Genomic DNA, 57,671 nt, shown 5'->3' with positions numbered 1-57,671 from the left:
TCCTGCTCGGTCTGGCCGCGGGCAACGCCGATCCCCAGATCCGGCCCGATCCGGCCGCCTCCGTCCACGGCAACCGCTCCCACCTGGCCTTCAGCAGCGGCCCGCACGAATGCCCGGGCCAGGACATCGGGCGGGCCATCGCGGACACCGGCATCGAGGTCCTGCTGGACCGGCTGCCCGACCTCCAGCTGGCGGTCGACGCGAGCGAGCTCCAGTGGCGGGGCACCCTCATGTCCCGTCACCTGCTCTCGCTGCCGGTACGGTTCGCCCCGCGCTCCACGGCGCCCCCGCCCCCGGCCCCGCAGCTCCCGGTGGAGCAGCCTGCCGGGCACCCCGTCCACCCGGTGATCCCGCCGCAGCCGACGTCGCCCCCCGCGCCGCCGGTGTCCGGCGGCGGCCGCAGGCGCCGTGGTGTCAGCTGGTGGCGCCGGCTGCTCGGCCGCCGCTGACCCGGCCCGACGGGCCGGCCGCGCCACCCTCGGGGCCCCCGGCCGGTACGGCCGGGGGCCCCGCCCTTCCGCTCAGTGGTGGAGCTGCCGCCACCAGGACGCCAGGGCCGGCGGGACCGGGGCCCCGGCCCCGCCGGCCCTGGGGTGCTCGGCGTACCGCAGCGCGAACCGGGCCTCGGCCACGGGCAGTTCGTACCGGTTGCGCGGACTGGCGTACCGGGGTGCCCCGGCCTGCCACGCGATGGAGCCGGCCACGTAGTGGCCCAACGCCGCGAGGTGACGGTGCAGTGCGCCGTCCCCGTGGCCCGCCTCGTCCGCCAGCCGGGACCGCAGCCCGGTGAAGAGGACCATCACCCGGTCGCGCAGGGCCACGGCGAGCGGTACCGCCTCGGCCGGGGAGCAGCCCTCCTGGTGTGCGAGGACGTTGACGAGGTTCACCTCGCGCGGTTCCAGATGGTCGTCCTTGTCGTAGGAGAACAGGTCGTTGTCCGCGCTGACGACGAAGCCGGCCGCGTCCGTCAGGGCCGTCAGCGCGGGGGAGCACAGGACGTCCGCCGGGAGCCGGTCCCCGCGGGCGACGTCCGACCAGGTCAGTGAGAAGCGGGTGCCGTTCGCCAGCGGCCCCATCGCGACGAAGTCGTTCAGCCCCGGCATCGACCCCGCCTCGGCGCGGGCGGACCGCCAGGCCGCCCCCAGCAGCCAGTCCCTGGTCCCCTCGACGAACCTGCGCAGCTCGTAGGGGGTGAGCATGGCGTGGGTGCGGCCCACCAGGTCCAGCAGGGCCCGGGTCATGGGCCCGTCGGGCAGTACGGACGCCCCGGGGTCCTCGACGGTCCGCAGCAGCCGCACGCCGTGGTCGACGACGGCCGCCGTGTCCGCGTCGTCGGAACCGGAGTCCTGCCAGTCGTCGACGGCGTTGGCCCAGTAGTTCCACTCGGTGAACAGCAGCACGGCCTCCACGTCACCGTCGGGGATGATCCGGCAGGAGAAGTCGGCGCTGTGGGTGGCCAGCCCCCAGGCCCGCTCGACCGGATCCGGGTACAGGCCGAAGCCGTCCAGCCACTCGACGGCCCGGGCCTCCACCTCCTTGGCCCGGGGATGGACGAGGTCGCGCGGCAGGGGGCAGTAGAAGGGCGGCAGGTCCGGACCGAGGCGTGAGGGCCGCGGCGGCGCGGTCATCGGCCACCGCCGATCCGGAAGCGCAACAGTCGTGTCTCCACCGCGTGTTCGCGCCAGAGCCGGAAGAACTTGCTGTGCGCGATCGTCGACTGTTCGAGCCGGTCGTCCGTCCAGGCCCCGGCCTGGGCGCCGGTGCCCGCTCTGAGCCGGTCGAGTTCGGCCGTGTTCCACGCCATCGACTGCACCCAGAACTCCGCCACCGCGTCCGTCACGTCCTCGTCCTGCACCAGCTCGAAACCGGCCGCCTCGGCCGCGGCCAGGTACTCCCCGCGCCGTCCCAGCCGCGTTCTGTAGTAGCCGTCCATGAACTCCCGCCACTCGGAAGGGCCCACGAAGTGCTCCTGGATGCCGAACCATCCGCCGGGCACCAGCGCCTTGGCGACGACCTCGAACAGGCGGGCCCGGTCGGTGTAGCCGCTGCTCTCGTTGGCGTAGACGGCGTCGTACGCGTGCGTCTCGTCCAGGTCGTGCACGTCCGTCAGTACGGGCCTCACGCGCTCCGCGACCCCGGTGTGCAGGGCGAAGTGCCGCACGATGGGGAGGTGTTCGGCTGCGACGGTGAGGCCGGTGACCGAAGTCCCGTGTTCCTGGGCCCAGTAGAGCGACGTGCCGCCGAGCCCGCACCCGATGTCGAGCAGGCGCCGGGGAGGTGCCTCGTACGCGCCCCAGGTGCGGGCCGCGTGGTCGACTATCCGCTCCTGAGCGGCGAACAGGCCGTGTTTGAGGGTGTTCTGGGGGACGGTGGTCTCCGGTGGGCCGTCCGGGTACAACCCCACGTGGAAGTGGACGCGTGGGCCCGGCCCGTACTTGTGCAGTATCTCCTGTGTCTTGCGGCTGTAATAGAGCCGCACCGGGTCGTCCGCGGCCGAACCGGGGCCGCTGCCTAAGGTCCGTACGAAGGGTGTAACGCGCATGGGGTGTCCGCCCTTTCGTGGGGTAGGGCCGGCCTCCGGGACGCGCCGCGCCGCTCTCGTAGCGTCCCGAACGGCACACTGTTGAAGCACGGACCATCGTGGCACTCCACAGGCGCCACGTCAGCCCGCTGGAGCAGCACGGTACCGTCAAGATCCTTGCGTTGAGAGCTGGTTGACCTCATGCATGAGCGTGCTTCCGCGCCGGGGGCGGCGCCATCCGGACGAATGCCCGGGCGTCGGCCACGGCCGCCCCGCCCGGGTCGTTGTTGAAGTACGCGAAGACGTCCGCGCCCGCCGGCCAGGTGTCCGCTATCCGGGCCGCCCAGCTGCGCAGGGCCGTCCTGCCGTACCGGGGCGCGGGGCGGGCGCGGCCCTCGTGGAAGCGTACGTACCCCCAGTCCGCGGTGCGCCACAGCGGTGTCACGGGCCGCGACCCGCGATCGGCCCAGCACAGGGCCGCGCCGCGCCCGGTCAGGACCGAGCGCACCTCCTCCGTCCACCAGGACTCGTGCCGGGGTTCGACCGCGACGCGCGTACCGGCCGGAAAGCAGGCCAGACACGCGTCGAGTGCGTCAGGGTCGGCCCGCAGGGTGGGCGGCAGCTGGAGCAGGACCGGTCCGAGCCGGTCGCCGAGGGAGGCGGCGTGCGCCATGAGCCGGTGCACCGGCTCGGCGGGTTCGCGCAGGCGTTTGACGTGCGTCAGGAAGCGGCTGGCCTTGACGGCCATGACGAAACCGGACGGAGTACGGGCGCGCCACTGGGCGAACGTTTCGGGTGACGGCAGCCGGTAGAAGGCGGCGTTGCTCTCCACGGTGCGGAAATGAGCGGCGTACTCCTCCAGCCACAGGCGCTGCGGCCGGTCGGGCGGATAGAGGACGCCCGCCCAGTCGCGGTACTGCCATCCGGACGTGCCGACGTGCACGGTCATGCCGAGCGCCTGCCCGCCGCGCGGTCCGGCACACCTGCGCCCCCGGTGTGAGGCGTGCGGCGGCGGGCAGAGGGGACTGCCGTCCCGCGGTCCCGACCGCGGGACGGCAGCGGGGCCGGTGCCAGCGACCAGGCACGTGCACCGAGGCGGCGGTGGCCTGCTGGAATGGCCCGCGCGGAGGCGGCCGCGGGCGCGGGAGCCGTCAGGAGAGGGCTGCCGCCAGAGCCGCGGCGGCCCTCGCGAGCAGGGCGTCCTGGCGCGGCGCGGCGGCGTCCGCCATGGTGGTCAGCACGGCCAGCTCCACGGGCGGCCGGCTGGGGGGCCAGGCGATGCCCACGTTGTTGTTGGTCCCGTACGACCCGGCCCCCGTCTTGTCCCCGATCACCCAGTCGCGGGGCAGGCCGGCGCGGAACCGGTCGCCGCTCGTCGTGTTGGACACCAGCCAGCGCGTCAGCAGTTCCCGGTGCCGCGGGGCGAGCGCGTCGCCGAGTGCGAGCCGCCCGTACGTACGGGCGATGGCCCGGGGGCTGGTCGTGTCGGTCACCCGCGACGGCTCGGCCGAGTTCAGCTCGGGCTCCCAGCGGTCGAGCCGCGTCGTGCGGTCCCCGAGGGAACGGCAGAAGCGGGTGATCGCCGTGGGCCCGCCCAGTTCGCGCAGCAGCAGGTTCGCGGCGCCGTTGTCGCTCTGGGCGATGGCCGCGGAGCACAGCTCGGCCACCGTCAGCCCACCGGCGACGTTCTCGGGCCGCCCGGTCACCGAGCCGCCGCCGGCGGAGGTGACGTCGTCCTGCGTGTAGTGGATCCGCCGGGCGAGGAACCCGCCGTCATGGTCCAGGTCCCGCATCACGGCCGCCGCGGCCGGCGTCTTGAACACCGAGCACATGGGGAACAGCTCGTCGGCGCGGTACCGCACCGTCCGGCCCGTGCCCGTGTCCCGCGCGTACGCCCCCACCCGTGCGCCGTACTCGCGCTCCAGCGCCCGCAGCCGCCGGACGGCCTCGCCCTCCGCGCCGGGCGTCGCCGCACGGGCGGCGCCCGCCGGCAGCGCCGCGGTCAGCGCCACCCCCGCTCCCAGAGTCAGTACGGCACGACGGGTCTGCTCCACGTCGCCTCTCCTCTCCCATCGACGGTCACGTGGTGACAAAGACGCCAAAGATGATCAATCCGGTTGCGTCCCCCGGTCCCGGGTCCCGCCGTCCCCCCCCCCGTGCTCCCGTGCCGCCGTGCCCCGTCCCCGGTCAGCGGCCCGGGGTGGCGGCGGGACCCTGCTCGCGCACGGCCCAGGGGGACCCGTACGCCGTCAGCAGGTCGAGGAACGGGAGCGGCGGCAGGGCCTCGGGGCCCAGGACGCCGGACCCGGACCACACGCCGGTCGCGAGCAGTTCGAGCGCCACCACCGGATTGACGGCGGTCTGCCAGACGACGGCCTGCGAGCCGTACTCGCGCATGGACCACTGGTTGTCGACCACGTGGTAGAGGTACACCTCGCGCGGCAGGCCTTCCTTCGTGCCCTTGACCCAGGTGCCGGCGCAGGTCTTCCCCGTCATCCGGTCCCCGAGCGTCGCCGGGTCGGGCAGGCAGGCGGCGACCACGTCGCGCGGTGATACCCGGACCTCGGCACCGTCCTCGCCGCGGACCGGGACCCGGACGGTGGAGTCCAGGCCCAGCGCGTGCAGCGCCTTGAGCTTGCCGATGAAGTCGTCCCCGAGGCCGTACTTGAACGTGACCCTGCGGGCCGCGACCCAGCGCGGGACGAGGAGGACCTCCTCGTGCTCGACGTTGACGCACTCGACCGGCCCGATGCCCTCGGGGAAGTCGAAGACCTCCGGCTCGCTGAACGGCTCGGTGGTGAACCACCCGCGTTCGCTCTCGTACACCACGGGCGGGTTCAGGCACTCCTCGATCGTCGTCCAGATGTTGAAGGACGGGGCGAAGTCGTAGCCCTCGACGGTCAGGTTCGCTCCGTCGCGGATGCCGATCTCCTCGATGTCGTCGAAGAGCTCGTCGGCCGCGTAGCGGGCGAAGACGTCCGACAGCCCGGGCTCGACACCCATGCCGACGAGCGCCAGTCGGCCCGACTTCTCCCACTCCGCGGCCCGTTCGAACTGCTCGTCCCCGAGCTTCACCCCGCACTCGCCGTGCGGGTTGTCCGGGTGCGGGCGGGAGAGGGACATGGCCATGTCGACGTAGTGGCTGCCCGCCGCCAGCGCGGCGTTGAACAGGGGCATCACGAAGCGCGGGTCGGTGGCGTTCATCAGCACGTCGCATCCACGTTCGGTGAGCAGCCCCGTCACCGCCGCCTCGTCGGAGGCGTCGACGCGGCACGCGCTGAACCGCTGCTCGTCGGCGCCCAGGGCCGCGACGGCTGCCTCCGCACGCGCCAGGTCGTAGTCGGCGACGACGAAGTGGTCGAAGAAGCCGCGGCGGGCGGCGATCTTGGTGATCGCGCTCCCGACACCGCCGGCGCCCACAAGCAGAACACGCATGGTTCGGTCCTTTCTCGGTGAGGCGTCCGCCTCTGGGGGCTGATGGAACCGGGCGCCCCGAGTTAAGGTCAATGGTGTTGGCGTAAGGGCGGATGTCATGAAGGAGGGCGGAGATGGCGAAGGACGTGGTCCCGGAGGAGGCCCGCAGGCGGCGCCGGCCGACGCGCCAGGGGACGGTGCTCTCGGAAAAGCTGATCGTCGAGACGGCGCTGCGGATGGTGCGCGAGCACGGCAGTGCGGGCCTGTCCGCCCGACGGCTCGGCGCGGCCCTGGGCGCGGACCCCAGCACCCTCTACCGGTACTTCGAGGGCATGGACGGGCTCACCCTCGCCATGGGCGAGGAGCTGATCGGCCGGGCGCTCGCCGGCTGGGCCCCCACTGGACGGTGGCGCGACGACCTCCGCGTCCTCGGGCTGCGCATCCACGGCGCCTACCTCGCCCACCCACAGGCCGCCCTGCTGACCGCGAGCCGGGTCACCGGCCGCCCGCGGGAGATCGCGGCAGACGAGGCGATCCTGGGCATCCTGCGCGGTGCCGGGTTCGGCGACGAGGACGCGGTGCGGATCTACCACGCCTACATCGACCAGAGCCTGGCCTTCGCGGCCCTCGACGCGGGCCCCCTCGCCCTCACGGACACGGCGCGCGCGTCCGACGAGGAGCGCTGGGAGTCCACGTACGCCCGCCTGCCGGCGGACGACTACCCGAACATCGCGGCCACCGCGGGACTGCTGGCCGCCCGGATGCCCCACAGCGCCTATCCGGTCGCCCTGGAGATGCTGCTGGAGACGGCGGAGCGGCAGCTGGCGGACGCCGGGGCCTGAGCGGCGGGGCCGGGGCGGGGCGGGGCCGGGGCCTCCGCCGGGTTCCGGATGGGGACGCGGGCTTATGCCAACACCATTGACCCTCCGGGCGGCACGCGGGTTTCCTCATCGCATTCACGCCCCGTTCACACCGCACCGCACCAGTGAGGGACCATGGCCGAAGACACCCCGCGGACGCCGCAGGCCGCCACGCTCAGACCGAACGCGATCGGGTTCGTCGACGCGCTCGCCATCGGGCTCAACGCCACGTCGCCGGCGTACTCCCTGGCCGCGGTGATCGGGCCGATCGTGGCGCTGGTCGGCGTACACGCTCCCGGGGTGATGCTCGCGTCCTTCGTACCGATGGTCCTCATCGCTTCCGCTTTCCACCACCTGAACCGAGCCGATCCCGACTGCGGCACGACCTTCTCCTGGGTGACGCGTGCGCTGGGTCCCACGGCCGGCTGGCTCGGCGGCTGGGCGATCACGATGACCGGCGTCCTGGTCGTCGGCTCGCTCGCCGACGTCGCCGTCACCTTCGGCCTGCTGGCCGTCGGCCTGGACGGCTGGGCCGGCGACACCCTGGTCCGGCAGGTGCTGACCGTGCTCGTGATCGTGGTGATGGCGGCCCTGTGCGTACGGGACACGCGGGCGGCGGCCCGGCTGCAGAACGCCCTCGTCCTGCTGCAGACCGCCTGCCTGTTCGTGTTCGCCGCGGTGGCCCTCTACCGGGTCTACGCCGGCACCGCCTCACTCGACGCCGTCCGCCCGGCCGCCGGCTGGCTCGACCCGTTCGGTGCCGGCGGGACGGCGCTGACCGGGGGGCTGCTGCTCGGGGTCTTCGTGTACTGGGGCTGGGAGTCGGCGGTGAACCTGACCGAGGAGACGAAGGACCCCTCCTCGGCACCCGGCCGGGCCGGCATCTGGTCGACCGTCGTCCTCCTGGCCACCTACGTCTCGGTGGCCTTCGCGGTCGTCGCCTTCGCCGGCGCCGGCTACCTCGCGGCGCACGCCGACGACGAGGAGGCCGTCTTCGCCTCGCTGGCCCGGGAGGCCCTCGGCGGGTGGGACTGGATCGTCCTCCTCGCCGTGGCCACCTCCGCGCTCGCCTCGACCCAGACGACGATCATCCCGGCCTCGCGCACCGCACTGTCCATGGCCCGCCGGCACGCCCTGCCGAGCCGTTTCGGCCTGATCCACCCCCGGTACCGCACCCCCGCGGTCAGCACCTGGTGGGTCGCCGGCACGGCCACCGTCTGGTACCTGCTCATCCACCGGGTCAGCGAGAACGCCCTCGCCGACTCCCTCACGGCCCTGTCCCTGCTGATCGCCTTCTACTACGCCCTCACCGGCATCGCCTGCGCGGTCTACCACCGGCGACGGCTCACCACGGGGGTGCGCGAGTTCCTGCTCATCGGGGCCGGTCCCCTCGCCGGTGCGGGCATGCTGACCTGGCTGCTCGTGGAAGCGGTGGCCGATATGGCGGACCCGGCCAACTCCTCCGGCGGAACCGCCTGGTTCGGTCTCGGCCCGCCCCTGGTCATCGCCCTCGGCCTGAGCCTGGCCGGACTCCTGCTGATGCTCGCGCGCCGCGCCGTGTCCGGCGCCTTCTGGACCGAGCGGCCCACCACCTGCCCGGCCCCCTCGGTCGCCCGGGCCCAAGACGTCCCGGATGCCCCGCCGCGGCAGCCCGCCGGTTCCGCTGCGCGGGACTGAACCGACGCTGCCGCGGCGGACCGTTCACCCGCGAAGGGCGACGCCCGGTGCACCCGTCCGGGTCACCGGCCGGCACCCGTCACGAGATCCCGGGCGCGGTCCACCAGGCCGAGGCCCGGGGCGAGCGGGACGGTCGCCGGCGGGGTGCTCCCGGGCGAGCTCGGCGCGAGCATCTTCGCCCGCCGGATCCTGTCACCCACCGTCTCCAGCGCCTCCTGGGCGCAGGCCTCCCGCAGCCGGGGGAAGAGGTTCTCCTCCTCGTCCCAGGCGTGCGCGGTGACCTCGGCCCGGAGCGCCGCGACGAGCCGGTCGAAATCGGGCCGGTCGGCGTCGAGCCCCTCCAGGTCCTTGAGGATCTTCTCCATCCGGGCGTGGTCGGCGATCTCCCGGTCCGCGATGAGGTTGCCGTCGGGGAACACCGCCCGGACGATCGGAAAGAGGTGTTCCTCCTCGGCGACCGTGTGCCGGACGAGCTCGATCGTCAGCCGCTCGGCCGCCGACCGCCGGTCCGCGGCCGGGACGGCCTGGGTGATGATGTCGAACGTCTCGTCCATCTCACGATGGTCCGCGGTCAGTTCGCTGATGACGTCGACTGTCTGTGCCATGGCGAAACTCCGTTTCCGTCGAGGATCGGCGGGCCGGCCGGGCACGCACTGCCGGCCCGTACCGCGTCTGCCCGGCGCCACGCCCGGCTAACGGTGTCCCCCCGCGCGTTAGCCGGACGCCGGACCGGGCAGGCGCAGGGCGGAACAGAACGCGGACCAGAACGCGGAACAAGATGCGAACAGGATGCGGAACCGCCCGGGAGGAACCGATGAAGGCCTCGACCGTCGCGTACAAGCCCGTGGGGCTGGCCCTCGGCGCCCTGGGAGGCGCGCTGGCCGGCATCGCGTTCAAGCAGGTGTGGAAGCGGCTCGGCCACGAGGGCGACGCGCCGAACGCCACCGACGAGGACCGGTCGTGGCGCGAGATCCTCATCGCGGCGATCCTTCAGGGGGCCGTCTTCGCCGCGGTCAAGGCGGCCATCGACCGGGGCGGCGCCGTGGCCGTCAGGCGCCTCACCGGCACGTGGCCGGACTGACCGGCCCCGGCACGGCCCGCTCGCGGGCCTGCGCGGCTCGCTCGTGAGCCTTTGCACGGCCCGCTCATGAGCTCCGGCGCGTGCCGACCGTGAGCGGGAGACTGCGGACCGCAACGCCCCGTACCGGCGTGGGATACGGTTGCCCGCCATGACCGCACTCGAACACGTTGCCTGGCCGATCGCCCCCCTACGGACCGAGCGGCTCGTGCTCCGCGAATCCGAGGCCCGGGACCGCCCGGCGTTCATCGAGCTGTTCGCCTCGCCGGAGGTGCGCACCTACCTGGGCGGCCCCCGCCCGCGTGACGAGCTGGACCGCGCGATGCCCGAGGTGCCCGGGCGGCGGCGAGGATTCTTCGTGGTCGATCTCGAAGGAACGATGATCGGCATGATCACGCTCGACCCGCGCGACGCGAGCCGTCCGGGGCGCGTCCGTCCGGACGCCGGGGAGACCGAACTGAGCTACACTTCCTCCCGCACGTCTGGGGCCGCGGCTACGCGGCGGAGGCGTGCGCGGCGGCCCTCGACTGGTTCACCGCGGTGCGTCCTGGCGAGCCCGTGGTCCTCTGCACCCAGAGCGCCAACGACCGTTCCATGCGCCTCGCGGCGAGGCTCGGCTTCACCGAGTTGGAGCGGTTCGAGGAGTTCGGCGCCGAACAGTGGTTCGGCGTGCGCTCAGTCCCCCCTTCCGCCTGACCGGTCCGGCGGCCACCGCCCACGGTCGCCGCGCCGGCATTCCAGAAGCTGTTCCAGTGACACGCTCAGGCGCACCTGAGGGCCCGCCGCACCCGTCTCCCGCACGGCGCGGTATCCGAGGCCAGGTAGCACGCCAGGTCACAGCGGTTGTGACGGAGCCGGCTGCGTCGCCCCCCGACGAGGGGATGCTGCGCGGCCGGTTGGTGGGGTGGCTCAGGTGTGGACGCGGCCGTTGGTGCCGTCGTGGTGGTCCGCGGTCTCGTCGTCGAACCAGTAGTCCCCGGCGGCGAGATACCGGAACGAGTGGCTGCTGTGTGCGGGCAGGGACACCTTCGCGGCTCGGGTGCCGTCGCCCCGGGGTTCGAGGGGGTGGGCCGCGGGATTCCAGTGGTTGAAGTCCCCGACCACACTGACCGGCCCCTCGGGGGTGTTCTCGGGCAGGACGAAGGTGACCTGGGTCTTGCCCTTGCACTGCTTGCGTTCCAGCACGGGTGATCTCCAGCTGTAGTAGGTCGGGGCCCGCGCATCCTCGCCCGCGCCCGTGCCGGCGGCGGGTCTGCCGGGTTGCGTGCCGTGTGCAGGTCGCCCGGTCGGATACCGCGTACGGGTACGGGAGGGGCTGCGAGGGAGACGGGGTGGGGAACGACGGGCCGAGGTTTCCCGGTGCCCGTAGCGGGGCCCGGCGGGGTGGCTTCAACCGGCCGGGTCCCGCTGTGTGTGGACCTCTCGTCGCCCTGTCACCGTGCCACGGCCGACCGCGGGCCGCCCGGTGTGCGGTCCGTGTGGGGGACCGCGGGCGGTTGCTGCCCAGGTCAGCTGCCGGTGATCGGGAAGAGCGAGTCGGCGCCACTCATCTCCAGCAGGCGCCGGAACTGGGGCTGCGGGTCGCGCAGGCTGATGTGCCGGCCGTGTTCTGCCGCGGTCTGCCGCGCGTGGACGAGGACGCCGAGGCCGGAGGAGTCGCAGAACGACAGGCCGGACAGATCGACGACGATCTCGGCCGGGCCGCCAGGCTCGGTGATCGCCGCGTACAGGGCGTCGCGCAGCATCGGCGCCCGGTCGATGTCCATCTCGCCGCCCACGTGCACGACACGGCGCTGATCATCATCGGTCACGCCCACGCCCCTGCTCACCTCTCTCAAGATCTTCTACGTCGCCCATGATGAGGCAGCCGGAGTGGGGAGGGGGCACGGGTGCCGGGGCTGAAGCGGGGGGCGATCACCGGGGAGGTCGTGAGGTGGGAGGGCGCGTCGGCGCCCTCCCTGCTGCCCGATCGTGTTCCCGCGCAGCCGTTCGAGCCGGCGGCACCCGATTACCTCAGGGACACGCACGCGAAAATCTATGTTGGCCAGAGTAGACATTAGGCGGTGGTGTGGTTATGGTTTCTCTCGTAGCCCAGTCAAGAAGAGCCTGGCAGAGACGAACTGCCGGGCAGTGGTACCCGCAGGTGCCGTTGTTGGACGGTGCGGTGGTGGAGTTCCGGAGCCAGAGAGTTTGCAGGACGGTGACGGGACTGACGGCCGGACCGGGTGGCCCGCAGTCATCAGGGGCCGCCGCAGGCAGTACCCAGCAGTGAAGTCAGTGAGCAGCACCTCGGTGAAGGCGTCGGCTGCGGGCGCGCGCACCGGGACGTTCGGCAGTGGGGTTCCAAGCCAGAGCAGATGCAGGATGGGCGACGGGGCTGGCTGCCGGAGCGTGGCGCTTGGTCAGGCCACGAGCAGTAACGCAGTACCAGTAGTACCGAGTGGAGCAGTACCAGCAGTTCGCGTTTCCCGCTTGTAGCAGTTGATCATCCGAGGGATGAACGGAGGGATGGGCGCCATCAGGATCGCCCGGGCAGAAGTCTGAGCCCGGGTACCGCAGGACATCGATAGTGAGGTGGTCTCCGGTCAAGCAACCGCGATCCCCGCGTCTCCCGTCCCCGTTCGGGCGGGTCAGCGGATACGAAAAGTCGGCGCAGTATCAGGGCCGGCAGATGGTGTAGCAGTTCCTTCGGGGCCCTGGTGCCGGTACGGCACCAGGGCCCCTCCACGCGTTCCACGAGAGAGGTTCCATGACAGCAGACGACTCGTTCGGCCGTCTCGACGACGACGATTACCCCGCCTACACCATGGGCCGGGCCGCCGAGATGCTCGGCACCAGCCAGGGTTTCCTCCGAGCCATCGGAGAGGCCCGCCTGATCACCCCGCTCCGCTCCGCGGGCGGACACCGCCGATACTCCCGCTACCAGCTGCGCATCGCCGCCCGCGCCCGGGAACTCGTCGACCAGGGCACCCCGATCGAGGCGGCCTGCCGCATCGTCATCCTCGAGGACCAGTTGGAAGAGGCTCAGCGGATCAACGCCGAGTACCGCCGTGCCGCCGGTTCGGTGGACCCGTCGACCTCGGCATGACACCCACGAGTCGGGTAGGCGTGTAGGCGGATGTCCACGGGTTCGGGGCGCGCCAAGAGGCTTTCCGGAACGGCACCGAGGTGCTTCAGCGGTCGGCCGCGCCGCTTGCCAGCAGCAGCTCCGCCAGGGCCGTCCGCTCATGGTGCACCGAGCGGCCCGTGCGGGTGGTCGTGAGCAGTCCGGCGGCGCGCAGGGCCGAGGCATGAGCGGAGGCCGTAGCGGCGCTGACGCCGATACGGCGCGCCAGCCCCGTGGTCGTGCGGGCTTCGTCCAAGGCACGCAGCAGGGCGAGCCGGGTGCGTCCGAGGACTTCCGAGAGGCGCTCGTCCAGTGCGCGGTCTCCATCCGGGAGGGGCGGCAGTGTCCCGCTCGCCGGGTAGGCGAACGCCACCGGACGGCCGGGCAGGTCCTGGATGAGCGGGCCGCTCCGCCAGTGAAAGGTGGGCCGCAGGATCAGCCCGCGTCCGCCGAGCCGGACCTCCCGCACATCCGGGGCGCCGCCCGGCAGGGGCCACTCCCAGACCGCGGCATGCAGGCGCGACCCCGGCGCCAGGCCGGCCAGGGCGGCGCCGAGGCCCTGCGCGGCGACGGTCAGGGCATGTCGGGTGAACGCCGCCCGGTGCAGGTGCCGGACCTGCGGCCACACCGGCGCCAGAACCGTCTCGTACGCCGCCCGCTGGGCCCGCTCGAGCGTCCGCCAGGCACCACTCTCCCCACGATGCAGGGCGTGAACCCACGGCGGGGCCGGACGTCGCGTGTACACCTGCTCGATTCCTGCCCGCACGAAGTCGGCACGGCTGTCTCTGATCAGCGCGACCCCCTCGTCCATCGTGTCGCCGAGAACGTCGAGGAAAGCAGGGGCCACCCCGTCCGGTGCCAGGTCCGCGAGCGGCTCGACCGCCCTGGGCAGGCTCCGCAGCAGCCTGCTCCGCCAACGCCCGAACAGCAGCGGCTCGTGCGGGGCGCCCAGCATCATCAGGGCCGCGTGCAGCTCGGGCACGGGCGAGGGCCACGGCGCGAACCGCACCCGGGCGAAGTCGTCCGCCGTGAAATGGATCCGGATCATGCACATCCCCTGCCCCCGCGCCACCCTTTCGGACCCGGCCGCAAGCTTCGCACCCGGCCGGTACCCGGCCCCAGGATGCCGTCCATGACCTCGTCCTTCACTCCCTGCCGGCGCTTTTTCGCCAAGGGCGCCCTCGTCGGCGCCGCCGCTCTCCTTCTCGGCGCCGCCCCGGCCACCGCCGCCCGCGGTGCGGCCCCGCTCCTGCGGCTACGCCTGCCGGCCCCCAGCGGGCGCCACCCCGTCGGAGCCGGCACCCTCCACCTCGCCGACCCCACCCGCAGCGACCCCTGGGACCCCGGCATCGGCGTCCGCGAGCTCATGATCACCGTCCTGCGCCCGGCTGTCCCCGGCCACCGCTTCCCGCACTTCGCGCAGATGACCCCGGGCGCCGCCACGTCCTTCGCCGACGTCGCCCACTGGATCCACGAGCCGCTGCCGCAGACGGGGGTCGACTGGGCGGCCACCCTCACCCACGCCCGGGCCGGTGCCCGGCCCCTGCCCGGCCGGCGCCCCGTGTTGCTCTACAGCCCGGGCGGCGGCGACGCCCGCGTGATGGGCAGCTCCCTGGCGGTCGACCTCGCCTCACACGGTTGGACGGTCATCACCGTCGACCACCCCGGAGACGCGAGCGAGGTGGAGTTCCCCGCCCAGCGGCCGGACCGCGGACGCATCCGGAGATCCGTACTGACCGGCCCACCCGACGCGGCCACCTTCCGCACCATGATCGAAACCCGGGTCGCCGACCTCCGCTTCGTCCTCGACACGCTCCACCTCGACCGGGTCGGCGCCTACGGCCATTCCGCAGGCGGCACGGCGGTTGCGCAGGCGCTCCACGACGATCGGCGGATCGCTGCCGCCGCAAACCTGGAGGGGTACCTCGACCAGGTGGACGGCGAGCTCCTCTCGGTGACCCGGCAGGCGACGGACCGGCCGCTGCTCCTGGCCGGCACCGACGGCTTCCGCAACGACCGTCTGGAACGCTCCTGGGCGGCGCTTCTCGCCCATGGCGGCCCGGTCGTCCGGCGGCAGCTCGACGGCACCCACCACTGGGTCTTCACCGACTACGCGGCCCTCGTACCCCAGCTCCAGCAAGCCGGCTTGACGACCGCCGCGGGGCGCGCCGCCATGATCGGCCGGGCCGACCCGCGCGTCAGCGTGCCCGCCGTTCGCAATCTCGTACGGTCGTTCTTCACCCGCCACATGCCGGTGTGAGAGGTCGCCCCACCTGCACGCTGGTCACCTCGCCCCACGAACTGCGGTCGGCCGGCGGATCCCACTGTCCCCGGCAGCGCTGCACAGGGTGGTCGGCCGCGCTCGCATGAGGCGCCCTGCGGCCCGTCGGCCCCCTGGTCCGGCCAGGTCGGCCGGTCGGCCGGTCGCGCCTGGACGCGACCGTGCAGGAGGTGCCTCTGTTCGGCGGCGGCCCGAGCGCGGCCACCGGCCGTGGGTGCGGCGGGTCACTTGCTGCGCTGATCGTGGGTGTCCCGGCGGAGCTGGTCGGTGTGGCGGGTCAGGGCGTCTATGCGCTGGGCGAGGGCGGCGTGCTCGCGTCGCAGATGGGGCCGGGCGTCGGTCAAGGGGCGCACGAGGCGCGCCGCGTCCTCCTCGCCGAGTGCCGCGTTCAGGTCGTCGACCGCCGCCTGGGCGCCGGGGGGCAGGCCGCTGAGGGCGGTGATCTGGCCGGCAAGGCGTCGCAGGTCGGCCGCGTTGTCGCGGGCCCAGGCCGTGACGGTGCGGTCGGCGGCGCGCATGTCGCGCGTGGCCTGGACGCGCTGTTCGCCGGTGGTTCCGGCGGTGCCGGGCCGGAGGCGCAGGTAGCGGCGTTCGGCGGCCTGGCGGCTGGCGACGCCGAGGGGGCCGGCGAGGTCGGCCCAGCTGGCGCCCTCGCCTCGGGCGGTTTCGATCAGGCCGCTTTCCCAGCCCGCAAGCTGCTCGCGGACCTCGCGCAGCATCAGCAGCGCGGCCAGAGCGGGGTGGGGGCCCGAGGCCCCCGCGGCTCCTGCCGTGGTGGTTCCCGCTGGTCCCGCGTCTGCTTGCTGCGCGTCCTTGACGGCCCGGTCGATGGCCTCCAGCGCCGCAGCCGCGGCAAGGAAGGGGACCGGTGCCGGCGGCTCGGTGGCCTCGCTCATGGCACCCTCCGTCGTGCGTGTCATCCTCTGGATGACTGCCTGCTTGTCACGTGAGCCCCGAGGCGATCGACGTCGACGTAGAGCGGAACATGCTGACCGTCAAGGCCGAGCGCCGCCCCGCGGCCAAGGGCGAGAGCGTGCAGATGGAACTTTCCGAGCGGCCCCTGGGTGTCTTCTCCCGCCAGGTCATGCTGGCCGACACCCTCGACACCGAGCGCATCGAAGCCGACTACGACGCGGGCGTCCTGACCCTGCGGATCCCGATCGCCGAGCGCGCCAAGCCCCGCAGGATCAGCATCGGCGGCGAGTCCGGCCGCAAGGAGATCTCCGGCTGAACCGCTGCCCCCGGCCGCGGGGGACGGGCTCCCACCCCTCCGGCACCCGTCCTCCGCCCCCTCCCCTTGGAGGTGAGTGATGCCGATGCGCCATGAGGCGTTCCTGGACCACGTCCAGGAACGCGGCGAGTACCGGACCCGGGAGGAGGCCGAACGCGTGGCCCGCGTCGTCCTGGCCCTGCTCGGTGCCCACCTGGTGGGCACCGTGCGGGCTGCGCTCGCCGGCCGCCTGCCCGAGACGTACGCCCTGATCCTCCTCAACCCCCTGCAGGCCGCGGAGCCGCTCTCCCCGGAGCGCTTCGTCCGCGCGACCGCGGCCTGGATCGAAGGCGCCACCGAGAAGACCGCCCTGTGGGATGTCGGCGCGGTCCTGTCCACCGTGGCCGCAGCGGCGGGAGACACCCTCCTGCGCGAGGTCCTGCTCCAGCTCCCGCCCGGCTACGACCTCCTCTTCGGCCACCCCCAGTCCACCTGACGCGCCCGCCCGCGCGGCGGGCCCTGCAAGAGAAAGCCGCAGCACCATGTACGACCGGCCTCGAGCGAACCTGTCCGCCATGGCCATGACGTTCGACCAGATGCTGGAACGCGTGCGCTACGAAGGCGCCTACCCCACCCGCGAACGCGCCGAGGAAGCCGTCCGCACCGTCCTGGCCGCCCTCGGCCGGCAGATCACCGGCGACGAACGCGTCGACCTCGCCCAGGCCCTGCCCGTCGAGGCCGCCCTCACCCTGACCGCCCAGATTCCCGACACCGAACACCTCACAGGCTGGGGCTTCGTCAAAGACATCGCCGCACGGGCCGGCGCCACCCCCGCCACCGCCCGCTGGGATACCGGAGCCGTCCTCGCCGTCGTCGCCCGCCTCGCCGGACCCGACCTCCTCGCCCGCATCCTCCACCAGCTCCCGGGCGGCTACGCCCTCCTCTTCGGCCAAGCGGAGCTGCGCCCGCAGCAGCACGCTGCCTGACCCCGCCCGGGCTGCCCGGCTCCGGGCAGCCCGGGACCGGCGCGGGTCGCTCCCGCCCGCATGCCGGCGGGAGCGAACCGCACCAGCCGATCATGGGAGGTGAGACGTCATGGACTTCCGTATGTCGATGAGGCGCTACGGCCCGACCGTGCACCTCACCCCTGCCGGGGAGCTCGACCTGCACACCCGGTCCGCTCTCGAGGAGACGCAGGCCGCCCTCGACGACGGTGTTGCCGTGGTCGCCTGCGACATGCGGCTCCTGAGCTTCGTCGACGTCACCGGCCTGCACGGGCTTCTCGAATTCGCCCGCCGTCTCGATGGACGCGGCATCGCGTTCTTCGCCTACGACTGGCAGCCGCAGGCCCTCCGCCTCCTCGACCTCGTCGATGGCCTGTACCTGCCCACCAAAGTGAACGGAAAGACCCGCAGCACACCCACCACGATCCTGCGCAGGGGCCTGCAGGACTGTGCGGCGGTCCGCCGCACAGCGGCCGAGGCACGGTCCGGGGAAGGCACGGCGGGCCGGACAGCCGCCGCATAGGGTTCCCACCCGAGGGTGCCGCTGCCCCGCGAGCGGCCCGCGCGGCAGCGGCTGAACGCCCGCGGTGAGCACCCGCAGGAGGGGGAGGTGAGGCAGGTGCCCACGCGCGACGGCCGGGGCCGCTCAGCGTGCCGACCGCCGTCTCCAGCGTAAATTCACCGCCCCGCGGAGTCACGCGGGACAGACTCGCGGCCCACAGCCGTGGCCGGTTCACCTGTACCCGGCGGACCCGTCCCGACCCTGCCGCGACCGCGCGCGGAGCGCCTGGGCCCGGCGAGCGCCGGCAGGCTGTGAGCCGCACGCCCGTTCACGCAGGTGGACGGGTGGGCTGTGAGATGGGTTGTCTCAGGCAGCGTGGCGGCGGGTGTCCTACGACGGGCGACCTGGAGCGATCGACAAAGGAAGTCAGCTGCTTGATCGGTCCCGTTGCGGATGTCGATTCCGCTGCCTCCGAACTCTGACACGTGGGCGGCTTGACGCCGACCGTGTTGCGCAGTGCGATGAATAGGGGTGAAGGGGGCGCTGGGTGACCGACGAGGGCAGCGACGTTGAGGACCGGGGCGACGATCGTCCGCGGGGCCGGAGTCCTTCAGAATTCGTGGACCACGTCTGGCTGGTGGTGCTCGCGCTGATCGTGGTGATTCTCTTCCTGGTCGGTCTCATGGGCGCTGACACCGGGCCCGCGAACCAGGACGGGTACACCGGTTGGCGTTGAGCATGGTGAGTGCGAGGAGTGCGGCACTCGCCACCGCGTACAGCTCACCGCCCGTGCGGTGGTGAGCAGCCGGGGTGCGGTCTTGGTACGAGGGGACCCGTACCTCCCACAGCATCGTTCCGGTGGTCAGTTCCCGCGCCGTGGCCACCGCGTCCATGTCACCCGCGTCCGGTGTCCGGGTCCCACACCATCGTTTGGCCGCCAGCCGCCCACCTGGAGGGTGCCGTGGGGGCCGCTCGCGACGGCCACGGTGAGGAGGTTCCGCTACACGCCCCCCGGACGCTGAGCGACCTGTCCGCCCCCGGCCCGGGCCGCCCGCCCCCGGCCGGGGCCGCCCGCCCCCGGCACGGGCCGCCCGGCGTCGGCACCCGGCGCTGCTGCACACCCCGAGGGCCAGGGGAATGAAATCTGCGCGCCGGCCACCGCGGCCCGCCCGGACGGTTCGCCGATCGCCGTGACCGCGAGCCGGGACGCCACCGCGATCCTCCGGGACCTGGAGACCGGCGCCCCGCTACGGCCGCCGCCGTGTTCCCGCGGCCTGCTGCCCGGTCGCCGTAGGTCCGCGTCGATCGGCCCGGTCGCCCGTCCGCGCCCGGCGATGTGCCCACGAATACACCGGTGCACCGGCGCATTCCGGAAGCCCGGGGTGCGGGGTCCGCCACAAGGGTGAGGATCGGCCATATCAGTGGCGCGATATACACCTTAATTCGATCACGACATCGTGCTTGGATGGCGCCGCCGCAGTAATTCGTTTACGGCTTAACGGTTTTGGCGAACCGGCGGTAACTCCGCGAAGCGCCCAGGTTACGGAGAAGGGAGAAAAGGTCGGCGGGAAGGAAATGGGCCATCCCTCGGCTCGACTTCCGCAAGATCCGTTATGTAGTGTTCCCGTTATTCACCGCCCAACGGGGGGCGGACGGCGACTTCGGGATTGGTCCGGACTATTTCCGGCGTGTGACGACCTCGAAGAACCGGCAGACCACCGCCCCCGCCACGCTCCCCATTGGGGGAATGCGTGTCCCGACACGGGGGATCAATCATCCGGTTCCAGCTTTTGGGGCCCTTGAGCATTGCGCACGGCCCTGAAACCGTCGTTCTCAAACCGTCCAAGCCGACCAGTCTTCTCGCCGCACTTCTGCTGCACCCGAACACGGTGGTGTCGACCGCCTACCTGCTGCGCGCCGTATGGGACGAAGAACCGCCCACCACGGCACGTGCCGCACTGCAGACGTGCGTCCTCCGGCTGCGCCGGCTGTTCGCCAAGTACGGCATATCGACGACCACCATCGAGGCCGTTCCGGGCGGATACCGGATGCACTGCGACACCAAGACCCTCGATCTCGTGCAGTTCCGTGCGCTCGCAGCCCGTGCCGGGACGGCGGCCGGCCCGGGGGAGGAGCTCTACCGGCTGCGCGAGGCGCTCTCCCTCTGGCAGGGCCAGCCCCTCGCCAACGTCGCCTCGCGCCTGCTCCAGGACGACGCGGTGCCCGCCCTCGAACAGGAACGGCTGCGGGTGCTGGAACGGGTCTGCGACCTCGAACTCGCCGCCGGCAACTGCCATCAGGTCCTCGTCGACCTGTACGAGAGCGCCCGGCGGCACCCGGTGCGCGAACGGTTCACCGAGCAGCTCGTCGAGGCGCTCTACCGCACCGGACGGCAGGCCGAAGCGCTCGCCGAGTACCGCACGGTCCGCGACCGGCTCAGGGACGAACTCGGCATCGACCCGGGACCGGGGCTGCGCCGCCTGGAGCTCGCCATCCTGCGCGCGGAGGAGCTGGCGCCCGCCCCGCCGGAACCCGCGCGCGCCGCAGGTACGACCGCGGTCCCCGCGCTGCCCTCCGGCGCGTCCGCCCCGGTCCGGGCGGCCCGGGCGGTACCGCCCGTCCCCGCCTTCGCCGGGCGCGAGAGCGACCGCAGGGCCATGGCCGCCCAGCTCACCGCCCCCGGCGGACCGCGCCTGGTCGTGGTCTCGGGAGCGCCGGGCATCGGCAAGTCCGCGCTCGCCCGCCAGACCGCCCATGAGGTGCAGGAGTCCTTCCCCGGCGGCGTGTTCACCCTTCAGCTGGCCCGGCCGGACGGCACCCCGGTCGCCGTCGAGGAGGCGGCGCGGCTCATGCCGGAGCCCGCAACCGGACGCAGGCTGGTCGTCCTGGACGGCGCGGCCGGCGCCTGGCAGGTGCTGCCGTTGCTGTCCGTCGTGGAGGACGCCGCCGTCCTCGTGACCAGCAGGCGCCAACTGGCCGCGGTCGTCGCCACGCACGGCGGCGCCGTGCACCGGCTCGACGTGCTCCGGTCCGCCGAGGCCCACGCGCTGCTCGCGGGACTCGTCGGCGCCGAACGGGTTGCGGCCGAGCCCGCCGCGACCCGTGAACTGGCCGCCGCGTGCGGCCACTTCCCGCTCGCCCTGCGGATCGCCGCGGGGCGGCTGCTGACCCGGCCCGGCCTGTCGGTCGCGGCCTGCGCGGCCTGGCTCGCCGAGGACCCCACGGCGCGACTGGCGCTCGCGGAGGACGCCGGACTCTCCGTCCCCGAGGTACTGGGGCAGGCCCTCGACGCGCTCGCCCCCGACCTGCGGGAGGCGTTCCTCCGGCTGGGTGCCCGCGCCGGGGCCGGGGACCCGGCGGCCGGGGAGGACGATTCGGTGCTCGAACAGCTCGTGGACGCAGGGCTGTTGGAGGACGGGCCGCCCGGCCCGTACCGCATGCACGAGCTGCTCCGCATCTACGCGCGTCGGCGCGTCCGCACGCACGAGGCCACGGCGTCGGCCGCGCCGCGCTGACCCCTCCGCCCCGAGCCGCGACCGCGTGCCACGGCCCCGCGCCGCCCGTCTTCCTGCTGTCTCCCGTTCCGCGCTCCCTCCCCGCTCCAGGCTTCCCCCCGATCCCGCCCAGACCGCACCCAGGGGTGTTCCCATGGCCCACGCCAGCTACCAAGCCGTTGCCGCGACCCGTCCCCGGATCCGCCGGGACGTGCTGTTCACCGAGACGCCCGACGGCGTGCTGTTCCACAACGCGGACGGCGGCTTCCGTCTCACCGCCAAGTCCGCGTACCGCTTCGCGACGCTGATCGTCCCCCACCTCACCGGTGAGCACTCGGTCGACGACCTGTGCCGGGGCCTCGGCGAAGCACAGCGGGCGATGGTCGGCGAACTCGTCCGGACCCTGTACGAACGGGACTTCGCGCGGCCCGTCAGCACCCCCGCCGGACCGGCGGACGCGCAGGCCGCGCCCACCCCCGACGTGGCCCGTCGGTACGCCCCCCAGATCGCCTACGCCGACCACTACGCCGATGACGCCGAAGCCCGCTTCCTGCGCTTCCGGGAGACCCGCGTGGCCGTGCTCGGCGACGACGACGTCGCCCGCTGGTGCGCGTCGAGCCTGATACGCAACGGCTGCGCGGTGGTCGGCGTGACCCCCGCCCTGGCGCCGCCCGCGCCCGGCACCCCCGTACCCGGCACCCCCGTACCCGGCACCCCCGTACCCGGCACCCCCGTACCCGGCACCCCCGCGCCCGGCACCCCCGTACCCGGCACGCCCGCGCTCGACGCCGAGGTGGCCGAGGCCGTCGCGGACGGCTGCCCGGCCGAACTCCGCATCCTGCCGCCGGCCCCCGGGCGGGAACCCGCCTGGACCGACCTGTCCGACTACGACCTCGTGGTCGTCACCGGCGGCCGCACCGCACCCGCCCGCCTGCTGCCGCTGCTGCGCGCCGGCGTCCCGGCCGGCCGCACCCTCCTGCCGGCCTGGTCGTACGGCTCCGACGTCGTGATCGGCCCGCTCATGACGCCCGGCACCCCCGGCTGCTGGGCCTGCGCCGCGCTCCGGCTCGGCGCGGCCGCCGGCCGCGACGGCGCCGCCGCGGCCGAGCTGTGGAGCACCCTGGCCCTGCCGGGCGGGCCCGCCGCGGCCGGTCCGGAGCCCGGCGGGCCGCTGGCCGCGATGATCGGCAACCTGCTGGGCTACGAGGTCTTCCGGACCACCTCCGGAGTACTGCCCGCCGAGACCGCCGGCCAGGTCATCGTGCAGGACATGGCCTCGCTGGACGTCACCGCGGAGCCGCTCCTCGCCCACCCCCGCTGCCCGTTCTGCGCCCCGGACACCGGGACGGCGAGCCGGCCCGTGGCCCCCGTGGAACTCACCGAAGCCGGCACCACCGGCACACCCGCCCTGCCCACCCTGGAGACCGCCCGCGCGGCGGACGCCCTGGTGGAGGAGTTGAACCGGCGCTCCGAGGCGCTCGTCCGCCCGTACACCGGCGTCTTCACGCGCTACGCCGACGAGCCGCTGACCCAGATCCCCCTCAAACTGACCGTGGTCGAACTCGGCACCGGCCACGCCGGCACCCGGTCCGTCGCGGCCTTCGACGTCCACCACGTCGCCGGGGCCCGGATGCGGGCCCTGGACGCCGCGGCCCTCGTCTACGCCGAGCACGTCGTCCCCGCGTACGGCGTCACCACCCGCGACGAGGGCGCGGACGCGGGAGGGACGGCGGTCGCGGAAGGCTCGCTGACCGTCGCCTCAGGTCTGCCCGGTACGGCCGCCGCCTGGCAGCGGGCCGTCTCCCTCGTCACGAAGGAGCCCGCCCTCGTGCCGGCGGGAGCCGTCCGGCCCTTCGGCCCGCACAACGCCGACCGGCTCTTCGAACGCACCCGCGCCGGCGCCGGTGCCGGCCCCTCGCCCGCCGACGCGGCCGCCGCGGGCCTGCTGTCCGCCCTCGCCCACGACGCCCTGCTGCGGGCGGTCCGCGGGGCAGCGGCCACGCCCGTACCGCTGGCGCGTGCCACCGACGCCACCGCCGACGCCGAACTCGTCTTCCTCGTACGGTCGGCGCAGCGGCTCGTGCCGGACGTCGAGCTCCTCGACCTGGGCGAGGCCGCCCGCTCCGGCGTACCGGTGCTGCTCGCCCGGGCCGGGGACCGCTGGGCGGTGGGCGCCGGCCTGGACCGCCGGACGGCCACCGTGACGGCGCTGCGGGACCTGCTGGGCGCCGTGCAGTACGAGCAGGACGAGGCCGCACCCGGCGGACCGGCCGACACCGGCGATCCGCTGCTGGCCGACCTCGACGCCCGCACGCTCACGACCTCGCCGGGCGGCGCGTCCACCGACCCGGGCCAGGACGCCGCCGACTGGCCGCAGGTGCTGGACCGGCTGCGGGCCGCCGGCCGCGACGCCTACCTCGTTCCCACCGGAACCCCGGACCTGGCCTCGGCCGGACTCCACACCGCCAGAGTGCTGCTGACCACCGCCCAGGAGCCGGGCGATGACCACTGATCCGCTGACGGCCGACGGACCCGGCCTCGCCCACGCGCTCGGCCCCGACGCGGCGGCCCGCTTCACCGCGCAGCTCGACCGCGCCCTCGCCGAACTCGGCGGCCCCCGCATCACGCCGGCCCCCCTCGGACTCGGCGACGCCTTCACCCGGCCCGCCCCGGAGGGCGCCGAGGGGGCGGCCGTGCCCGTGCACCTGTACGGCCACCAGGCGGTCGTCGGGCCGCCCGGCGGCTGCGCCCGCTGCCTGGAACGCCGCTGGCAGGCGGTACGGTCCGTGGCGCTCCGGGACGCCCTCGAACTCGGCGGCGGCACCCGGGCCGCCGGGGACTGGCCGTACGCCCACCCCTTCGCCGCCCGGGCGCTGGCCGCCCTGATCACTGCCGTCCGCGAGCCCCGCCCCGGCGCCCCGGCGCCCGGCGTCTTCCCCGACGTCAGGCTGCTGGACCTGCGGACCGGCCGGGTACGCCGGTACCCGCTGGTCCCGGACCCGGAATGCCCGCTCTGCGCCACCCCGGGCGAGGACACCGCCGCCGCGGCGGTGCCCGATCTGGCTCCGGCGCCGAAACACCGGCCCGGGGTGTTCCGTACCCGGCCCGTCGAGTCGTACGGGATCGACGTGGCGGCCTTCGCGAACCCGCTGTGCGGGGCGCTGGGGCCCTCCCTCGTCCAGGACGTCTCGTCCACGTCCACCTCGGCGACCATCGGCTGCTTCTCCATGCGCTCGGGCGAGTACCTGCGCGAGACGTTCTGGGGCGGTCACACCGACTCCTTCGCCCGCAGCGCGCACGTGGGGGTCCTGGAGGGGCTGGAGCGCTACGCCGGGATGCGGGCCCGGTCCCGGACCACGAGCGTCACCGGCTCCCTGGCGCGGTTCGGCGCCGACGCGGTCGACCCGCGGGACGTGGGCCTCTACAGCGAGGCCTTCCACCGGGCGAACCCGCGCGTGCGGCCCTTCGAGCCGGACCGGGAGATCGCGTGGGTGTGGGGATGGTCGCTGCGCGACCGGGCGCCCCGCCTGGTCCCGGAGATCCTGACGTACTACCACGCCCCGGGCCTGGAGAACCGGTTCGTGCAGGAGAGCTCCAACGGCTGCGCCTCCGGCGGCAGTCTGGCCGAGGCCGTCTACTTCGGCCTGATGGAGGTCATCGAGCGCGACGCGTTCCTGCTCACCTGGTACGGGCGGCAGCCGCTGCCGGAGATCGACCCGGCGAGCAGCTCCCGGCACTCCACGCGCGCGATGGTCGACCGGCTGGCGATGTACGGCTACCGGGCCCGGTTCTTCGACACCCGGATCACCTTCCCGGTCCCCGTCGTCACGGCGGTCGCCGAACGCTTCGACGGCGGCCCCGGCCGGATGTGCTTCGGTGCCGGCGCCGGCCTCGACCCCGAGTCCGCCCTGGCCTCGGCGCTGTGCGAGATCGCCACGGACGCCGTCAACCTGCCCGGACGCACCGAGCGCGACGAGACCCGGCTGCGCGCCATGGCGGCCGACTTCGACCTGGTCACGGCACTGCACGACCATCCGCTCGTCTACGGGATCCCGGACATGGGCGTGCACGCGGACTTCCTGCTGCGCAGCCCCCGTACCGCCGCCGGCACCGGTACCGCCGCCAACACCGCCGCCGGCACCTGCAACGGAACCGCCGCCGGCACAGCCGCCGGGACCGGAGCCGACCGCGACCGCCTGCGGAACGTCGCCGAGCTGGCCTGGCCCGACGCCTGGGGAGCTCCCGCCTCCGACGACGTGCGCACCGACCTGGAGCGGTGCGTGTCGGCGGTCACGGCCGAGGGGTTCGACGTCGTGGTCGTCGACCAGACGATGCCCGAGCAGCGGGCCCTCGGACTGCACACGGTGAGCGTGCTCGTCCCCGGCCTGCTCCCCATCGACTTCGGGTGGTCCCGGCAGCGGGCCCTCGGCATGCCGCGGATGCGGACCGGCCTGTTCGCCGCCGGTCTGCGCGAACGGCCCCTGGAGCCCGGCGACCTCAACCCGGCACCCCACCCCTTCCCCTGACCGGCCACCGCCGGCGTCCGCCCCGAACGCAGGAGGACCCATGGGCCACGCCCATGTCTACGCCCACGAGATCATGCACCGCGGCCGGGTGCCCATGGAGCCCGCCGACTTCGTCCCCGACTGGGCCGACCGCCCCCGCAAGGCCAAGTTCCACCCGGACGCCGAGACGCTCCCGCTGCCCGCGCCGCCCCCGCCGGCCACCCCGCCGCAGCCCGTGCCCGGATTCACCCTGCCGCTGCTGGCCGGGATGCTCGGGGACTCGTACGGGCTGACCGGCCGACGGCTGGCGGTACAGGCCAACACCGACCTGGCCGCCCTGCCGCACTACACCCACGCCAACTGGTCGCGCGGCACCGCCTCCGGCGGCGGCCTCTACCCGGTGGCCGTCCACTGGGCGGCCGGCCCGGGCGGACCGCTGATACCCGGCCTCTACCACTACGCGCCGCACCGGCACGGGCTGCGCCGGCTGCTGGCGGGCGACGTCACGGGCGACGTACGGGAGGCCCTCGGCCCGGGCGCCGGCGCCGCCGGGCAGGCCACGCAGTACCTCGTCCTCAGCGTCAAGTACTGGCAGAACGCCTTCAAGTACAACAGCTTCTCCTTCCACGCCGTCAGCATGGACGTCGGAGCGCTCGTGCAGACCTGGCGGCTGTGGGCGGCGCAGTACGGGCTGCGCATCGACCCGGTGCTGTGGTTCGACGAGGAACACGTGGCCCGGCTGCTGGGCGTGGCGCCCGAGCAGGAGGGCGTCTTCGCCGTCGTCCCCCTGACCTGGCAGGGCGCGCGGGAGCCCGGGCACGCCGGAGCGACGGGCGCCACCACGCGCCACCGGGACCTCGAACGCTCCCGCCGCGTCATCGAGTTCGAGACGCTGCGCCGCATCCACCGGGCCACCGCGGGCCGGGCGGCCGACCGTCCGGCGCCGGGAGCGCTGGACGCGGCGGCCGCCTTCCCGCCCCGCGGCGCGGATCCGCTGCCCCTGCCCGTTCCCCCCGCGCCGCCGGTCACCGTCACCCGGGCCCTGCGCGCACGCCGCAGCAGCTTCGGCCGCTTCGACGCCTCCCGCCCGCTCGCGGCCGGACAGCTCGCCGCCCTGCTGGCCGACTGCGCGGCCACCCGGTACGCAACGGAGGCCGAGCGCCCCGGCAGTCCCGCCCTCACCTCGCTGTACGCCTTCGTCAACCACGTCGAGGGCATCGCCCCCGGCACCTACGCCTACGACCGGACCGCCCACACCCTGCGCCCGGTCAGGCCGGGACCGCCCGGCCCCTTCCTGCAGCGCGCCTACTTCCTCTCCAACTACAACCTCGAGCAGGCCGGGGCGGTGCTCGTCCCGACGGTCCGCACCACCGCCGTGCTGGACGGCGTCGGCGACCGCGGCTACCGGCTCGTGGGCGGCGCCGTCGGAGCCGTCGCGCAGACCTTCTACACCACCGCCGCGGCCCACGGCCTCGGCGCCGGCGTGGCCCTCGGCTTCGACAACATCTCCTACATCGAGGAGCTCGGGCTGACCGGCACCGACGAGGCACCCCTGCTGATCATGCTCGCGGGCCACGAGCGTCCGCACCCTGCCGACTTCCGCCACGAGATCGCCTGAAGGGGGCGGGACGATGACCACCACCGACTGGCACGCGGGCGACCGGTTCATGCTGCGCGTCGCAGGACTCGCCCTGTCCGACGTCGAGGCGCTGCGCGCCGACGGCACCCGCCGCTGGGCCGAGGACGTCCTCGCCGCCGAGACCGGCCTGCGCCGGGGCGCCGAACGCCTGGGGGAGGTGCTCCACACGGCCGTCGCGGCCACCGACCCGGCACCGGACGGCCCGGGCACGGCCCAGCGCCGCGCACTGCTGCGGCTGCGCCGCCAGATCCACAACGACCGGCTCCCGGCCAGGCCGGACGCCTCGACCGAGACCGCCGTCGAAGCCGTGGCCGCCGTGGACGAGGCCGCCGCCGAGCACCTGGCCGGCTGGCTGCACCGGCGCCGCCTGCTGGACAAACTGCTGGCCGAGGGGCCGCCGCTGCTCACCGCCGACCTCGCCCGCAACCGGACCGCCCTGCGCGCCCTGGTCGCCGACGAGCGGCTGCGTCACGGCCTGCTGCTGGCATCGCCGGTGCTCGAAGGGCAGCTCGACGGATACGCCCGCGCCGAGGGCGTGCCGACCGGGCGGGCCCGCAAGGCCGAGCGGTCCGTCCTGTCGTACGTGTACCGCACGGCCTGCAAGACGAGCCCGTTCAGCACCCTCACCGCTGTGGCCACCGGCCGCTTCACGGACACCGCGGGAGGGGACGCGCCGGACGGGATCCGGGTGGCCGACACGTGGAGCAGCCACGTCCGGCTCAACGTCGTGGTCCTCGCCCGGCTCGCCGAGCTGATCCTGGCCGACCCGGAGCGCCGCCGGGACCTGCCGCTGCGCCCTGCCTCCGGCTGGGGCCACGAGGACGACCGGATCCGCTACGTGCGGAGGTCGGTCACGGCCGGCGACGACGCGGCCGCCGTCACCTTCGACGCGGTCGAGGACCGGCTGTTCTTCCTGCGCCGCAGTGGGACCCTGGAGCGGCTCCTCGGCCTGTTCGCCGAGCGTCCCGAACTGCGCCACCGGGAACTGACGGACTGGCTCGCGGCCGAGCACGCCGCCGGCCCCGCGGAATGCGAGGCGTACGTCTCCGCCCTCCTCCAGCTCGGCCTGGTGCGCGTGCCCCTCCTCGACACCCACGTGCACGACGACGACCCGCTGTGCTCCTTCCGGCAGGCACTGGCCTCGCTGGAGCGGCCCTGGGCCGACCGGCTCGCCGCCCTGCTCGAAGCGCCCGCCGCCGCCCTGGCCGGCTACCCGGCGGCGGGGCACGCGGAACGGGCCGGTCTGCTGCGGGTGCTGCGCAGCGGCCTGCACCGCGCCCAGGAGGAACTCGGAGCACCGGACGCGGCCCTGCCGCAGACCCTGCTCTACGAAGACGTGAGCGCCGGCCGCGAGCTGCCCTGCCCGCCGCGCGACTGGACCGCGCTGCGGTCGGTCGAGCGGATCCTGCCCGCCTTCGACCTCACGCTGGCCCAGCGGATCACCTTCGAGGGCTTCTTCACCGCCCGCTACGGGGCGGGGGGCCGGTGCGAGGACCTCCTGGGGCTGGTGCACGACTTCCACGAGGACTTCTTCGACCAGTACCTGTCGTTCACCGCACGGCGCAAGCCCTTCGACGAGCAAGGCGAGTACGTCCCGGAGGAGAACTGGCTGGGCCTGCCGGGCATTCGCGCCCTGGACGCGGCGCGCCGCACGTTCATCGGCCGGATGCGGCAGGCCTGGGCGGCGCACGAGGGCGAGCACGGGCGCGACGCGACGGCCGTCCTGCGCCTCGACGAAGCGGACCTCACGGCGGTCGCGGACGAACTCGGCGCGATCGCCCCGCGGTTCGCGCCGCGCTGCCACCACCTGCAGTTCGGCACCGATCCCGCCGACGGCACCCCGCTGACCGTGCTGAACCGCTCCTACGGCGGACTGTCCTTCCCCTTCAGCCGCTTCACCCACGTCTACGACGGGACGGGCGCGGACCTCTCCGACTCCCTGCGCGCCACCGCGCACGCGGTCACCCCGCCCGGCGCGGTCCTCGCCGAGGTCACCGGCGGCCCCGTCACCACCAACCTCAACCTGCACGGACGGCTGACGGACCACGAGATCGTCTGCCCGGGCGAGAGCGGCACCCTGCCGCCGGAGCGCCGGCTGCACCTGGACGACCTGTACGCCGAACACGTGCCGGCCACCGGGCGCGTGGTGCTGCGGTCGCACCGCCTGGGCTGCGAGGTGGTCCCCGTCTACCTCGGCTACCTGGTGCCGCTCGCGCTGCCCGCCGTCCCGCGCACGCTCCTGCTGCTGTCCCCGTCGTCGATGTCACCGCTCGACGTGTGGGCGGGCGTACCGCTGGGCGCAGCCCGCGACAACGTGACCACCCGGCCGCGGGTGGTCCACGGCGACGTCGTCCTGAGCCGCCGCAGCTGGACCACCACCGCCGGCGACCTGCCCGTCCAAGGAGCCCAGGAGGCACGGCACTTCCTCGACTGGCAGCGCTGGCGCCACGCCCACGGCCTGCCGGAGCAGGTGTTCGCGACCGTGACGGCCGGGCCGTCCGCCGCCGGGGCCAAGCCGAGTCACGTCGACTTCGCGAGCCTGCTGTCGCTCGCGGCCTTCGAGACACTGCTGCGCGACCCGGCCCACCGGGTCGTCTTCCGCGAGATGCTCCCCGACGCCGCAGGCCTGCACGTCCACTCGGCGCGCGGCGCGCACGTGGCCGAACTGGCCGTCGAGACCTTCACCACCCCCCGAGACGCAGCAGACCAGGAAGGCGGCACGCGATGTCCGAGATGACCCCGTCCACCACCGGCACCCGCGCCGACACCCGCGGCGCCTGGCAGGCCCTGCACATCTTCTACGCCGCCAACCCGCAGCCCCTGCTGGTGCAGTGCGTCCGGCCGCTGATCGCCGGACTCACCGCCGACGGCCTGCTCGCCGGCCACTTCTTCATCAACTACTGGCTGGAGGGCCCGCACGTCCGGCTCCGGCTGCGACCCGCCACGCCGGAGGCGGAGTCCGAGGTGCGGCGCCGCTCCGAGGACGCCGTGGCCACCTTCCTCAAGGCTCGGCCGGCCCTCTACGAGGTCGACTCCGGATTCCTCAACGAGTTCTACAACGCCCTCTTCGACATCGAGTTCCCGGAGGGTGACCGGGCCGCCTTCACGGGGCCCGACGGCCGGATGAACCTGCGGCCGAACAACGCGTACTCCCGTGAACCGTACGAACCCGAGTACGGCAAGTACGGCGGCCCCGCCGGCGTCGAACTCGCCGAATGGCATTTCGCCCGCTCCAGCGATCTGGTCATCGACGCGCTGCACCGCATGAACCTGCACCTGCGCACCGTCCTGCTGGGCACCTCCGCCCAGCTGATGATGGTCATGGCGGGCGTCTTCCTGCCCGACCGGGAGGAACTCGCCGGATATCTCGACCGCTACTACGAGTTCTGGCACCGGGCCTTCCCCGGCACCGGGTTCATCGGATCCGAGGAGTACGACCGGACCTACGGGCAGACCGCGCCCGGGCTGGGCCGCCGCTTCGCCGCCGTACGTGCCGCGCTCGCCTCGGGGGACACCGGCCGGCTCCCGGCCTTCCTCGCGGGGTGGGCGGAACACTGCCACGAGCTGCGCGAGCGCGCCGAGGCCCTCGCCGTCGCCGGGGAGCTCGTCTTCCGGTCCTGGGACGGCACCCGCGACGAACGGGTGACGGACCCCGCCGAGGCCCTGCCACTGCTGCTCTCTCCCTACATGCACATGACCAACAACCGGCTGCACGTCACCATCCGGGACGAGGCCTACCTGGCACACCTGCTGGGGCGGGTGCTGCGCGAGGACGGGGTCCCGGCCGGGGGAACGGCGGTCGCCACGTGACCGGACTCCTGGACCACCGGCCCGCGCTGCGGCCCGAGGTCCTGCTCTCCCCGCCCCTCCTGGACGGGCCCGCGACCGTGCACCTGGTCAAGGACCCGGTCTCCGGAGCCTCGTTCGAGATCGGCCCCAAGGAGCACTTCCTCGTCTCCCGGCTGGACGGCTCCCGGAGCCTGGCCGAGATCGGCACCGAGTACGGACGCGTCTTCGGGCGACGGCTCGGAGAGGGCAACTGGCAGCAACTGCTGGCCCTCCTCGGCAGCCGACGGCTGCTCGCCGGCGGCCCGGCCCCGGACCCCGTCCCGCCCACCAGGACCTCCGGCAAGCCGTTCCGGGGCACCCTCCTGCGCGGCACGCTGCGCCTGGTCGCGGACGCCGACGCCACGACGGCCCGCCTGCACCGCGCGCTGCGCCCGCTCCTGCACCCGGCGGTGCTCGGCGTCCTGCTGCTCGGCTGCCTGACCATGGAGACCGTGCTCGCCACGTCCCTGGGCGAGCTCGCGGTGGCCTTCGGATGGTTGCTGCGCCATCCGGCGCCCCTGCTGGCCGTGGCCACCCTCATGTGGCTGAGCACGGCCCTGCACGAGTTCGCGCACGGCATCGCCGCCCGCCACGTCGGCGGGACCGTCGGCGAGATCGGACTGCGCTGGCGGCTGCCCGTCGCCATCATGTACTGCACCGTCGACAACTACCGCTTCCTGCGGCGGCGTCGGCACCAGCTGGCGGTCGCCGCCGCCGGAGCCTTCGCCAACCTGCTGTTCCTGCTGCCGTTCTGGCTCTGGTGGGCGACGCTGCCCGCGGGCGACGACCCCACCCGGCGGACCCTCTCCGCACTGCTGCTCATCGGCAGTGCCCAGGCGCTCGTCAACCTGGCCCCGCTGCCCCCGCTGGACGGCTACACGATGCTCGGCCACGGCCTGCGCGTCACCCGGCTGGCACCCGCCAGTTCGGGATACCTCCGTCTGCGGATGCGCGACCGGACCGCCGCCGCCGCGTACCCGCCGCGCGCCAGAAGGCTCTACCTCGGCTACGCCGTCGGCTCCACCGCGCTGGTCCTGCTGCTGGCGGCCGGCCTCACCGGAGCCGTCTGGTACGCCGCCACCACCTGAACCCACGACACCCCGAACATCCCGTACGACAGACACAGAGGGACGCACGACCCATGACGACAGACAGCACCCAGCCGCCCGACTCCCCGGCCATCGCCGTCCGGGACGTCCACAAACGCTACGGCGACCGCCGGGCGGTGGACGGGATCTCCCTGGACGTGCGCCGCGGTGAGTTCTTCGGGCTCCTCGGCCCCAACGGAGCCGGCAAGACCACCCTCATCGAAATCATGGAGGGCCTGCGCCGGGCCGAGGGCGGCACGGTCACCGTCCTGGGCCAGAGCCCCTGGCCCCGCAACACCGCCCTGCTGCCCCGGATGGGCGTACAGACCCAGGCCTCGGCCTTCTTCGTACGCCAGAGCGCGCGCGAGCACCTCGCCACCGTGGCCGGCCTCTACCGCCGCGGCCCTGCGGCCGCGGACCGCACCCTGGAGAGCGTCGGGCTCACCGGACAGCGCGACGTCATGGTGGAGAACCTCTCCGGCGGCCAGCGCCAGCGCCTGGCCATCGCCTCCGCACTCGTCCACGAACCGGAGCTGATCTTCCTGGACGAGCCGACGGCCGCCCTGGACCCGCAGGCCCGGCGCGACCTGTGGGAGGTGCTGCGCGCCCTCAAGGACCAGGGCCGCACCATCGTCTACACCACCCACCACCTCGACGAGGCCGAGGCGTTGTGCGACCGGGTCGCCATCCTCGTCGGCGGCCGGATCGCCGCGCTCGACTCGCCCCACCGGCTGGTCACGGCGGCCGGCGCGCCCTCGCGCCTGCTGCTGCCCGCCGGCCGGCTCGCCGTCGAGGAGGCCGCGGCGCTCCCCGGCGTGGACCGTGCCGTCCTGCAGGGCGGCTCCCTCGTCCTGGAGACCGCCACACCCGGCAAGGTCCTCCAGGCCGTCGACGCCCTCACCGGACTGGACGGGGTGATGACCCGCACGGCCACGCTCGAGGACGTCTACCTCGAACTCACCGGCGCCGCACACCCCGGCCCCCAGGCGGGCTCCCACATGCAGACGGAGTACCAGGCATGAGCGCATACACGGCCCTGACCGCCGCAGGCTACCGGGCGCAGGTCCGGGACAAGGCCACCCTCTTCTTCACCTTCGCCTTCCCGCTGCTCTTCCTGGTCGTCTTCGGCCTGATCTTCAGCGGGCAGGACGTCGAGGAGACCGGCCGCCCCTACATCTCCTACATCGCGCCCGGGGTGATGTCCTGGGGCGTCGCCAACGCGGCCGTCTTCGGCATCGCCTTCACCCTGATGCAGTGGCGGCGCGACGACCTGCTCCGCCTGATCCGGCTGACACCGACCCCACTGACGACCGTGCTCGCCTCGCGGTACGTCCTGGCCCTGGTCGTGGGCGTGGCGCAGGCGGCCGTGTTCGTCGCGGTGGCCATGCTCCCCGGTTTCGGGCTGACGCTGGACGGACGCTGGCCGCTGGTGCTGCCCGCCCTGGTGCTCGGCATCACCGCCTTCCTCGCCATAGGCGTGATCGTCGGCACCTACGCGAACACCCCGGAGGCCGTCGCCGCCATCGCCAACTGCCTGATGGTCCCGATGGCCTTCCTGTCCGGCTCGTTCCTGCCGCTCGACATGATGCCGTCGTGGCTGCAGTCGGTCTCCCTCGTCCTGCCGCTGCGCTACCTCAACGACGCCGCCACCGGCGCGCTCACCGGCACCGGGACCCTCGCCGACATCGGCACCGGCTGCGCGGTACTCCTCGGCTTCGCCCTGCTCTTCGGCGCGATCGGGCTCAAGACCTTCCGCTGGAGCAACCGGACATGACCACGCCCCCGTCGCGTCCGCCCGCACCGGACGGGACGCCCCTGGAATCCGCCCGGCGGGACCTCGCGGCAGCGCTGGAGCCGCGCGGCGCCGTCGTGGTGACCCTGGGCGTGCACGACGCCCTGGGACCGCGCACCTGCGACCCGTTCGCCGCGGTCCGGCCGCGGGCCACCGTCCACCTCACCGCCCGGGAGGTGCTGGTCGGCCCGTGGGGCGGCGACGGCGGCGCACCGGCGTGCGGCCAGTGCCTGGCCATGCGCCGCCAGCGGCTGCGCAGCCGCAGCGAGCGCGACGCGCTGGAGACCGGCCACGGGCCCGGCACACCCGCCGGCCCCGAATGGCCGCTGCTGTCCCCGTACGCGCACGACGCGGTGTACGCGCTGCACGAGGCCGTCCACGGCGGCCGGGTCACCGCACCCGCCGGGGCCGCGGCCGACCGCTCCCTGCCCCAGGTGTCCCGGCTGGACCTGGCGACGCTGCGGATCCGGACGTACCCGCTGCTGGCCGACCCGCTGTGCCCGGACTGCGGCCCGCGGGGCACCGACGCGCCGCGGCCCTTCACCCCGGCGTCCCGTCCCAAGCCCGGACCCGGCGCACAGCGGCTGCGCGCCGCCTCCTCGTACCCGATGCCGTACTCGGCGCTGGCCAACCCGGTGACCGGGGTGCTCGGCGGCGGGACCTGGCTGAACGTCACCTCGCCGACCACCGCCCCGGTCGCGGGGAGCGTCTTCATGCGCGGGTACGCGGGCCTGACGGACGTCACGTGGAGCGGGCAGGCCAACAGCTTCGCCGCCAGCCGCGACCTCGCCCACCTGGAAGGGCTGGAACGGTACGCCGGCACCCACCGCCGCACCGGGAACACCCTGCTCACCGCCTCCTACGCGGAACTGGGCGACCGGGCGCTCGACCCGGCCGCGTGCGGGTTCTACGCGCCGGAGACCTACCGCGACGACCCGCTCGTGTCCCCCTTCGACCCCGAGCGGCCGATCCCGTGGGTGTACGGGCACTCGCTGCGCGACGACCGTCCCGTGCTGGTCCCGGCCCGGCTGGTGCACTACAGCGCCGGTGTCGCCGCCGACAACTTCGTCTTCGAGTGCTCCAACGGCTGCGCCATCGGCAGCTGCCCGGAAGAGGCCCTGCTCGGCGCCCTGCTCGAACTGGTCGAGCGGGACGCGTTCCTGCTCGCCTGGTACGGCGGCCTGCAGCTGACCGAGATCGACCTGGCGAGCGTGCCGGGGACCGCGGTGCGCACGATGGCCGACCGGGCGGCGCTCCAGGGCTACGACGTGCACGCCTTCGACAACCGTGTGGACCTGGCGGTCCCGGTCGTCACCGGGCTCGCGGTACGCCGCGACGGCGGCCCCGGACTGTTCTCCTTCGGCGCCGGCGCCGCGCTCGACCCGGCGACGGCGGTGGAGGCAGCGCTGTCGGAGGTGCTCACCTACATCCCGCACCTGCCGCGCCAGGTCGCGGAGCGACGCGGCGAACTGGAGGCGATGGCAGCCGACTTCGGCAGGGTGCGGCACCTGAAGGACCACGCCCAGCTGTACGGGCTGCCGGTGATGGCGGAGCACGTACGGCCCTACCGTGAGCCGGTCGCCGTCCGCACGATGGACGAGGCCTACCGGTCCTGGACGGACCACGGACGGCCCCGCACCGGCGACCTCCGCGACGATCTGCTGTGCGTGGTGGGGGAGCTGACGGGCGCCGGACACGACGTCATCGTCGTCGACCAGACCACGCCCGAACAGCAGCGGATCGGCCTGCACACGGTCTGCGCGGTGGTGCCGGGTCTGCTGCCGATCGACTTCGGCTGGTCCCGGCAGCGCGCCCCGTACCTGCCGCGCCTGCGCACCGCGCCCCGGCGCGCGGGACTGCGGCCGGCCGACCTCACCGACGCCGACGTCCGCCTGGTCCCGCACCCGTTCCCGTAGACACGTGCCCGACGGGCGGATGCCCCGGTCCCCGCAACCGCGGGGACCGGGGCACCCGTGTGTCCGCGGCCCGACGGGTCAGGCGGAGCAGGAAGTGGTGCTGGTGGTGGAGGAGCAGGTCGAGGTGGAGCTGCAGCTCGTGGAACCGGCGAGCACGACCTCGCTGGCGTCCGAGTAGTCGGAGATCTCGAAGGTCTCGGACTCCAGCTCCAGGATCTCGTCCGCGAGCGAGGCGAGGGGCGACTTCTCCATGGTGACTCCTTCTGGTGAGGGGACCGCACCGGGCCGTGCCCGGTGCCTGCACCATCAGAGCCGGTGCCGCCGTCAACGGACCCGTCGCAGTGCTGACACTCCTCTGACACCGGGTGTCAGCGCCCTGCCGTGCCCGCTCCGCACCCATGGCCCGATCATGACCCCATGACCGGCCACGCCTCCGTTCCGCTCGCCCGGCTCGACGAGCACCTGCGCGACCTGACGGCCTTCTACCTGGAACTGCACCGTGACCCGGAGCTGTCGGGAGCGGAACGGCGCACGGCGGACCGCTTCGCCGGACGGCTGGAGTCGGCGGGGTACGCGACCTGGCGCGGCATCGGCGGGCACGGTGTGGCGGGCGTGCTGCGCAACGGTGACGGGCCGACGGTCCTGCTGCGGGCCGAACTCGACGCCCTGCCGGTACGGGAGACGACCGGGCTGCCGTACGCGGCCGACGGGGAGGCGGCGCACGCCTGCGGGCACGATCTGCACCTGGCCGCGGCGGCGGGCACGGCCGAACTGCTCGCACGGACGCCTCGGGCCTGGCGCGGCACCCTCGTGGTGGCCGGGCAGCCCGCCGAGGAGACGCTGGAGGGGGCCGGGGCGATGCTGGCCGACGGCCTCTACCGGCGGTGCGGCCGGCCCGACGACGTCCTGGCCCAGCACGCGGCGCCGCTGCCGGCGGGGATGGTCGCGCACGGGTACGGGCCCATGACGGCGGGCAGCGTCACCCTCCGGGTGGTGGTGCACGGCCGGGGCGGGCACGCGGGCGCCCCGCACCTCGCGGTGGACCCGGTGGTGGCCGCGGCACACGTGGTGACCCGGCTCCAGACGGTGGTGGCGCGGGAGGCCGCCCCCGCGGACCAGGTGGCGGTGACCGTCGGTTCCTTCCGGGCGGGGGAGCGGGCGAACGTCATCCCGGACCGCGCCGAACTGGCCCTGACCGTAAGGGCGGTGAGCGAGGCCTCGCTGGCCCGGGCCGCCGCGGCCGTGGAGCGGATCGTGCGCGCCGAGTGCGCCGCCGCCGGCTGCCCCCGCGATCCGGAGGTCGTCCGGCTGTCGCAGTCCCCCGTCACGCACCCGGATCCCGCTCTGACGTCCGCCGTACGGGAGGCGCACACGGCCGAGTTCGGGGCGGAGCGGGTGGCGATGTGGCCGCCCTCGCTCGCGACGGAGGACTTCGCGCTCTTCGGTGACGCGGGCGCGGACGTGCACGGCGAGCGGGGCATCCGGCTCGGCTACTGGATGGTGGGCACGGTCGGTCCGGCCGCCTGGTCCCGTGCGCCGGGTGCGACGGCGGCGCAGAAGCTGGCCGCCCTCCCCGCCAACCACGCCCCCGACTTCGCCCCGGACGCGCGCACCGCCCTGCCGTCCGCCGTCCGCGCCCTGACCAGCGCGGCCCTGGCCCGCCTGGGCCGCCCCTGAACGGATCACGACCCGTTTTCGGTGGAACCGAAGACTCCGGCCCGCTGGGCCGCTCGCGTACGTGACCTCATTCCCCTGGCCTGGGCCGTGTGGTTCGTCTCCCGGATCGTGTCCCACGCGGCACGAGGCGCACGCCCGGGGGTGCGGTGCCGAGCGCGGTCCTCCACGCCGTCGGCACGGCGGCCGGTGGCGTGTCCGGCCCGCTGATCTCCGCCGGGCTCGCATCGCCACCCCGCTCTCGGCCCGCGCCTCCGCGCCGGCGGTGTGACCCGGCGTCCAGGGGGTGTGCGCCGTCCGTGGTCGTCAGGGCGGGAACGGGCAACCCACGGGACGCCCGCACGGCCGCACGAGTGAAGCGGGAACGGACCGGGCAGGCGTACACCGGGCGCAACTCCGGACATGTCACGGAATGCGGCGTTTCTCTATGACTCCGGGAGAGCCGGTACATGCCTCTCCAGATACTGCACCTCGACCTGCAAGGCCGGAGCGCCGCGGCACAGGCCCGGCGCGCGGCCCGCGCGGACCTCGTCACGGCGGCCGAGGACGACGGGGGTCCCTCCCGCCCCTCGCGCTGGACACGGCGCTCCTGCTGATCAGCGAGCCCGTCACCAACGCCGTCCGCCATACGAGCGGCGGCTGCCTGCTGGAGGTCCGTCTCGCGTCGGAGGGCATCGACATCGAGGTCACCGACACCAGCGACGAGCCGGAACCCGGACGACCCGACCGGCGCGGCGCGGGCGGCTGGGGGGTGGCACCTGGTCAACCGGCTGGGAACCGACCTCTGCATCCGCCACCACGCGGCGGGAGGCAAGACGATCCACGTCCGCGTCCCGCGCTAGGGATCCGCGTCCCGCGTCAGGGCACGGCGCGGGCCCGCAGGACGCGGGCCGGCTGCTGGCCCCCGCCCGTCGCCAGCACCCGTACCTCGCCGCCGCTGCTGATCTCGGCCCGGACGATACCGGTGGCGTCCTCGTACACGGGATGCCCGCCGGGTCCCGCCGCGCTGGTGCGGGTCATCCGGACGACGTCCTCCCCGACGCCGTCCGCCGCGGCGAAGACCACCTCGTAGGACTCCGCGTCCCCGTGCACCGTACCCATGGCCGACCCTCCTGCCCTGACGTCTGCCGTTCGCCGGCGGTGGCCGACTTCCCACCTGCCACGCTAAGCCCGCCCGGCCGCTCTGTCCTCACGGCCCGCGCGCCCCGGCCTCAGCCGACGGGCCGCACCACGAACGCCACGGCGTCCACCGCCCCGCTGCGGCGGAAGTGCAGGACGAACGGGATGGCATCACCCACCCGGTGGCGGGCCTTCACCCGGATCGTCAGGTCCAGGGTGGCCGGTGTCATCACGAGGAAGTCGCCCGCGGGGATGTTCGCCGACGGGACCGCCCGCACCCGCACCGCGTCGCCGGCCTCCCCGCCGCGCTCGTGGCGGTTCAGCACGATCCCGTCGGCGGCCGGAGAGGTGACCGACACCAACTGGTCGTCGGAGTCACCGGTGTTGGCGATCCGGAAGAAGGCAGCCGTGTGCTCCTTCCCGGCCTGCGGGACCAGGACCCGGCCCACACCCACGTCGATCCGCGCGGGGCTGCCCGCCGCACCCGCCTTCGTCCAGGCCGTCAGCCCCACCAGCATCGTCAGGCAGGCCATCACGGGGACCAGCCCGGCGAGCAGCCCGTCGCGCAGGCTCCGACGACCGGGCGTGCGGCCTTCCGCCGCCGTGACCGCCCGGTACACCGCCCGGTACACGGTCCTGCGCACCGACCGGGCCACCGTCCGGAGGAGGTCACTCATCAGCGGGAAGCCTTCCGGACGGGGGTGCCGAGGCGTTTCGGCGCGGGATGCCAGGTGCACAGGCGCAGGCTGTTGGCCACCACGAGCAGCGAGCTCGCGGACATCGCGGCGGCGGCGAGCATGGGGCCCAGCAGCCCCACGGCCGCCAGGGGGACGGTCACCGCGTTGTAGCCGAACGCCCAGACCAGGTTGAGCCGGATCGTCGCCAGGGTGCGTCGCGCGAGGCGGACCGCGTCGGCGACCGCCTCGATGTCGCCCCGTACGAGGGTCACGTCGGCGGCGCCGATGGCCACGTCCGTGCCGCTGCCCATCGCGATCCCGAGATCGGCCTCCGCCAGGGCCGCGGCGTCGTTGACCCCGTCCCCGATCACGGCCACCCGGCGGCCCCCGCTGCGCAGCTCCCGTACCAGCGCCGCCTTGCCCTCCGGCGTGCAGTGGGCGCGGACCTGCGTGATGCCCAGCTCGCGGGCGACGGCCCGCGCGGTGGCCTCCCGGTCGCCGGTCGCCAGGACCGGCTCCACGCCGAGGCGCCGCAGCCGGTCCACCGCCCGGTAGCTGCCGGGCCGCAGGACGTCGCCCAGCGCGATGAGCGCCTCGTCGAAGCCGTCCACCCGGACCAGGACCGGGGTGAGCGCGGCGGCCTCCGCCTCGGCCAGTGCCCGTGCCAGTGAGGCGGGCAGGCCCTCGCCCGGAGTGCGCACCTCCACGCGCCGGCCCTCCACGATGCCCGTCACGCCGCTGCCGGGGACGGCCAGGAAGCCGACGACCCCGGGCAGCGGACCCTCGGTGGCGCGCTGCGCGCACGAGACGACCGCACGGCCCAGCGGATGCTCGGATCCCTGCTCCACCGCCCCGGCCAGCCGGAGTGCCGCGTCCCGGCCGATCCCTCCGGCCGTCTCCGTGACCCGTACGACGGACATGTGGCCGGTGGTGAGGGTGCCCGTCTTGTCCAGGACGATGACGTCGACGTGCCGCAGGGCCTCCAGCGCCTGCGGCCCTCTGACCAGGATGCCGAGACGGGCGCCGCGGCCGGTGGCGGCCATGAGCGCGGTGGGCGTGGCCAGGCCCAGAGCACACGGACAGGCCACGACGAGGATCGCCACCGCCGCGGTCACGGCCGCCTGGGGGTCGGCTCCGGCGCCGAGCCAGAAGCCGAGCACGGTGACGGCCAGGGACAGCACGGCGGGGACGAATACGCCCGCCACCTTGTCGGCGAGGCGCTGGGCCCGCGCCTTGCCCGCCTGCGCCTCGGTGACCAGGTGCGTGATCCGGGCCAGCCGGGTGTCGGCGCCGACCGCCGTGGCCTGGACGAGGAGCAGCCCGCCCATGTTGACGGCGCCCCCCACCACCGCCCGGCCGGGGCCCACCTCGACGGGATCGCTCTCCCCGGTGATCAGCGACAGGTCCAGGGCCGAGTTCCCCGAGACCACGACGCCGTCGGTGGCGACCCGCTCCCCGGGCCGGACGACGAAACCCTGCCCCGGCACGAGCTCCTCTATGGGCAGGAGACGTTCCCTGCCGTCCTCGCGCACGGTCACGTCCTTGGCGGCCAGGCCGGCGAGGGAGCGCAGTGCCGCGCCCGTCCCGCGCCGGGCGCGCGCCTCCAGATGGCGGCCGGTCAGCACGAAGAGGGGAACGGCGACGGCCGCCTCCAGGTAGACGTGCGCGGCCTCCGTTCCGGCCTGCGGGAGGAGGCTGAACGGCATCCGCATGCCGGGATCACCCGCGCCGCCGAGGAACAGCGCGTACAGGGACCAGGCGAAGGACGCCACGACGCCGATCGAGACGAGGGTGTCCATGGTGGCCGCCGAGTACCGCAGCCCGCGGGCCGCCCGTACGTGGAACGGCCAGGCGCTCCAGACGACCACGGGGGCGGCCAGGACGAGGCACAGCCACTGCCAGTGGCGGAACTGCAGGGCGGGCACCATCGACAGGACGAGGACGGGCAGGCAGAGGAGCGTGGTGATCAGCAGGCGTTCGCGGTCCCTGCGGGCCTCCTCTCGGGTCGGACCGGCCGGGTCGGCCGGGTCGTCCGGGTCGTCCGGGTCGGTCGGGCCGGTCGGAGCACCGGAGGCACCGGGGCCGGTGGCGGCCGCCGGGACGGTCCGTGAAGCGGGCGGCGGCACCACCTCCGTCCCGTATCCGGCCCGTTCGACCGCTGCCATCAGTTCGCCGGGGGTGACCTCCGCCGGGTGGTGCACGCGGGCCCGGCCGGTGGCCAGGTTGACCGAGGCCGTCACCCCGTCGATGCGGGACAGCCGCTTCTCCACCCGGTTCACGCAGGCCGCGCAGGTCATGCCCCGGACGACGAGGTCGGTGGTCACCCCTGCGACCGTGCCGCTCTCCGGTGTCATCGTCCACCGCCGGTCATGCCGCCGGTCATGCCGGTCATGCCGCCCATGTCCCCCCGGCCGCCCGGCTCGGCGGAACCCGCGTCGCCGACCGTGCTCCGCATGCCGGGCGCCACCGGACCGGCCGCCGCCCCCACCCCGTACGCGAGGGCGAACATCGCGAGGAGCAGGACCACGAAGCCGGTCAGCGCCGGCGGAGGGCCCCACCGCCCCGTGGTCGCGGGCGCCTGGACTGCGGACTGCTGTTCTTCGGTCATCGACATTCCCTGATCCGAGGATTCGCTCACGGAGCCACGCCCCGCCGGTTCCGCGCAGGTGGTCGGATGCGCGCCCGGTCCGGTTCCCGCGGATCTCCGGCGGATGTCCCGCGGATCTCCGGCCCGTTCCTCCTCCACCACCGCCCTCGCCGGCTCCACCGAGGAGGAGCAGTTCCACCAGGGGCCTTCCGCGGGTTCCCCACGTACGACCGGGGCCGATGAGGGGCTCCGGTCCGCCGCCGGGCTGAGGGGCCGGCGGCGTGCGGTGAGCGGGGTGCGGCGGGGTGGTGCCCGACGCACCCCGGCCGTGGCGCACCGGGGGCGCGTCAGGGACGGGCGGTCAGGTACCCGCCCATGGAGGTGAAGTACTCGGTCGCGGGCAGCTCGCGGCCGTCCTCGGTGCGCACCCGGGTGATGGCCAGCCCGTGGTTGCGGCCGGAGCGGGCGTCGGCGCCCGCCACGATCACCACGCCGTCGCCCTCGCGGTAGAAGACGCGGCCGGGCGTGCCGCCGTACCGGCCCTGCGACACGAAGGCGGCCAGGACCTCGATCCGCCGGCCGCGGTGGAAGGTGAACGCACTCGGGTAGGGCTCGGACTGGGCGCGCACCAGGCGGTCCAGCTCCTGCGCGGACCAGGTCCAGTCGATGCGGCTGTCCTCGACGGAACGCTTGTGGAAGAAGCTCGCCTGCGACCGGTCCTGACGGACGAACTCCCGTTGCCCGGAGGCTATGAGGTCCAGCGCGCCGACGGTGACCGGCGCGATGAGGTCGACGGTGCGGTGGAAGAGGTCGGTGGCGGTGTCCTTCGGCCCCACCGGCACGGCCTCCTGCCGCACGATGTCACCGGCGTCGAGCTCGTCGTTCATCATGTGCGCGGTGACGCCCACTTCGCTCTCGCCGTTGATCAGTGCCCAGATCAGGGGCGAGAAGCCGGCGTACTTCGGCAGCAGCGAGTCGTGCACGTTCAGGGTGCCGTGGCGCGGGAGGTTGAACACCCGCGGGGGCAGCCAGGTCCGCCAGTTGTTGGCCACGATGATGTCCGGGTCCGCCTCCTTCAGGCGTGCGAACAGCTCGTCGTCGTCGGGGCGGTTGCGGAGCAGTACCGGGACCCCGTGCTCCTCGGCGAGGTCGGCGACGGAGTCGCTCCAGATCTTCTCGTAGACGTGCTCGCTCTTGGGGTGCGTCACGACCAGCACCACGTCGTGCTCGGAGTCCAGGAGGGCTTGCAAGGTGCGGTGCCCCCAGGTCTGGTAACCGAACATGACGACCCGCATGGGGTTCCTCCTCAGCGCAGGGGGTTGGTCATGTCGAGTAAAGCAAGGCTTGCCTAAGCCTGCAATGGCCCTTATTCGTAAGGGAGTTGAAGATCACTCGAAAGGGTTGCGGCTCGTTTTGCCTATCGACAGCGTCGTCTGGATCAGGTTAGCCTTGCCTAAGTCTCATGGTCGTGGCTCCGTCGGCATGCCTTCCTTCCGTGCGGCCGACACCCCGACCGACGGCCGCCCGTCCCCACGGCGGGGAGGCCGCCCTCGCAGGATGGGAGTGACATGGCACAGGTTCGTCCTGGCGGAGCCCCGGTGGTCCACGACCTCATTGGAATCGGCTTCGGGCCGTCCAACGTGGCCATGGCCATCGCGGTCAGCGAGCACAACTTACGCGTCGGCGGACGGGAAGGGATCAACGCCCGCTTCTTCGAGCAGCAGCCCCGCTTCGGCTGGCACCGCGGGATGCTCATCGACGACGCGACCATGCAGGTGAGCTTCCTCAAGGACCTGGTGACGCTGCGGAATCCGGCGAGCGACTTCAGCTTCCTGTGCTACCTCAAGAGCAAGGGACGGCTGATCGACTTCATCAACCACAAGAACCTCTTCCCGCTCCGCGTGGAGTTCCACGACTACTTCGAATGGGCCGCGGACAAGGTCGACGCCATGGCGTCCTACGGACACGAGGTCGTCGGGATCACCCCCGTGACCCGGGACGGTGTGGTGGAGCACCTCGACATCACGGTCCGGTCCGGTGAGGGACTCGCACTCCACCGGGCCCGCAACGTCGTCATAGGAACGGGCCTGCGCCCCTTCATGCCGGACGGCGTGGAACGTACCGACCGCGTCTGGCACAACTCCGACCTGCTGACGAAGGTCGACGGCCTGGACGGTACCGCGCCTTCCCGGTTCATCGTGGTCGGCGCCGGGCAGAGCGCCGCCGAGAACGTCGCCTACCTCCACCGCCGCTTCCCCGGGGCCGAGGTGTGCGCCGTCTTCTCCCGCTACGGCTACAGCCCCGCCGACGACAGCGGCTTCGCCAACCGCATCTTCGACCCGCAGGCCGTGGGCGAGTTCTTCGCGGCGCCGGAGGACGTCAAGCGCCGGCTGATGGACTACCACGGCAACACCAACTACTCCGTGGTGGACATCGACCTGATCGACGACCTCTACCGGCAGATGTACCAGGAGAAGGTCCTGGGCACCGAGCGCCTCCGCTTCCTCAACGTCTCCCGGCTGACGGGCGTCAGGGAGACCCCGGCGGGCGTCCACACGACCGTGCAGTCCCTCGTCACCGGTGAGGAGACGCCCCTGGACGCGGACGTCGTGGTCTTCGCGACCGGATACCGCCCCGCCGACCCCCTCGGCCTGCTCGGCGACGTCGCCGAACGGTGCCTGCGCGACGACGCGGGCCGCGTCCGGGTCGAGCGTGACTACCGCATCGCGACCGATCCCGCACTGCGGTGCGGCATCTACGTACAGGGCGGAACGGAACACACGCACGGCATCACCTCGTCCCTGCTGTCCAACACGGCCGTCAGGGTGGGCGAGATCCTCGACTCGCTCCTCGGGCGGGGCCTCAAATCCGGTGCCGACGAGGTCCGGACGGTCGCCGGGGGCACCGGCAGCACCGCCGCCCGCTGACGAAGGGACGACGTACGGCGACATGGGCACGCTTGCACTCGAACGCCCCGTGCCCACCGGCACGACCAGGGCGCGGAAAAGGCGGGTGGTCGGTTCGCTCGCCCTCGTGTTGATCCTCCTGACCGCGATGGTGGTGTCGTTGGGCGTCGGTGCGCGCGGGCTGACTCCGTCCGAGGTCTGGTACGGGCTGACCGCCGGGCCCGGCGACGCCGACCACCGGCTCACCCAGATCCGGCTCATCGTGCAGACCGTACGGATCCCCCGTACGGTGCTCGCCACCGTCGCCGGGGTGGCACTGGGGGTCGGCGGGGCGCTGATCCAGGGGTACACGCGCAACCCGATCGCGGACACCGGCCTGCTCGGCGTCAACGCGGGGGCCTCGTTCGCCGTGGTCTCGGTGATCGCCGTCTTCGGCTTCGCGAACCCGTTCCAGTACGTCTGGTTCGCCTTCGCCGGGGCGGCGGTCGCCGGTGCCGTCGTGTTCGGGCTGGCGAGCATCGGCAGGGGCGCCGGCAACCCGCTGACGCTGGCACTGGCAGGACAGGGCGTCACCGTGTTCCTCGCGGCCATGACCACGGCGGTCGCGCTGTCCGACAAGGCGTCGCTGAACGCGCTGCGCTTCTGGAACGCGGGCTCGGTGGCCGGCGTCGGCTTCGGCGTCATCTGGCCGGTGACCGCCTTCGTCGCGGCCGGGCTGGTCCTGGCGCTGACCACGCTGCCCGCCGTCAACCTGCTCAACCTGGGCGACGACGTGGCCCGGGGCCTGGGCGTCAACATCGCGCTGAACCGGACCGTCGGCATCATCGCCATCACCCTGCTGGCGGGGGCAGCGACGGCGGCGTGCGGATCCATCGCGTTCCTCGGGCTCATGGTCGCCCACGTGGCCCGCTACCTGACCGGGCCGGACTACCGCTGGCTCGTGCCGTACGCGGGTCTCCTCGGCGCCATCGTCCTGCTGCTCTGCGACATCGCCGGGCGGCTGCTGGTCCGGCCGGGCGAACTGGACGCGGGTGTCGTCGTCGCCCTCCTGGGCGCCCCCTTCTTCGCGGTGCTGGTGTGGCGCGGAAAGTTCAAGAGCGCATGACCGGGACCCGAGTGAAGCCTTCGGTGGCCCCGGGTGTGCGGCTCGGCCGGGTGTCGTTCGTCTGGCGGCCGTGGCTCGTCTGCGTCACCCTGCTGCTGGCGGCGGCGACGTTCCTGCTCTTCTGCCTGTCCATCGGCGTCGGGGACTTCCCGATCGGACTGCCCCAGGTGATCGCCACGATCCTGGGCCGGGGCGAGCAGGTGGACGAGTTCGTGATCATGGACCTGCGCATGCCGCGCGCCCTGGCCGGGTGCGTCGTGGGCATCGCGCTGGGCATGTCCGGGGCGATCACCCAGTCCATCGCGCGCAACCCGCTGGCCAGCCCGGACATCCTCGGGATCACCTGGGGCGCCGGTGCGGTCGCGGTGTTCCTGGTGACGGTGTCGGGCGGGACCGCCACGGCGGTCGTCAACTCCGTGGGCCTGTCGGGGGCAGCTCTTGCGGGTGGTCTCGGCACGGGGCTCCTCGTGTACCTCCTGGCGTGGCGGCGCGGGATCGACGGCTTCCGCCTCGTGCTCATCGGCCTGTCCGTGAGCGCGGTGATGGAGGCGATCACGACCTGGCTGCTGGTGACGGCCGACATCAGGGACGTGGCCCGGGCGCAGGCCTGGCTCATCGGCTCGCTGGACAACCGCTCGTGGGACGACGTGCGGGTGGCGCTGTGGTGCACGCTCGCCCTGGTGGCCGTCGTGGCGGGCGTCGCCTTCCAGTTCAAGCCGTTGCACCTCGGCGACGACGTGGCCGCCGGCCTGGGGGTCCGCTACACGGTGGTGCGCGCCGTCCTGCTGTTGTGCGCCGTCCTGCTGGCCGGCGTCGCGGTGAGCGCGGCCGGACCGGTCTCGTTCGTCGCGCTGGTGGCACCCCAGGTCGCGATGCGCCTGGCGAGGTGCCCGACCCCGCCGCTGGTCGCCTCGGGTCTGACCGGGGCCCTGCTGCTGATCGGTGCGGACCTGGTCGCCCGTACGGCGCTGCCGATGACCCTGCCGGTCGGCGTCGTCACCGCCGCGATCGGCGGTCCCTTCCTGGTCTACCTCCTGGTGCGGGCCAATCTTCGTTGATCGACACATGTTCGGGCAGGCACGGACCGAGGGGGAAGCGTGGCCATGGAGCACGTCGCCGGAAGCGCGGCCGGGGGCGGGGACACCGCACGGCTGGCCGCCAGAGGGGTCACGGTCGGATACGGGGGCCGGGTCGTCATCGGCGACCTGGACGTGGTCGTCCCGGCCCGGGTGATCACCACCATCATCGGCTCCAACGGCTGCGGGAAGTCGACGCTGCTGCGGACCCTGTCGCGCCTGCTCAAGCCGGCCAGGGGGACCGTCGTGCTGGACGGCGAGGACATCGCCGGGCTCAGGACCCGGGACGTGGCGAGGAAGCTCGGGCTGCTGCCGCAGGCCCCGGTGGCCCCGGAGGGGCTCACGGTGGCCGACCTGGTGGCCAGGGGCCGGCATCCGCACCAGAGCTGGCTGCGGCAGTGGTCGTCGGACGACGCCGCCGTGGTGGAACGTGCGCTGGCCATGACGGGGGTGTCCGACCTGGCGGACCGTCCGGTCGACGCCCTGTCGGGAGGGCAGCGCCAGCGCGTGTGGATCTCCATGACGCTGGCCCAGGGCACCGATCTGCTGCTGCTGGACGAGCCGACCACGTACCTGGACCTGGCGCACGCCATCGACGTGCTCGATCTGGTGGACGACCTCCACGAGTCCGGATGCACCGTGGTGCTCGTGCTGCACGACCTGAATCTGGCCGCCAGGTACAGCGACAACCTCATCGTGATGAAGGCGGGATCCGTCCTCGCGCAGGGGCACCCGCGCGACGTGATCACGGCCGAGTTGCTGCACGAGGCCTTCGGGCTGCGTGCCAAGGTGATCGACGACCCGGTGGGGGACAGGCCGCTCATCGTGCCGATCGGCCGCGCCCATGTGAGGCCGGATCAGATGGACAAAGATACGGTTCAAGTAAGGCTAGGCTAGCCTCACTTGGGCGCGCTACTGTGTGGCTGCCCTCGGCCGGGGGCGCAATGGACAGCACGAAAGCAAGGGATTGCGGATGCTTCTCCATCGAACGTCTCGTACGAACCCCGGGGTGCGGTCCGCGGTGGCGGTGTCCGCCGCGGCGCTCGGGGTCGGCCTCCTGGCCGGATGCGGTTCCGACCCCGCGGACCCGGCCGAGAAGAAGGGCGGTGACGCCCCGGCCGCCGCGGCCGGCACCTTCCCGGTCACGGTGGAGCACGCGTTCGGATCCACGAAGATCGCCAAGGCCCCCCGGCGGGTCGTCTCCGTCGGCTACACCGACGACCAGGCGATCCTCGCCCTCGGCGTCAAGCCGGTGGGCATGGTCGACCAGTACCCCAACCCGCCCGGCACGAGTCCCGACCTCAACACCCAGTGGCCCTGGACGAAGGACAAGTGGGGCGACACCCGCCCCGAGGTCGTCATGAACAACGGCGACGCCGGCCCGAACTACGAGAAGATCGCCGCCCTGCGGCCGGACCTGATCGTCGCGGTCTACTCCGAGATCGACCAGGCCGCCTACGACAAGCTCTCCAAGATCGCTCCGACGGTGGGCCGGACCAAGGCCGAGAAGGAGCCGTTCAGCGCCCCCTGGCAGGACAACGCGGTCCACATCTCCAAGGCCCTGGGCCAGGAGGCCAAGGGCACCGAACTGGTCAAGGGCATCCAGGACAAACTCGACGCGGCCAAGAAGGCGCACCCCGGTTTCGCGGACCAGACCGCCGTCGCACTGTCCTGGTACAAGGACTCCGTGGCCCCCTTCACCACCACCGACGTGCGCGGCCGGCTGGTGACGGGCATCGGCTACAAGGGCCAGACGGAGATCGACAAGATCGCCGACGGCAAGTTCTACACCACGCTCTCCCCCGAGCGCATGGACCTCGTCGACGTCGACCGCATCTTCGTCATCGCCGACAAGGCGGACCAGGAAGCGCTGAAGAAGTTCGAGCTGTTCACCAACCTCAACGCGGTCAAGAACGGCAAGGTCTCCTACCTCCTGGACAGCGAGGGACCCGCCGTCGGCGCGGCCATGTCCCAGGGCACCCTGCTCTCCCTGCCCTACGCGATCGACGAACTCGTCAAGTCGGCCGGCTGAGCGTGAGCACCACGGACACGCTCGTCGCCCCGACCACCCTGCGGACCACGACCGGACGCGAGGCCGCCCGCTGGGTCGCCGCGCACTGCCGCGAGGTGCCCTGGCTGACGGCGGCCACCGCCCTGACGACGGTGGCCGGAGCCGCCCTCCAGGTGCTCCCGCTGCTCCTGCTCGGCCGGGTCGTCGACGGGGTGGTCGCGGGCGGACCGCGTTCGATCCTGGTCACCACGGGCGTGCTGATGGCGGCCGCCGCGCTCCTCGGCGCGGCGGCCACCGCGCTGTCCACCTACCTGGTCGGCCGGCTCGGCGCCGACCTCCTCGCCCGGCTCCGGGAAGGCGCCGTCCGCGCGGTCCTGGGGATGCCCAGCGCCCGGATCGAGCAGGTCGGCCGGGGCGACGTGCTCTCCCGCGTCGGCGACGACGTCGCCGTCCTGTCCAGGGGCATCCGTACGGCCGTCCCCACCGTGTTCTCGGCGGGCGTGCTCGTCGTCATCGCCACCCTCGGCATGTTCGGCCTCGACTGGCGGCTCGGCCTGGCCGGAGCCGGCGCACTTCCCGCGTACGCCCTCGCCCTGCGCTGGTACCTCCCCCGCTCCGCGCCGCTCTACAAGCAGCAGCGGGCCGTCCAGGCGGACCGCGCGCAGGCGCTGATCAGCGGACTCAACGGGATCGACACGGTCCGCGCCTACCGTCTCGAGGGAGCCGTCCGGGAGAAGGTCACCACGGAGTCGTGGCGGGTCCGCGAACTCGGCATCGACGTGTTCCGCCTCTTCGGCCGTTTCGTCGGCCGGGAGAACCGGGCCGAGTTCATCGGACTGGTCCTCATCATCCTGGTGGGGTACGCCCTGCTGGAGGCCGACGCCGCCACCCTCGGCGAGGTCTCGGCGGCCCCGCTGCTCTTCCACCGGCTGTTCACCCCGCTGGGCTCCATCATGTTCACCTTCGACGAGGCGCAGAAGTCGGGCGCGAGCCTGACCCGGCTGGTCGGGGTGCTCGGCGAGGACGCCCAGGACCGGCTGGTCGGCGCCCCGGGCGTCGCACCGGCGGCCGACGCGCCGTACCCCGTGACGGTGAAGGGCCTCACCTTCAGCTACCCCGGCACCGAGCAGCCCGTCCTGAGGGACGTCGACCTGGCCATCCCGGCCGGCGGCTCCCTCGCCCTGGTCGGGGCGACCGGCGCCGGAAAGTCGACCCTGGCCGCGCTGATCGCGGGCATCGGGATCCCGCAAGCCGGATCGGTCCGCATCGGACCGACCGACCTCGCCGGTCTGGACGAGGCCGGGGCCCGGGCCCTGGTGAGCATCCTGACGCAGGAGACGCACGTGTTCTCCGGCCCGCTCGCCGACGACCTGCGGCTGGCCGCCCCGCAGGCCACCGACGCCGAGCTGACCGAGGCCCTGCGCACGGTCGGCGCCGACGGCTGGGTGGACGCCCTGCCCGACGGTCTCAGGACCACGGTCGGGGAGGGCGGCGAACGCCTGGACGTCACCAAGGTCGCCCAGATCGCCCTCGCCCGGCTGGTACTGGCCCGCTCGCCCGTGGTGGTGCTCGACGAGTCCACGGCCGAGGCGGGCAGCGAGGGCGCGGCCGAGCTGGAGCGGGCCGTGCTCGCCGCGTGCGCCGGCCGCACCACCCTGTTCGTCGCCCACCGGCTGACCCAGGCCATGGCGGCGGACCGGATCGCCGTCCTCGACGCGGGCCGCGTCGTGGAGCACGGCACGCACGAGGAGTTGGTGGCCCTGGGCGGCCGGTACGCGCGACTGTGGCGCGCCTGGCGCGAGGGAAGCTAGCCCCACCCCGCAACCGGGTGGGACAACCTGCGGACACTGAAGGGGCGTTGAGTCTTCGATGACGGAACCGACCGCTCGTCTCGTGCGGCTTTCTCCCACGCGCCTGGCCGGGGTACGCCGGCGAACGGGCGACTACTGCGACCGGACCATCGCCTCGGCGTGCTCGATCGCACTGGCGTACTGGGCGACCGGCCGCAGCCCCGACGGCATGGAACTCACCCCCGGCACCCTCTTCGCCGACGTCCTCGGATGGGCCGACAACGGCGGCGGCGGTGCGGCCGGCTGGGAGATCGGCGCGGACGCCCGCAGCATCACCCTCCCGGACGGCGTCCCGCCGGCCGAGGCGCAACTCGCCCTCGACGACCTGGCCGACTTCCCCGACCGGCCCCTCGGCACCATCGCCCCCTCCAGCGTCGCGGCGCGCATCGAGACCCTGGCCGAATGGAACGACACCGGCGCCGACCGGGTCCGCCCCACCATCGTGGAAATGTTCCGCGAGCAGGCGCGCACCCGCCCCGACGCCGTCGCCGTCGTCGACGAGCACCGCACCCTGACCTACGGCCGGGTCGCGGAATTATCGGGCCAGTTGGCCCACCACCTCCTGCACCGTGGGATCACCGCCGAACAGGTCGTCGGCATCTCGCTGGACCGCTCCGCCGACATGGTGGTCGCCCTGCTCGGCGTACTCCAGGCCGGCGCCGCCTTCGTCCCGCTCGACCCGCAGTGGCCCGCCACGCGCAGGGCCGTCGTCATCGAGGACGCGGGGGTCGTGCTCCAGCTCAACGGCTCGGGCGAGCACCCCCCGGGCGAACCGGCCGCCGTGGCCGTCGACCTCGGTGACTGGCGCCACGGCTCCCACCCCGGCGGCGACCCCGGCATCACCACCCCCGGCGAAGCCCTCGCCTACGTGATCTTCACCTCCGGCTCCACCGGCCGCCCCAAGGGCGCGATGATCCGTCACGAGGCCATCAGCGAACGCCTGCTGTGGCAGGTCGACGAGATCCTGGGCTTCGGCCCCGACGACGCCTCCCTGTTCAAGGCGCCGCTCTCCTTCGACATCTCCATCAACGAGATCTTCCTGCCGCTGGTGTCCGGCGGCAGGCTGGTCGTCCTGCGGCCCGGCGGCGAACGCGACCCCCACCACCTCCTCGGGGTGATCGCCGAGCAGCGCGTCACCTTCACCTACCTGGTGTCGTCGATGCTGGACGTACTGCTGGAGATCGCGGGCGACTCCGGCCGGCTGGACAGCCTGCGGCACGTGTGGTGCGGCGGCGAAGTGCTCACCCCCGAGCTGTACGAACGGTTCCGCACCCGGCTCGACATACCCATGTACCACGGCTACGGCCCGGCCGAGACGACGATCGGCGTCTCCCACGTCATCTACCGGGGCGCCGCGGAACGCCTGTCCACCTCGATCGGCCGGGCCAACCCCAACACCCGGCTCTACGTCCTCGACGACGAGCTGCGCCCGGTCCCGGTCGGCGTCGGCGGCGAACTCTACGTGGGCGGCTTCCTCCTGGGCCGCGGCTACGCCGGTGCCCCCGGCCTGACGGCCTCCCGGTTCGTCGCCGACCCCTTCGCCGGGGACGGCTCGCGCCTGTACCGGACCGGTGACCTGGCCCGGTACGCCCCGGACGGATCCCTGGACTTCCTCGGCCGCGCGGACAACCAGATCAAGATCCGCGGCATGCGGCTGGAGATCGAGGACGTCGAGGCCGGCCTCGCGGAACACCCGCGCGTACGGCACACCTGCGTCGTCGCGAAGAAGAACACCTCCGGCGGCACCTACCTGGTGGGCTACGTGATCCCCGCCGCCGGAGCCGCGGACCTGCGCGCCGAGGAGGTCCGGGACTGGGCCGCCGCGCACATGGTCGAGTACATGGTGCCCGCCCACATCGTCGTCCTGGAGGAGTTCCCGCTCACCGCCAACGGCAAGCTGGACCGCGGCGCGCTGCCGGAGCCCGCGTCCGGCACCGGCCCGCTCGCCCCGCCCGTCACCGAGAACGAGCGCCTGGTGTGCGCGGCGGTCGCGACGCTCCTGCGGCTGGACCGGGCCGGTGTCGACCAGGACTTCTTCCGGCTCGGCGGCGACAGCCTGCTCGCCATTTCCCTGCTCGGCGCACTGCGCAAGGCCGGCCTGCACGTCACTCCCCGGCAGATCTTCACCCACAGCGTGCTCGGGGCGCTGGCCGCGGTGGCGAGGCCCGTCGACGACGCCGCCGAGGACCCCGACGACGTGGCGACCGGGCCCGTCACGGGATCCCCCATCGTGCGCTGGCTCGGCGGGACCACCGACGCCGTCGCCGGCTTCGTGCAGGCCGTGGAGCTGAACACCCCGGCGGACCTGACCGCCGTCGCCCTCGACACGATCCTCTCCGCACTCGTCGAACGCCACGACATGCTGCGCGCCCGGCTCGTGCGCGGCGACCGCTGGGGGTTCGAGGTCCCGGCACCGGGGGACCGCACGGTCGCCGGATGGCAGGAGAGCGACCGTCCGCTCGACGCATGCGTCGCGCTCGCCACCGCCGCACTGGACCCGGAGGGCGGCGTCATGCTGCGCGCCGTCTGGCGCCGCGACGCCCGCCGGCTCGTCCTCGTCGCCCACCACGTGGTGATCGACGGCGTGTCCTGGCGGATCCTGATGGACGACCTCGCCACCGCCTGGCGGCAGTACTGCGCCGGCGTCCCGGTCCGGCTGCCGGCGGTGGGGACCTCGTTCCGCCGCTGGACCCAGCTGCTGGAACAGGCCGCCTTCGACGACGACCGCGCCCACTTCGGCCGCGCCCTGCCGGGGACGGACGCACCCCTGGGCAGGCGCGCCCTCGGCGCGGACGACACCGTCGCACGCGAACGGACCCTGAACGTCCCGGTCGGCCCCGACGTCACGGCCGCCCTGCTCGGTGACGTCCCCGCCCGCTTCCACGCGGGCGTCAACGACGTGCTGCTGACAGCGCTCGCCGTCACGCTCGCCCGGTGGCGCCGCCACCTCGGCCAGGACCAGACCTTCGCCCACGTCGAGCTGGAGGGCCACGGCCGCGAATCACGCTTCGTGGCGGACGGCGCCGGCTTCGAACCGGAACTCTCCCGGACCGTCGGCTGGTTCACCACCCTGTTCCCGGTCACCGTGGACCCCGGCGCTGCCGCCGACCTCACCGCTCCGGACTACCTGGCGACCGCCCTCAAGGCCGTCAAGGAGGACCTCGCCCGCGTCCCGCGGGGCGGCCTCTCCTACGGCGTCCTGCGCCACCTGGCCGACGTCCGGTTCGACGCACCCGCACCCCAGGTCCTCTTCAACTACCTCGGCCGCTTCACCGCCGGAGCATCCGGCGACTGGGAACCGGCCGGGTCCACCGGCCAGTTGGGGGAGCGGCGCGATCCCGGGATGCGCCTGCCACGCGCCCTGGAGTTCAACGCCATCGCCGAACCCGGCCCCACCGGTGCCTACGAACTGGTCACCACCCTCTCCTGGCCCGACGGGCTGCTCACCGACGAGGACGTCGCGACCGTCGGCGCCTACTTCCAGGAGACCCTGACCGCGATCGCCGCACTCGACGGCGGAGGCCACACCCCCAGCGACTTCCCCCTGGTCACCCTCACCCAGGCCGACGTCGACGAACTCGACGGCCCCGCCCTGCGCGACGTCCTGCCGATGACCCCGCTCCAGGAAGGCCTGTACTTCCACTCCGTCTTCGACGACGACTCCGCGGGCCACTACGTCGAGCAGCAACTGCTGACCCTGGCGGGAGAGGTGGACACCGGCCGGCTCGCGGCCGCGGCCACCCGCCTGCTCGCCCTCCACCCCAACCTCGCCGCCCGCTTCGTGCCCCTCGCCGACGGCCGCGTGGTCTCCGTACTGGAGAGCGGCGTACCGGCCCCCTTCACCGTCCTGGACCGGCCCGGCATCACCGACGAGGAGATCCGCGACCACGCCGAACGGGACCGCCGCGCCGGGTTCGACCTGGCCACCGGCCCCCTCATGCGGTACACGCTCATCCGGGCGGGAGCGGGTCGGACCGTCCTGGTGCAGACCGTGCACCACATCATCGCCGACGGCTGGTCGGTGCCCCCGATGCTCCGCGCCCTGCTCGCCGAATACCACGCGCCGGGCACCGTGCACCCCGTCGGCGGCTTCACCGACTACGTACGCCGGCTCGCCGGGCGGGACGAAGCCGAGAGCGACCGCGTGTGGCGCGAACAGCTCGCCGGCCTCCCCGGCCCCTCCCTGGTCGCCGAGGGACACACCCCCTCCGACACCTTCGCCGACGCGGTCTCGGAGCCGGACGGAGACCTCGACGGAACGGCCCGCGCGGCCGGGGTGCCCCTGAGCGTCGCCGTGCACAGCGCCTGGGCCGTGGCCCTCGGCGGCCTCCTGCACGGCCGCGACGTCGTCTTCGGCTCCACCGTGTCCGGGCGCGACGCGGACGTGCCCGGCATCGAGGACATGGTCGGCCTGTTCATCAACACCATCCCCGTCCGCGCCCGGTGGACCGCCACCACCACGGCCCGGGACCTGCTCGCCTCGGTCCGCGAGCACCAGGGCGCCGTGCTGGCGCACCAGCACGTGTCGCTGGCACGCATCGGCCGCGGGGTCGGCACCGGCCCGCTGTTCGACACCCTGGTGGTCTTCGACGTCGCGACCGACACCGCGGCCCTGCGCGACCCCGCCCACACCCTGTCCGTCACCGGCATCGTGAACGAGGGGGCCCCGCACTACCCCCTGACCCTGGTGGTGGAACGGGCCCCCGACGGACGGCCCCGCTTCAACCTGATCCACGACGGCGCGCTCCTGCGGGAGAGCGGTGCCCGCGCGATCCTGTCCGCCTTCACCCGTACCCTCACCGGCCTCCTCACCCGGCCGGACGCCCTCGTCGACGACCTGCTCGCCGAACCGGGGCCCGCCGCAGCCCGGCACCCGCGGACCGCTCCGACCGCCCCGCCCCCAGCGGCCACCCTGGCTGCCCTCTTCGACGCCGCCGCGCGCCGCGACCCGGCCGCCACCGCCGTCACCCAGTGCGCCCTCGACGGCGAGACCCGCTCGCTGACCTACGGCGAACTGGCCGCGTCACGCGACGAACTGGCCGCCACCCTGCGCGCCGCCGGTGTCGGACCGGGAGAACGCGTCGCCGTCGCCGTACCGCGCTCCCTGGAACAGGTCGTCGCGCTCGTGGCCGTCGTCACCGCGGGCGGGGCCTACGTACCGCTGGACCTCGCCCACCCGGACGGGCGGCTGGAGTACGTCCTCACCGACGCCGCTCCGCAGGTCGTCCTCGTCGCCCGGGAGCACCGGGACCGCTTCACGCGGCTGCTGGCCCGGGCGGGCGTCCCCGCCCGCCTCCTCGTACAGGGGGAGGAGCGGCTGCCGCAGCACACCGGAGGTCCCGCCGCCCCCGCCGCCGCCCCCCACGACCCCGCGTACGTCATCTACACCTCCGGCTCCACCGGCCGGCCCAAGGGGGTCGTGGTCCCGCACTCCAGCGTCGTGACCCTGCTCGCCAACACCGGCCCCGCCATGGACTTCGGCCCGCGCGACGTGTGGGTGCAGTTCCACTCGTACTCCTTCGACTTCGCGGTCTGGGAACTGTGGGGCGCCCTCGTCCACGGTGGCGAGCTGCTGGTGCCGGACTACGCGCTGACCCGCTCCCCCGTCGACTTCCACCGGCTGGTGCGCGAACGCGCCGTCACCGTGCTCAACCAGACCCCCTCCGCCTTCTACCGTTTCATCGAGGCCGACCGGCACGCCGCAGAGCCGCTCCCCGCACTGCGCCGGATCATCTTCGGGGGCGAGGCGCTGCACCTCGGGCGGTTGCGCGGCTGGGTCGAACGGCACGGCACCGCCTCGCCCGAGCTCGTCAACATGTACGGCATCACCGAGACCACCGTCCACGTCACCCACCGGGTCCTGACCGACGAGGACTTCGACCGAGGCGGCGACGTCAGCCCGATCGGCGGCCCCCTCCCCGGCCTGGTCACCCACCTGCTCGACGACCGGCTCCGGCCGGTGCCGCCGGGCCGGGTGGGCGCCATCTACGTCGCCGGCGACCAGGTCTCCCTCGGCTACCTGGGCCGGCCCGGGCTCACCGCGGGCCGCTTCGTGGCCGACCCGTTCGCGGCCGACGGCTCCCGCATGTACCACACCGGCGACCTCGCCCGCCGCACGCTCGACGGCGAGCTGGAGTTCACCGGCCGTGCCGACGACCAGGTACAGGTCAAGGGCTTCCGCATCGAGCCCGGCGAGGTGGAGGCCGCGATCAGGGAACTCGACGGCGTCGTCGACGTGGCCGTCACCGCGGCGCACAGCGGCGACCACCTCGTCGCCCACGTCGTGGGACGGACGCCGGGCGACCTCGCCGGCGCGCTCGCGGCGAAACTGCCCGCGCACATGGTGCCCGCACGGGTGCTGCCGGTCGACGCCCTGCCGCTGACGGTCAACGGGAAGCTGGACCGGCAGGCCCTCGCGGAACGCGCCCGGGCGGCGGACGGGACCGGGCCGGAGCACGACGTGGCCGCCGTGGCGCACGACAGCGCGCTGACGGCACTGGTCGGCATCTTCACGCAGTCCCTGCCCGGCACCGCCGTGGACGCCGACTGCGACTTCTTCCGGGCCGGCGGCGACAGCATCCTCGCCATCACCGTCGTCAACCGGGCCAGGACCCTCGGACTGGCGATCACCCCGCGGGACGTGTTCCTGCTCAGGACACCGCGCGCGCTCGCCGGGCACCTGGCGACGAGCGCCCCGCCGACCGGAGCGTCCGCCCCCGCCGACGCCACTGCCGACGCGGCCGCCCCCCAG

At 73.7% G+C, this 57,671-nt stretch carries 45 protein-coding genes and 2 pseudogenes (2 of these 47 running past the window's edge); 31 read left to right on the top strand and 16 right to left on the bottom strand.

The window, feature by feature from the left end; genetic code table 11:
- On the top strand, nucleotides 1–449 hold the final stretch of the coding sequence (locus tag IH80_RS0109830) for a cytochrome P450 (RefSeq protein ID WP_051809018.1). Its footprint begins 1,060 nt before the window's first position; 449 of the gene's 1,509 nt are visible here — the last part of the coding sequence; its start codon lies off the left edge, out of view; its stop codon occupies nucleotides 447–449.
- 72 nt (nucleotides 450–521) lie between these two features.
- On the opposite strand, the gene IH80_RS0109825 is transcribed toward IH80_RS0109830, so the two are convergent.
- From IH80_RS0109825 to IH80_RS0109805, 5 genes are all read right to left on the bottom strand, one after another.
- Nucleotides 522–1,628 carry a terpene synthase family protein gene (locus tag IH80_RS0109825; protein WP_030959298.1) on the bottom strand — a complete coding sequence of 369 codons (1,107 nt, stop codon included), beginning with the start codon at nucleotides 1,626–1,628 and terminating at the stop codon, nucleotides 522–524.
- The gene (locus IH80_RS0109820) at nucleotides 1,625–2,542 is read right to left on the bottom strand and encodes an SAM-dependent methyltransferase (protein WP_030959297.1); all 918 of its coding nucleotides are present in this window, start codon (nucleotides 2,540–2,542) and stop codon (nucleotides 1,625–1,627) included. The genes IH80_RS0109825 and IH80_RS0109820 overlap by 4 nt, the downstream gene beginning before the upstream one ends.
- Before the next feature lie 178 nt (nucleotides 2,543–2,720).
- A complete protein-coding gene (locus tag IH80_RS0109815; RefSeq protein ID WP_030959295.1) occupies nucleotides 2,721–3,470 on the bottom strand; it encodes a DUF72 domain-containing protein in 750 nt (249 codons plus the stop codon).
- A gap of 202 nt (nucleotides 3,471–3,672) precedes the next feature.
- Nucleotides 3,673–4,575: a class A beta-lactamase gene (bla, locus tag IH80_RS0109810; RefSeq protein WP_030959293.1), complete on the bottom strand. Its 903-nt coding sequence runs from the start codon at nucleotides 4,573–4,575 to the stop codon at nucleotides 3,673–3,675.
- 133 nt (nucleotides 4,576–4,708) lie between these two features.
- Complete coding sequence (locus IH80_RS0109805; protein ID WP_030959291.1) at nucleotides 4,709–5,956, bottom strand: saccharopine dehydrogenase family protein; 1,248 nt, start codon at nucleotides 5,954–5,956, stop codon at nucleotides 4,709–4,711.
- Between the two features lie 113 nt (nucleotides 5,957–6,069).
- Between IH80_RS0109805 and IH80_RS0109800 the strand changes: the two genes are divergently transcribed.
- Together IH80_RS0109800 and IH80_RS0109795 are read left to right on the top strand one after the other, a co-directional pair.
- Complete coding sequence (locus tag IH80_RS0109800) at nucleotides 6,070–6,777, top strand: TetR/AcrR family transcriptional regulator (RefSeq protein WP_030959289.1); 708 nt, start codon at nucleotides 6,070–6,072, stop codon at nucleotides 6,775–6,777.
- Nucleotides 6,778–6,930: 153 nt separating this feature from the next.
- Nucleotides 6,931–8,472, top strand: a complete 1,542-nt coding sequence (locus tag IH80_RS0109795) for an APC family permease (protein ID WP_051809003.1) — start codon at nucleotides 6,931–6,933, stop codon at nucleotides 8,470–8,472.
- A gap of 62 nt (nucleotides 8,473–8,534) precedes the next feature.
- Here the strand turns inward: IH80_RS0109795 and IH80_RS0109790 are convergent, their stop codons facing one another.
- On the bottom strand, nucleotides 8,535–9,077 hold the full coding sequence (locus tag IH80_RS0109790; protein ID WP_030959287.1) for a hemerythrin domain-containing protein: 543 nt from the start codon (nucleotides 9,075–9,077) through the stop codon (nucleotides 8,535–8,537).
- Between the two features lie 209 nt (nucleotides 9,078–9,286).
- Between IH80_RS0109790 and IH80_RS0109785 the strand changes: the two genes are divergently transcribed.
- Together IH80_RS0109785 and IH80_RS39070 are read left to right on the top strand one after the other, a co-directional pair.
- Nucleotides 9,287–9,553 (top strand): DUF4235 domain-containing protein, encoded by a 267-nt coding sequence (locus tag IH80_RS0109785; RefSeq protein ID WP_030959284.1) that lies wholly within the window; start codon nucleotides 9,287–9,289, stop codon nucleotides 9,551–9,553.
- Nucleotides 9,554–9,701: 148 nt separating this feature from the next.
- Nucleotides 9,702–10,246 (top strand): annotated as a pseudogene (locus IH80_RS39070) (GNAT family N-acetyltransferase).
- A gap of 213 nt (nucleotides 10,247–10,459) precedes the next feature.
- Here IH80_RS39070 and IH80_RS0109775 read toward each other — a convergent pair.
- Both IH80_RS0109775 and IH80_RS0109770 read right to left on the bottom strand, forming a co-directional pair.
- Nucleotides 10,460–10,735, bottom strand: coding sequence for an isoamylase early set domain-containing protein (locus IH80_RS0109775; protein WP_030959282.1), 276 nt, complete (start codon nucleotides 10,733–10,735; stop codon nucleotides 10,460–10,462).
- A 323-nt stretch (nucleotides 10,736–11,058) separates the two neighbouring features.
- Nucleotides 11,059–11,361: an STAS domain-containing protein gene (locus IH80_RS0109770; RefSeq protein WP_158943361.1), complete on the bottom strand. Its 303-nt coding sequence runs from the start codon at nucleotides 11,359–11,361 to the stop codon at nucleotides 11,059–11,061.
- 938 nt (nucleotides 11,362–12,299) lie between these two features.
- On the opposite strand from IH80_RS0109770, the gene IH80_RS0109765 reads away from it, so the two are divergent.
- Nucleotides 12,300–12,638: a MerR family transcriptional regulator gene (locus tag IH80_RS0109765; RefSeq protein WP_030959279.1), complete on the top strand. Its 339-nt coding sequence runs from the start codon at nucleotides 12,300–12,302 to the stop codon at nucleotides 12,636–12,638.
- Nucleotides 12,639–12,723: 85 nt separating this feature from the next.
- On the opposite strand, the gene IH80_RS0109760 is transcribed toward IH80_RS0109765, so the two are convergent.
- Entirely contained in the window at nucleotides 12,724–13,704 is a 981-nt protein-coding gene (locus IH80_RS0109760) for a helix-turn-helix domain-containing protein (RefSeq protein WP_037879347.1), read from the bottom strand.
- An 84-nt stretch (nucleotides 13,705–13,788) separates the two neighbouring features.
- Here IH80_RS0109760 and IH80_RS0109755 point away from each other — a divergent pair, with 84 nt between their 5' ends.
- A complete protein-coding gene (locus IH80_RS0109755) occupies nucleotides 13,789–14,916 on the top strand; it encodes an alpha/beta fold hydrolase (protein ID WP_030959276.1) in 1,128 nt (375 codons plus the stop codon).
- Between the two features lie 245 nt (nucleotides 14,917–15,161).
- Here IH80_RS0109755 and IH80_RS0109750 read toward each other — a convergent pair whose 3' ends face one another.
- Nucleotides 15,162–15,833: a hypothetical protein gene (locus tag IH80_RS0109750; protein ID WP_030959274.1), complete on the bottom strand. Its 672-nt coding sequence runs from the start codon at nucleotides 15,831–15,833 to the stop codon at nucleotides 15,162–15,164.
- 50 nt (nucleotides 15,834–15,883) lie between these two features.
- Here IH80_RS0109750 and IH80_RS0109745 point away from each other — a divergent pair.
- From IH80_RS0109745 to IH80_RS0109675, 15 genes and pseudogenes are all read left to right on the top strand, one after another.
- Nucleotides 15,884–16,168 (top strand): annotated as a pseudogene (locus IH80_RS0109745) (Hsp20/alpha crystallin family protein); the annotation flags it as partial.
- A 79-nt stretch (nucleotides 16,169–16,247) separates the two neighbouring features.
- On the top strand, nucleotides 16,248–16,643 hold the full coding sequence (locus IH80_RS0109740) for a DUF2267 domain-containing protein (RefSeq protein WP_030959270.1): 396 nt from the start codon (nucleotides 16,248–16,250) through the stop codon (nucleotides 16,641–16,643).
- 46 nt (nucleotides 16,644–16,689) lie between these two features.
- Nucleotides 16,690–17,133, top strand: coding sequence for a DUF2267 domain-containing protein (locus IH80_RS0109735; protein WP_030959268.1), 444 nt, complete (start codon nucleotides 16,690–16,692; stop codon nucleotides 17,131–17,133).
- 109 nt (nucleotides 17,134–17,242) lie between these two features.
- Nucleotides 17,243–17,674 (top strand): STAS domain-containing protein, encoded by a 432-nt coding sequence (locus IH80_RS0109730; RefSeq protein WP_030959267.1) that lies wholly within the window; start codon nucleotides 17,243–17,245, stop codon nucleotides 17,672–17,674.
- A 526-nt stretch (nucleotides 17,675–18,200) separates the two neighbouring features.
- Entirely contained in the window at nucleotides 18,201–18,389 is a 189-nt protein-coding gene (locus IH80_RS0109725; RefSeq protein ID WP_030959266.1) for a hypothetical protein, read from the top strand.
- A 1,063-nt stretch (nucleotides 18,390–19,452) separates the two neighbouring features.
- Nucleotides 19,453–21,168 (top strand): AfsR/SARP family transcriptional regulator, encoded by a 1,716-nt coding sequence (locus IH80_RS0109720; RefSeq protein ID WP_078906408.1) that lies wholly within the window; start codon nucleotides 19,453–19,455, stop codon nucleotides 21,166–21,168.
- Nucleotides 21,169–21,301: 133 nt separating this feature from the next.
- Nucleotides 21,302–23,659 carry a TOMM precursor leader peptide-binding protein gene (locus IH80_RS0109715; protein WP_030959263.1) on the top strand — a complete coding sequence of 786 codons (2,358 nt, stop codon included), beginning with the start codon at nucleotides 21,302–21,304 and terminating at the stop codon, nucleotides 23,657–23,659.
- Complete coding sequence (locus IH80_RS0109710) at nucleotides 23,649–25,673, top strand: TOMM precursor leader peptide-binding protein (RefSeq protein ID WP_030959262.1); 2,025 nt, start codon at nucleotides 23,649–23,651, stop codon at nucleotides 25,671–25,673. The genes IH80_RS0109715 and IH80_RS0109710 overlap by 11 nt, the downstream gene beginning before the upstream one ends.
- A gap of 40 nt (nucleotides 25,674–25,713) precedes the next feature.
- Nucleotides 25,714–27,270 (top strand): SagB family peptide dehydrogenase, encoded by a 1,557-nt coding sequence (locus IH80_RS0109705; RefSeq protein WP_030959261.1) that lies wholly within the window; start codon nucleotides 25,714–25,716, stop codon nucleotides 27,268–27,270.
- 13 nt (nucleotides 27,271–27,283) lie between these two features.
- Nucleotides 27,284–30,028: a lantibiotic dehydratase gene (locus tag IH80_RS0109700; RefSeq protein WP_051808998.1), complete on the top strand. Its 2,745-nt coding sequence runs from the start codon at nucleotides 27,284–27,286 to the stop codon at nucleotides 30,026–30,028.
- Nucleotides 30,016–31,101: a lantibiotic dehydratase C-terminal domain-containing protein gene (locus IH80_RS0109695; RefSeq protein ID WP_030959257.1), complete on the top strand. Its 1,086-nt coding sequence runs from the start codon at nucleotides 30,016–30,018 to the stop codon at nucleotides 31,099–31,101. The genes IH80_RS0109700 and IH80_RS0109695 overlap by 13 nt, the downstream gene beginning before the upstream one ends.
- Entirely contained in the window at nucleotides 31,098–32,207 is a 1,110-nt protein-coding gene (locus IH80_RS0109690; RefSeq protein ID WP_030959255.1) for a hypothetical protein, read from the top strand. Before IH80_RS0109695 ends, IH80_RS0109690 begins: the two co-directional genes overlap by 4 nt.
- A gap of 53 nt (nucleotides 32,208–32,260) precedes the next feature.
- Nucleotides 32,261–33,229 (top strand): ABC transporter ATP-binding protein, encoded by a 969-nt coding sequence (locus IH80_RS0109685; RefSeq protein ID WP_030959253.1) that lies wholly within the window; start codon nucleotides 32,261–32,263, stop codon nucleotides 33,227–33,229.
- Nucleotides 33,226–33,981 (top strand): ABC transporter permease, encoded by a 756-nt coding sequence (locus IH80_RS0109680; RefSeq protein ID WP_030959252.1) that lies wholly within the window; start codon nucleotides 33,226–33,228, stop codon nucleotides 33,979–33,981. The genes IH80_RS0109685 and IH80_RS0109680 overlap by 4 nt, the downstream gene beginning before the upstream one ends.
- Nucleotides 33,978–35,915: a TOMM precursor leader peptide-binding protein gene (locus IH80_RS0109675; protein ID WP_030959250.1), complete on the top strand. Its 1,938-nt coding sequence runs from the start codon at nucleotides 33,978–33,980 to the stop codon at nucleotides 35,913–35,915. Before IH80_RS0109680 ends, IH80_RS0109675 begins: the two co-directional genes overlap by 4 nt.
- A gap of 78 nt (nucleotides 35,916–35,993) precedes the next feature.
- On the opposite strand, the gene IH80_RS0109670 is transcribed toward IH80_RS0109675, so the two are convergent.
- Nucleotides 35,994–36,167, bottom strand: coding sequence for a thiazolylpeptide-type bacteriocin (locus IH80_RS0109670; RefSeq protein ID WP_007268044.1), 174 nt, complete (start codon nucleotides 36,165–36,167; stop codon nucleotides 35,994–35,996).
- 165 nt (nucleotides 36,168–36,332) lie between these two features.
- Between IH80_RS0109670 and IH80_RS0109665 the strand changes: the two genes are divergently transcribed.
- Nucleotides 36,333–37,592, top strand: coding sequence for an amidohydrolase (locus IH80_RS0109665; RefSeq protein ID WP_037879338.1), 1,260 nt, complete (start codon nucleotides 36,333–36,335; stop codon nucleotides 37,590–37,592).
- 446 nt (nucleotides 37,593–38,038) lie between these two features.
- The gene (locus IH80_RS44620; RefSeq protein ID WP_158943354.1) at nucleotides 38,039–38,185 is read left to right on the top strand and encodes a hypothetical protein; all 147 of its coding nucleotides are present in this window, start codon (nucleotides 38,039–38,041) and stop codon (nucleotides 38,183–38,185) included.
- Between the two features lie 262 nt (nucleotides 38,186–38,447).
- On the opposite strand, the gene IH80_RS0109660 is transcribed toward IH80_RS44620, so the two are convergent.
- From IH80_RS0109660 to IH80_RS0109640, 5 genes are all read right to left on the bottom strand, one after another.
- Complete coding sequence (locus IH80_RS0109660; protein WP_030959246.1) at nucleotides 38,448–38,690, bottom strand: DUF6296 family protein; 243 nt, start codon at nucleotides 38,688–38,690, stop codon at nucleotides 38,448–38,450.
- 110 nt (nucleotides 38,691–38,800) lie between these two features.
- Nucleotides 38,801–39,385 (bottom strand): copper chaperone PCu(A)C, encoded by a 585-nt coding sequence (locus IH80_RS0109655; protein ID WP_078906407.1) that lies wholly within the window; start codon nucleotides 39,383–39,385, stop codon nucleotides 38,801–38,803.
- The gene (locus IH80_RS0109650; RefSeq protein WP_030959244.1) at nucleotides 39,385–41,739 is read right to left on the bottom strand and encodes a heavy metal translocating P-type ATPase; all 2,355 of its coding nucleotides are present in this window, start codon (nucleotides 41,737–41,739) and stop codon (nucleotides 39,385–39,387) included. Before IH80_RS0109650 ends, IH80_RS0109655 begins: the two co-directional genes overlap by 1 nt.
- Nucleotides 41,736–41,993, bottom strand: coding sequence for a hypothetical protein (locus IH80_RS0109645; protein ID WP_030959243.1), 258 nt, complete (start codon nucleotides 41,991–41,993; stop codon nucleotides 41,736–41,738). The genes IH80_RS0109650 and IH80_RS0109645 overlap by 4 nt, the downstream gene beginning before the upstream one ends.
- Before the next feature lie 326 nt (nucleotides 41,994–42,319).
- Nucleotides 42,320–43,267, bottom strand: coding sequence for a methionyl-tRNA formyltransferase (locus IH80_RS0109640; RefSeq protein WP_030959241.1), 948 nt, complete (start codon nucleotides 43,265–43,267; stop codon nucleotides 42,320–42,322).
- A gap of 273 nt (nucleotides 43,268–43,540) precedes the next feature.
- Between IH80_RS0109640 and IH80_RS0109635 the strand changes: the two genes are divergently transcribed.
- The 7 genes from IH80_RS0109635 to IH80_RS0109605 all read left to right on the top strand — a co-directional run.
- Entirely contained in the window at nucleotides 43,541–44,899 is a 1,359-nt protein-coding gene (locus IH80_RS0109635; RefSeq protein WP_030959239.1) for a lysine N(6)-hydroxylase/L-ornithine N(5)-oxygenase family protein, read from the top strand.
- Between the two features lie 22 nt (nucleotides 44,900–44,921).
- Entirely contained in the window at nucleotides 44,922–45,983 is a 1,062-nt protein-coding gene (locus IH80_RS0109630) for a FecCD family ABC transporter permease (protein ID WP_030959237.1), read from the top strand.
- Nucleotides 45,980–47,041 (top strand): FecCD family ABC transporter permease, encoded by a 1,062-nt coding sequence (locus IH80_RS0109625; protein WP_030959235.1) that lies wholly within the window; start codon nucleotides 45,980–45,982, stop codon nucleotides 47,039–47,041. The genes IH80_RS0109630 and IH80_RS0109625 overlap by 4 nt, the downstream gene beginning before the upstream one ends.
- A gap of 45 nt (nucleotides 47,042–47,086) precedes the next feature.
- A complete protein-coding gene (locus IH80_RS0109620) occupies nucleotides 47,087–47,956 on the top strand; it encodes an ABC transporter ATP-binding protein (protein WP_078906406.1) in 870 nt (289 codons plus the stop codon).
- A 76-nt stretch (nucleotides 47,957–48,032) separates the two neighbouring features.
- Nucleotides 48,033–49,091 carry an iron-siderophore ABC transporter substrate-binding protein gene (locus tag IH80_RS0109615; protein WP_030959233.1) on the top strand — a complete coding sequence of 353 codons (1,059 nt, stop codon included), beginning with the start codon at nucleotides 48,033–48,035 and terminating at the stop codon, nucleotides 49,089–49,091.
- Between the two features lie 2 nt (nucleotides 49,092–49,093).
- Nucleotides 49,094–50,881 (top strand): ABC transporter ATP-binding protein, encoded by a 1,788-nt coding sequence (locus IH80_RS0109610; RefSeq protein ID WP_030959231.1) that lies wholly within the window; start codon nucleotides 49,094–49,096, stop codon nucleotides 50,879–50,881.
- Nucleotides 50,882–50,939: 58 nt separating this feature from the next.
- A protein-coding gene (locus IH80_RS0109605) for a non-ribosomal peptide synthetase (protein ID WP_030959230.1) crosses the window boundary here: on the top strand, nucleotides 50,940–57,671 show its 5' portion. The gene runs 4,257 nt beyond the window's last position; the window shows 6,732 of its 10,989 coding nt (coding positions 1–6,732); it begins with the start codon at nucleotides 50,940–50,942; its stop codon lies beyond the right edge, outside the window.

Source organism: Streptomyces sp. NRRL S-378 (assembly GCF_000720645.1).
Classification (GTDB): Bacteria; Actinomycetota; Actinomycetes; order Streptomycetales; family Streptomycetaceae; genus Streptomyces.
This window is presented reverse-complemented; position numbering and strand designations above follow the sequence as displayed.

Excerpts from the sequence above, each read along its gene's own strand:
- IH80_RS0109825 (WP_030959298.1), bottom strand. The coding sequence starts at position 1,628 with ATGACCGCGCCGCCGCGGCCCTCACGCCTCGGTCCGGACCTGCCGCCC.
- IH80_RS0109820 (WP_030959297.1), bottom strand. The coding sequence starts at position 2,542 with ATGCGCGTTACACCCTTCGTACGGACCTTAGGCAGCGGCCCCGGTTCG.
- IH80_RS0109815 (WP_030959295.1), bottom strand. The coding sequence starts at position 3,470 with ATGACCGTGCACGTCGGCACGTCCGGATGGCAGTACCGCGACTGGGCG.
- IH80_RS0109805 (WP_030959291.1), bottom strand. The coding sequence starts at position 5,956 with ATGCGTGTTCTGCTTGTGGGCGCCGGCGGTGTCGGGAGCGCGATCACC.
- IH80_RS0109800 (WP_030959289.1), top strand. The coding sequence starts at position 6,070 with ATGGCGAAGGACGTGGTCCCGGAGGAGGCCCGCAGGCGGCGCCGGCCG.
- IH80_RS0109795 (WP_051809003.1), top strand. The coding sequence starts at position 6,931 with ATGGCCGAAGACACCCCGCGGACGCCGCAGGCCGCCACGCTCAGACCG.
- IH80_RS0109790 (WP_030959287.1), bottom strand. The coding sequence starts at position 9,077 with ATGGCACAGACAGTCGACGTCATCAGCGAACTGACCGCGGACCATCGT.
- IH80_RS0109785 (WP_030959284.1), top strand. The coding sequence starts at position 9,287 with ATGAAGGCCTCGACCGTCGCGTACAAGCCCGTGGGGCTGGCCCTCGGC.
- IH80_RS0109765 (WP_030959279.1), top strand. The coding sequence starts at position 12,300 with ATGACAGCAGACGACTCGTTCGGCCGTCTCGACGACGACGATTACCCC.
- IH80_RS0109760 (WP_037879347.1), bottom strand. The coding sequence starts at position 13,704 with ATGATCCGGATCCATTTCACGGCGGACGACTTCGCCCGGGTGCGGTTC.
- IH80_RS0109755 (WP_030959276.1), top strand. The coding sequence starts at position 13,789 with ATGACCTCGTCCTTCACTCCCTGCCGGCGCTTTTTCGCCAAGGGCGCC.
- IH80_RS0109750 (WP_030959274.1), bottom strand. The coding sequence starts at position 15,833 with ATGAGCGAGGCCACCGAGCCGCCGGCACCGGTCCCCTTCCTTGCCGCG.
- IH80_RS0109740 (WP_030959270.1), top strand. The coding sequence starts at position 16,248 with ATGCCGATGCGCCATGAGGCGTTCCTGGACCACGTCCAGGAACGCGGC.
- IH80_RS0109735 (WP_030959268.1), top strand. The coding sequence starts at position 16,690 with ATGTACGACCGGCCTCGAGCGAACCTGTCCGCCATGGCCATGACGTTC.
- IH80_RS0109730 (WP_030959267.1), top strand. The coding sequence starts at position 17,243 with ATGGACTTCCGTATGTCGATGAGGCGCTACGGCCCGACCGTGCACCTC.
- IH80_RS0109715 (WP_030959263.1), top strand. The coding sequence starts at position 21,302 with ATGGCCCACGCCAGCTACCAAGCCGTTGCCGCGACCCGTCCCCGGATC.
- IH80_RS0109710 (WP_030959262.1), top strand. The coding sequence starts at position 23,649 with ATGACCACTGATCCGCTGACGGCCGACGGACCCGGCCTCGCCCACGCG.
- IH80_RS0109705 (WP_030959261.1), top strand. The coding sequence starts at position 25,714 with ATGGGCCACGCCCATGTCTACGCCCACGAGATCATGCACCGCGGCCGG.
- IH80_RS0109700 (WP_051808998.1), top strand. The coding sequence starts at position 27,284 with ATGACCACCACCGACTGGCACGCGGGCGACCGGTTCATGCTGCGCGTC.
- IH80_RS0109695 (WP_030959257.1), top strand. The coding sequence starts at position 30,016 with ATGTCCGAGATGACCCCGTCCACCACCGGCACCCGCGCCGACACCCGC.
- IH80_RS0109685 (WP_030959253.1), top strand. The coding sequence starts at position 32,261 with ATGACGACAGACAGCACCCAGCCGCCCGACTCCCCGGCCATCGCCGTC.
- IH80_RS0109680 (WP_030959252.1), top strand. The coding sequence starts at position 33,226 with ATGAGCGCATACACGGCCCTGACCGCCGCAGGCTACCGGGCGCAGGTC.
- IH80_RS0109675 (WP_030959250.1), top strand. The coding sequence starts at position 33,978 with ATGACCACGCCCCCGTCGCGTCCGCCCGCACCGGACGGGACGCCCCTG.
- IH80_RS0109670 (WP_007268044.1), bottom strand. The coding sequence starts at position 36,167 with ATGGAGAAGTCGCCCCTCGCCTCGCTCGCGGACGAGATCCTGGAGCTG.
- IH80_RS0109665 (WP_037879338.1), top strand. The coding sequence starts at position 36,333 with ATGACCGGCCACGCCTCCGTTCCGCTCGCCCGGCTCGACGAGCACCTG.
- IH80_RS44620 (WP_158943354.1), top strand. The coding sequence starts at position 38,039 with ATGCCTCTCCAGATACTGCACCTCGACCTGCAAGGCCGGAGCGCCGCG.
- IH80_RS0109660 (WP_030959246.1), bottom strand. The coding sequence starts at position 38,690 with ATGGGTACGGTGCACGGGGACGCGGAGTCCTACGAGGTGGTCTTCGCC.
- IH80_RS0109655 (WP_078906407.1), bottom strand. The coding sequence starts at position 39,385 with ATGAGTGACCTCCTCCGGACGGTGGCCCGGTCGGTGCGCAGGACCGTG.
- IH80_RS0109650 (WP_030959244.1), bottom strand. The coding sequence starts at position 41,739 with ATGACACCGGAGAGCGGCACGGTCGCAGGGGTGACCACCGACCTCGTC.
- IH80_RS0109645 (WP_030959243.1), bottom strand. The coding sequence starts at position 41,993 with ATGACCGAAGAACAGCAGTCCGCAGTCCAGGCGCCCGCGACCACGGGG.
- IH80_RS0109640 (WP_030959241.1), bottom strand. The coding sequence starts at position 43,267 with ATGCGGGTCGTCATGTTCGGTTACCAGACCTGGGGGCACCGCACCTTG.
- IH80_RS0109635 (WP_030959239.1), top strand. The coding sequence starts at position 43,541 with ATGGCACAGGTTCGTCCTGGCGGAGCCCCGGTGGTCCACGACCTCATT.
- IH80_RS0109630 (WP_030959237.1), top strand. The coding sequence starts at position 44,922 with ATGGGCACGCTTGCACTCGAACGCCCCGTGCCCACCGGCACGACCAGG.
- IH80_RS0109625 (WP_030959235.1), top strand. The coding sequence starts at position 45,980 with ATGACCGGGACCCGAGTGAAGCCTTCGGTGGCCCCGGGTGTGCGGCTC.
- IH80_RS0109620 (WP_078906406.1), top strand. The coding sequence starts at position 47,087 with ATGGAGCACGTCGCCGGAAGCGCGGCCGGGGGCGGGGACACCGCACGG.
- IH80_RS0109615 (WP_030959233.1), top strand. The coding sequence starts at position 48,033 with ATGCTTCTCCATCGAACGTCTCGTACGAACCCCGGGGTGCGGTCCGCG.